Consider the following 57,671-nt stretch of genomic DNA (forward strand, 5'->3'; position numbering starts at 1 on the left):
CGCGCTCGGGTCACGGTGTGTCGAATCCCGCCGTCGCGAACACCGCTCGCGCTCGATCGGACCGGATGAAGTCGACGAACGCGCCCGCCGCCGTCGCGTTCGGCCCGTGCGCCAACGGGGCGACCGGATAGTCGTTGATCGCCTTGTCCGCCTCCGGAAAGTCGATGCCCTCGACCTGATCTCCACCCGCCGGTACGTCGGTCCGATAGACCAGTGCCGCGTCGACCTCGCCGAGCTTCACCTTCGTCAGGACCGCCTTCACGTCCGTCTCGCGGGTGTCGGGCCGAGGGGTGATGCCCGCCACTCGGAATACCGTCTCGGCTGCCGCGCCGCACGGCACCTGTTCGGCGCACAGCGCGATCCTCGGCTCGGTCCTGCCGAAATCAGCCAATCCGGTGATACCGCCGGGGTTGCCCTTGGGTACCGCGATCTCCAGCCGGTTACGCACGAACGTGGCCGGAGCGGCTGCGGTCGCGCCCATGTCGACGACCTGCTGCATGTTCTTCGGCGCGGCCGAGGCGAAGACGTCGGCGGGAGCGCCCTGGTTGATCTGCTCCGCCAGCGCGGAGCTGGCGCCGAAGCTGTACACCACTCGTACTCCGGGATGCGCGGCCTCGAACTGTGTGCCGAGCTCGGTGAATGTCTCGGTCAGCGAGGCCGCGGCGAAAACCGTGACCGTGCCGGCGATCGTGTTCGACCCGCTGGGCTCGGCGGGGTGGACCGGACCGCAGCCCGCCGAGCCGATCGCGGCGACCAGCATGCTGAGCGATCGAATTATCGTCGTCCTCATCAACTGTCCGGTATCTCGACAACGACATGCGTCGACTTGACCGAGGCCACCGCGACGCTGCCGACCTCGAGTCCCAGCTCGTCGGCCGATTCCCTGCTCAGCAGCGACACCAGCCGAAACGGTCCGGCCTGCATCTCGACCTGGGCCATCACGGTGTCCTTCAGCACCCGGGTGACGATGCCGCGCAGGCGATTGCGCGCCGACGCGGCGACGGTCACGCCAGGCTCAGGCGTCTCGGCCGTGGCACGGAGGAATTCGGCGAGCTCCCGGCCACGGACGCCCTTGCGTCCGCTGTCGAGCTGGATGGCGGTCAGCTTGCCCTGATCGATCCAGCGGCGCACGGTGTCGTCGCTGACTCCGAGCAACGCCGCCGCATCGCTGATCCGTAAATTCGACACGATGGGCAGCTTATTTCCGTTTTTGCGGAAATCAAGGGGAATCCGCCGACGAGCGAGCCGTGCTCACCTCACCTATCGGTTACTGATGCGGCGATGCCTACCGAGTGATACACGCTGGTTTTCCTCCCTGGTTTCCGACAACGGCCTCGGCAGGATCGACATCGACGTCGATCCAGAGGCGGGCGCTCGGTGACGGAGCGTGATTCGCAGACGACTCCGCCGGGCTGAGATCTACCAGTCGCTGCCGACATCCGCCGTCGGTCGAATGGGCTGAATCGACTATGGAGTGATTGTTTTGGTGTCGTTCGATTTCTTCGGATCGGGTTCGGCCAGCGCCGCGGTCAACATTCGCTCGATCCGTTGTGTCAATTCGGCCGGGTCCGCATCGACCAGTTCATCGACGCCGAGCACAGTTCGCATGAGGTATATCCCGGCAATCAGCGCGTGGGCGAGCATTGCTCGTTCGTCGGTCGCCGGGCCCTCGAGCAGGTCCGACAGCGCTCGTGCCGGGTGCCGCCTGATCCCGGCCGCTAGGATCTCCGCCGCTCGTGGATCGGTTGTCGAGCGCAGTACCAGCAAAAACGGGTCGAGTTCGGTGGCGCCGGGCGCGGTGCGTTCGACCAGTCCGGCCGCTATTCGTCGGGTCAGATGGTCCGGATGTTCGGGTATCACGGTGCGCGGTGTCATCGATACGTCCGCCGCTTCGGCGAAGAGTCGCTCCTTGGAGCCGAAGTATCGGTTCACCAGTTTCGCGGTCACGCCGGCGCCGTGGGCGATGTCGCGTACCCCGACGCCGTCGTATCCGTGGCGCGCGAATGCGGCGATAGCCGACTCCAGGACGAGGACTGGGTTCCCAATGACATCAACCGCTTCGGGCGGCCCGAGGAGGTCGCGGCGGCGGTCGCCTACCTGGCCGGCGATCAGGCCGGCTACATCTCCGGAGCGACGATTCGTGTCGACGGCGGACTCATCCGCAGCGCGTTCTGACGAACGCCCGTCGCGTGCGACAGGACGGATCCAGGGGTGCGCCGTCACCCCCCGGTGGGTCCTCGGTTCGCGAGCCGACCCACATCGCGGCAGTTCAGTGGGTATCCCGTCGGCGCCGACGGCGGGACGCTCGCAGTTCGGGATCCAGCCGTGTCTGGATGAAGGTGTCGGCTTCGGGCCCGGCCAGGAACGCGGAGTTCATCTCCGACAGCCGGCGGCCACTGTGGCGATCCACGAAGACCGGGTCGATCTCTCTTCCGGAATCCTGGTCGACGAGGGTGACTTGACTGTTGCGCACTGCCGTGTGTTTCGCGCCCCAGGTGTACAAGGCGACGATGACCGAGGCGAGGTCTCGACCGCTTGCGGTGGGCCGGTATTCGTAGCGGGGTGGACTCGCGCTGTATCGCGCGCGCTCGACCAGGCCGGCCTCGACCAAGGTGCGTAGTCGGCTGGTGAGCATGGTCGGAGCGATGCCGAGGTTGCGTTCCAGCTCGTCGAACCGGGTATAGCCGTCGAGCACGTCTCGCATGATCAGCAGCGTCCACCACTCGCCGACGTGCTCGAGGGCTCCCGCGATCGGGCAGCCCATTCCTTGAAAGCTCTTACGTCGCATCGGTATCCCTTCTCCGCCCGCCGTACGGGCCAGTAGCTTGCATCATAGTAGTCGCTCGGTTAGCGTCTGGTCGCGTTACCCCAGGAAGGACTTGCCATGACGTCATCGAACGATTCCCGACCGACCACCCTGGTCATCGGCGCGACCGGGCGGCACGGCCGCACCGGCGCCAAGGTCGTCGAGCAGCTCATCGCCCATGAGCACCAGGTCCGCGTACTGGCCCGCTCCACCGGCGAGCACACGGATCTACTGGTCCGGCAGGGAGCGCAGGTGCTGGTGGGCGATCTGCTGGATCGGCGGACGCTCGGCGACGTGGTCGACGGCATTGATGCCGTGTACTTCACCTACCCGATCGCCGCCGGCGCGCTGCCCGCGGCGGCGAACCTGGCCTCGGTGCTGCGCGCCGCGCAACTCGCGCCGCGCTTCGTCGTGATGTCGATGGGCCCGTCGATGGCGGACAGTCCGAGCGCGCTGGGCCGAGCGCAGTGGATGGCCGAGGAAGTGCTGTCCTGGGCCGGCTTGGTGCCGGTGGTGCTGCGGGTGGCGGCGCTGTTCTATGAGAACATCCAGCTACTTCACGGTTCGTCCATCCGCGCTACCGGCACGTTCGCCAACAATTTCGGTTCCGGTCGAGCACCGTGGATCAGCGGGCAGGACGCGGCCGACCTTGCGGTGGCGGCCCTGGTCGACCCGGACCGGTATCCGGCAGGCACGATCAGCTATCCAGGCGGCGTGGAACTCCGCTCGCACCAGGAGATCGCGGACATGATCGCGGCGGAGATCGGCAGTCCCGTTGCGTACACCTATATCTCACGGGCCGAATGGCAGGCCGAATTGGAAGCGAGGAGCGACACCAGCGTGATCAATCCCGCTATGGCCCAACATATCTCAGCTGTCGCCGAACGCTTCGCCGCCTCCGGGGAAGCAGCGCCCACGCGACAGCCGGACCCGCGAGCCGTGGCGGATGCCATCGGGCACGCGCCATTGTCGTTCGCCGAGTTCATTCGCGCGAACCGGAACGACTTCGCCCGGCGATGAGCATCGAGTAGTCCGCGCCGCCGTGGGTGTCGGGGCTCGCTGTCCGACCGGGGGCCGTCGGGCGAGGTCGCGGAGTGCCTTCCGGAACGCTTTCCTCCCGCGGTGCGGCGCTGATTCCGGATTTGTGTGTCCCGTCCCACAACATCTCCGGTTTGCTCTAGCGTGGGCACGGTTGGTGCCGAGAGGGGTCGTGGATGCGAAGCGGAATGCTGAGTATGGCGCAATTGCGGGACCGGGTCGACGAGCGGGAAATCGACACGGTCCTCGTCGCGATGACCGACATGCAGGGGCGATTGCAGGGGAAGCGCTGCTCGGCACGGTATTTTCTGGACGGGGTGATCGAGCACGCGACCGAGGCGTGCGGTTATCTGCTCGCGGTGGATGTGGACATGGCGACGGTCGACGGATACACGATGTCGTCGTGGGAAACCGGATACGGGGATTTCGTGCTGCGGCCCGATCTGCACACGCTGCGATCGGTGCCGTGGTGGCCGGGTACGGCGCTGGTGCTGTGTGACGTCGAGCAGGTGGTGCCGGAAGGGCGCCCGGTCGCCGTCTCGCCGCGGCAGGTGTTGCGCAGGCAACTGGATCTGCTGGCTGAACGAGGCCTGCGCGCGTTCGTCGCCACCGAGCTCGAATTCCTGGTCTTCGACGACAGCTACGAGGCGGCCGGGGACGCCGGATATCGCGGGCTGACCCCCGCCAACCAGTACAACGTCGACTATTCGCTGCTCGGGACCGCGCGGGTCGAGCCGCTGCTGCGGCGTATCCGTCAGGAGATGGACGGCGCCGGAATGTATGTCGAATCGGTCAAGGGTGAATGCGCTCCGGGCCAGCATGAGATCGCGTTCCGTTACGACGACGCGTTGGTGACCTGCGATAACCACAGTATCTACAAGTCCGGCGCGAAGGAGATCGCGGCGCAGGAGGGTCGCAGTCTCACGTTCATGGCGAAATATAATGAACGAGAAGGCAATTCGTGCCATATCCATCTGAGTCTGCGGGATGATTCGGATAAGTCGGTGTTCGCGGGCGACGGCGCCGACGGTTCGTCGGCGCTGATGCGGCACTTCGTCGCTGGCCAGCTGGACTGTCTGCGCGAATTCACCTACTTGTTCGCCCCGAATATCAACTCCTACAAACGATTCGTGCCGGGCAGTTTCGCGCCGACGGCTGTCTCGTGGGGACGGGACAATCGGACCTGCGCGATCCGGGTAGTCGGTGCGGATCAATCGTTGCGGATGGAGAACCGAGTGCCCGGCGGGGACGTGAACCCGTATCTGGCCGTCGCCGCGCTGATCGCGGCCGGATTGCACGGCATCGACCGCGGACTTCCGCTGGAACCGGAATTCCGCGGGAATGCCTACCGCTCGCAGCGGCCGCATGTGCCGCGTACCTTGCGCGAGGCCGCTCAACTGTTCGGGGACAGCACGGTGGCTCGTGCGGCGTTCGGTGATGATGTAGTGGAGCACTACCGCAATGCGGCTCGGGTGGAGTTGGACGCCTATGACGCCGCGATCACCGACTGGGAGCGTATCCGTGGTTTCGAAAGGCTCTGAGGTCGAACGTCCGGTAATCGGCCTGCCGACCTATGTGGAACAGACACGCTTCAATGCCTGGGATGTGCCCAGCGCGGTGTTGCCCCATGCCTACGTCGCCATGGTGACGGAGGCAGGCGGTATCCCGGTGTTGCTGCCGCCCGCCGGGGTGCCCACGCCAGAGCTGGTGCGGCTGCTCGACGGGTTGGTGCTGACCGGTGGCGCCGATATCGATCCGCTTCGCTACGGCGGGTCCGCCGTCGAATCGCCCGATACCAGATCGGATCGCGACGAATCGGAATTCGGTCTGTTCGAGCTGGGGCGCGCGGCAGGATTACCGATCCTCGCGGTGTGCCGCGGGCTCCAATTGGTGAACGTGGCCTTCGGCGGCACCTTGATCCCGCACCTGCCCGATGTCGTCGGCCACGAGGAGCATTCCGGCAGCGCCGGTGGGTTCTCCGCTACTCGGGTGCTGACGAGCGCGGGCAGCCGTGTCGCGGAACTGGCCGGTCCGGAGATAAAGGTCAGTTGCCACCACCACCAGGCGATCAATCGGCTCGCCGACGGTCTGCTCGTCACCGCGCGCGCCGCCGACGGGACGATCGAGGCGGTGGAGGCAAAGGACGGTTCGTTCCTGGTCGGCGTGCAATGGCATCCGGAGGTCGATAGCACCGACCGCCGATTGATCCGGGCCCTGGTCGAAGCAGCGGCGACGTATCGAAGGGAACGAAGCGCATGACGACTGCGCAGGTGATCAACCCGGCGACCGAGCAGGTCGTGACGTCCGTCGAGCTCGCCGACGAGGCGGACACCGGCGCCGCCATCGCCGTGGCCCAGGAAGCCTCGACCGCGTGGCGTGCGGTCGCGCCGGGTGATCGTGCCCGACTGCTGCGGCGGTTCGCCGAGGCGGTCGACGCGGATTCGGAACGGCTCGCGCAGCTCGAGGTCGCCAATGCCGGGCACACGATCGGCAACGCGCGCTGGGAGGCGGGCAATGTCCGAGACGTGTTGCACTTCGCGGCCGGTATGCCGGAACGGTTGCTGGGCCAGCAGATTCCGGTCGCGGGCGGCGTCGATATCACCTTTCACGAGCCGCTCGGCGTGGTCGGTGTGATCGTTCCGTGGAACTTCCCGATGCCGATAGCGGCCTGGGGGTTCGCACCCGCGCTCGCGGCGGGGAATACGGTGGTGCTCAAGCCCGCCGAACTCACGCCGCTGACCGCGATCCGGCTGGCGGAACTCGCGCTGGAAGCGGGGCTGCCCGAGGGCGTGTTCCAGGTGCTGCCCGGCAAGGGATCGGTGGTGGGCAACCGTTTCGTCACCCATCCCGCGGTCCGCAAGGTGGTGTTCACCGGCTCCACCGAGGTGGGTACGCAGATCATGGCGGGCTGTGCCAGGCAGGTGAAGCGGGTGACGCTCGAGCTCGGCGGCAAGAGCGCGAACATCGTGTTCGCCGATGCCGACTTGGCACGCGCGGCCGCCGCCGCGCCCTACGGCGTGTTCGACAACGCGGGGCAGGACTGCTGCGCGCGTTCCCGGATCCTCGTGCAGCGCAGTGTGTTCGACCGATTTCTCGAGCTGTTGGAGCCGGCGGTGCGGGGACTGCGAGTCGGCGATCCGGCCGACGAGTCCACCGAGATGGGACCGCTGATCTCGGCCGCGCACCGGGAACGCGTCGCCGGATTCGTGCAGTCGTCGACCACGGTGGCGTTCACCGGGAACACACCCGAGGGGCCTGGATTCTGGTATCCACCGACGGTGGTGCTGCCCGGCGCGTCCACCGAGCGGGTACTCACCGAGGAGGTGTTCGGCCCGGTCGTGGCGGTGCTGCCGTTCGACGACGAAGATGACGCGGTCCGGATCGCCAACGACACCGACTACGGCCTGTCCGGTTCGATCTGGACCGGTGATGTCGGCCGGGCGCTACGCGTCTCGCGCGGTGTCGAGGCGGGCAATCTCTCGGTGAATTCGCATTCGTCCGTGCGATATTGGACGCCGTTCGGCGGGTTCAAGCAGTCCGGCCTCGGCCGCGAGCTCGGGCCGGACGCCGCGCTGGCGTTCACCGAGACCAAGAACGTCTTTCTCGCCACCGAGTGACCCCACCGCATCCGACAGGAGATACGTTGCAGCGCTTACAGGATCGAGTCGCCGTCGTCACGGGCGGCGGGAGCGGTATCGGTCTGGCCACAGTCCGTCGTTTCGCCGCGGAGGGCGCGAAGGTCGTCGTCGCGGATATCGATGCCGCCGCGGGTTCGGCCGCCGCCGCCGAGGTCGGCGGGCGTTACGTCCAGGTAGACGTCACCGAAGAGGCGCAGGTCGAGGCGCTGTTCCAGACCGCGGTCGGCGCCTACGGCGGGCTGGATATCGCGTTCAACAACGCGGGCATCTCGCCGCCGGAGGATGATTCGATCCTGACCACCGATATCGACGCCTGGCGTCGCGTGCAGGAGGTCAACCTGACCTCGGTGTACCTGTGCAGCAAGTACGCCATCGCGCAGATGCTCGAGCGTGGCAAGGGCTCGGTGATCAATACGGCCTCGTTCGTCGCGGTCATGGGCGCGGCGACCTCGCAGATCTCCTACACCGCTTCGAAGGGTGGAGTGCTGGCGATGAGCCGGGAACTGGGTGTGCAGTTCGCCCGTGACGGAATTCGGGTCAATGCCCTGTGCCCGGGTCCGGTGAACACTCCGCTGTTGCGGGAGTTGTTCGCGAAGGACCCCGAGCGGGCGGCGCGCCGTTTGGTGCACGTGCCACTCGGGCGCTTCGCCGAACCGGAGGAGATCGCCGCCGCGGTCGCCTTTCTCGCCAGTGACGATTCCTCCTTCATCACCGCATCGCAGTTCCTGGTGGACGGTGGCATCGCGGGCGCGTACGTGACGCCGCTGTAGTGCCGAAAACCGCCGGTTCCCGCGCGGACCGGCGTTCTCGGCGCGGCCGGTAGGCGTGAATTCTCCCTTTGTCGGCGCCGGCTCGCCGGTGACTACCGGGTGTGAATCCTCCGGTTGGGTCGTGTTCGACAAGTTGCCCGCCGGGTTGCCTGCTGGAGGAATGGCGACCGGCGAACTGGTCGCCAGGAAACGCTGATGACGCGGCATGAATGGCCATGTCGACTCGGGGCTCGACGCTGTCGCCGGGGGTGCGTGGGCATAGACGCATTTAGATTTCGACATATGTGACTGGCATCACATTCGTGAAGTCGTCGCAGATCAGAGCATCTGCTTTCCGGCGTTTGGCGGTCTACGTTTGTTTGCCGGTGGCGAAACAGGGTATCGGTAGGTTTCGTGCCGAACCTTTTGGTTGTCAGGCGCCGGAGGTGGAACGAATCGAGGTCCGTGGACGGGCTGGAGAGGACGTACACGTGACCGACCGGACCAGTGCGCAAGACCAGGCCGGTGCGCAGACCGCGGAGGGTTTCGCGCTGCGGCGTTCCGTAGCGGCCTCCGCCATGGGTAACGCCACCGAATGGTTCGACTACGGCGTCTACGCCGCCACCGCGACGTACCTCACCGACGCCTTCTTCCCCGGCGAACTGGGCACGCTCGGCACCATGCTCGGCTTCGCGGTCTCGTTCGTGCTTCGTCCGCTCGGCGGCATGGTGTGGGGACCGCTGGGTGACCGGATCGGCCGAAAAGCCGTGTTGGCCACCACGATTCTGCTCATGGCCGCTGCCACCGGCGCCATCGGCGTGCTCCCGTCACACGCGACCATAGGTGTGTTCGCGCCGATTCTGCTCATTGCCTTGCGCGTGGTGCAAGGTTTCTCCACCGGTGGTGAATATGGCGGCGCCGCGACATATCTGGCCGAGTGCGCGTCCGATCGCAAGCGTGGCTTTCTCGGCAGTTTCCTGGAATTCGGCACGCTCGGCGGGTTCGTCGGCGGCTCCGCGACGGTGCTGGCCTGCCAGCTCGCGTTCGGCTCGGACGCCATGCACGACTGGGGCTGGCGCATCCCATTCCTGCTCGCCGTTCCGCTCGGCCTGATCGGCTGGTACCTGCGGACCAAACTCGATGAGAGCCCGGTGTTCAGCGAAGTCGCCGAGCACAAGCGTCCGCCCGGTGGTCTGCGCGAGGTGGTGACCACCTACCGGCGCGAGACGCTCACGCTGGGCGGGTTGGTCGTCGCACTCAACGTGGTGAACTACACGCTGCTCACCTACCAGCCCACCTACCTGCAGAACACGATCGGCATGGGCGAGTCGGCCACGACCGCGATGATGTTGGTCGGGCAGTTGGTGATGATGGTGGTACTGCCGTTCTTCGGGCGGCTGTCCGACAGCGTCGGGCGTCGTCCGATGTGGCTGTTCTCGCTGGTGGGTCTCGCCGTGCTCGCGCTGCCGATGTACTGGCTGATGGGTCAGGGGACCGGGTGGGCCATCGTCGGTTTCATCGTGCTCGGCCTGCTCTACGTGCCACAACTGTCGACGATCAGCTCCACGTTCCCCGCCATCTTCCCGACGCATGTTCGATACGCGGGCTTTGCCCTGGCCTACAACGTGTCCACCGCGGCGTTCGGCGGCACCGCCCCACTGATCAACGAGGCTGTGATCGAAACGACCGGCTGGTCGCTGTTCCCGGCTGCCTATATGGTCGGCGCCTCGCTGATCGGCCTGGTTGCCTGGTTCTTCCTGCGTGAGACCGCCGGAACGTCCTTGCGTGGCACCGAGGTTCCCGAGGCGGTCCAGCGCACGGCGGGTCTTCCGGCGCAGCTGACCGATTGATTCGGCGGCATGGGACGGGGTGTCGACCGGGATGGCGGAAGCATGCGGTCGGGCTTCGTCACACGGCCTCGGCGGACTCGTCGTCCTCCTCCGGCCAGTCGTCCTCGATGACCAAGTTGTCGTCCCGCAGTGCGGCCGCGTACTGCTCGGCGACCAGGTCGGTCGGGTACGTGGGCCAGAAGGAGACCGCGCCGGTGGGCTTGTCGATGACACAGACCGAACCGCCGACGACCACCATCGGGACGTTCGGGTCGGTGGATCGGGACCGAGGAAAGACCGCGACGACGACGAAGCAGGTGTCGAATTCGGTGATTCGGTGGGTGATTCCGCGCGCGGCGTCGTCGTCGTTCGAGAGGTAGCGGCGAGCGATTCGGTGCGCCTCGCTCTGGTCCACCGGCGTAGCCGCCTCGGTCGGGTAGGCGTGGATATCCATGTGTCGACGGCAGCCACGTCATGATGGCCGCCTGCTCCTTCCAAGTCCTCTACATAACACTGTGGCGGCCCGCCGTAGGCGGGTTTCCGGTCTAGTCGAACCGGATGGTGGACAGCATCCGGCGCGCAATGGCGTCCGGGTCGGGATCGGTGGCCAACGCGGAACTGTCCAGTGCCCCTTCGCGCCACAGCGAGGCGAAGCCGTGCACCAGCGACCAAGCGGCGAGTTGGGTCGCCTGCTGATGCTCTCCGGTCCGCCCCTGCTGCATCGCGGAGACTCCGGAGCGTAGCGCAGCTCCCGAACGTGCGCGTGCCGCTTGCAAATTCGGGTCGCCGGCGTGCAACAGGCTGTGTCGGTACATCACATCGAAATGCCCGGGGTGCTCGCGGGCGAATCGAAGGTAGGCGACCGCGACTTCCAGGAAGTCGCCGGCGGCCCGGTCGAGCTGTTCGGTCAGTAGGTCGAAGCCTTCGGTGGCCAGCGCGGTGAGCAGTCCCGCTCGGTCACCGAAGTGATGGGTGGGCGCCGCGTGCGAGACGCCCGCGTGTCGCGCCAGGTCGCGTAAGGAGACGGCGTCGACACCCTGGGTCGCGATCTGTTCGGCGGCCGTGGCCAGGATCGTTGCCCGCAGATCGCCGTGGTGGTAGCCGGTCTTTGCCATCAGTCGATAGTGGCGGATTATCTAGTCATTGACAAGTTCTCGGGAACGTCCCTAATTTTTCCACTGTCAAGATTTGAGTTGAACGCACAGGAGACCCGATGGCACCGCTGATTGTTCTCGCCGTCGTCACAGGATCGGCTCGGCTGATCGGGTGGCTCACCGATATCTGTTGGCTCGGTTCGTGGCCGCACGCGGTCGCACTGGGGCTGGCCGCGATGTTCGTGCTGACGGCGAGCGCGCACTTCGCGCGGCCACGCCGCGACGCACTGATCGCGATGGTGCCGCCGCGCCTGCCGAGCGCGCGTGCGCTGGTGACGCTGACCGGCGTGCTGGAACTGGCGGGCGGGGTCGGTCTGCTGATTCCGGCGACCGCCGACCTCGCCGCGCTCTGCCTGATCGCGCTGTTGATGGTGATGTTCCCCGCGAACATCCGCGCGGCACGGGCCGACCTGGGAATCAAGACCATGCCGCTGTCGCTGCGCACGCTCGTTCACATCGTCTTCCTGTCGGCTTGCGCGGTGGTCCTTGTCGGTTGAGCGCGCATGACCGTATCGCTACGGGATCGTCGAGTGGTCACGCCGGGCCGCCTCTACCGTGTGCCGTTGCGGATGGCGTCACCTGCTGACATTCGCGCCATCACGCCCCCCGATCGTCTCGTGTGGCGCGATTCTTACCGGCTCCCCGTGTGCCCGTCCTTACGGGCGAACGCGGCCGATCGTCTTACCCTTGACTCGCTCGGTCGGATCCAACGCCGCAAGCGCATCATCGAGGGTCGCGACGTTGCCGATGACCGTCCGCAGGCGTCCGTCCCGCGCCCGCTGGACCACCTCATTCAGTTGGGCGCGATCGGACACGACAACGAAGTCGATCGCCAGGCCGTCCGCGGGACGTCCCTCCGGCGGGCCGGCGATCGGACGCTCGGCCAGCGCCATCCCGGCCGTTCCCGCCGCCTGATCCGTCACCACAATCGCCCTTCATTCGGCACCTCCCGGTATCCGGACTTTGCCTGCGCTGCAACGGTCCAGCCACAACTAGATGGCCCGTCCCTAGTGGGGGTGAGTGCGCTCAGGTCCAGGATGTTCCGTGACCTGTCCGTGACATTAGGGTGGGCGGCCCGGCCGTAGGCGGGTAGCGTCCGGACTGCGACAGCCCGGGCGGCAAGGGCGCCGCCGGGCTGTTGTCCAGCTTGTCACACACCCGGGCCTGGCTCAGCCTGCGGCGGCCTCAGCGCACAGGTAGCTGTAGACGGTCTCGCGGCTGATACCGAACTGCTTGGCCAGCACCGACTTCCGCTCACCCGCCGCGGCGCGCTAGCGCGGCGGTGGCGTTGTGCACGTTGCCGTGGTTGTGTCCGTTCCGGACAAGGTCGCCCCGACCCCACGCTGGCACTCGCTGGTGGTGCGCTCGCCCTGGCAATCGGCTAGGCCGCCGCTACCGTTGTCCCTCCGATGGCTGTGAGGGTGCCGAGGACTCGCGCGTCATGCTCGGACGTGCGACTATCTGCTTGGAGAGTAGTGAGGTGAGCGCAGATGACCTCTCCTTTCGACGTCAGCAGAGTATTGACACGGGTCGCTGAACGGCTCGGTTCGACCGTGGTCAACGAGATTGCCCCACTGTTGGCGAAACAGATCGGCTATCGTCCGGCACGTGAACTTGCCGAGGCCGCCGAGGCGTATCGGCGTGTTGATTTCGCGGGGGCGGTGCCGATCGAACAGCCATTCCCCTTCCTTCGTGGTGTCAGTGGTGATTCGGAATTCACCGGAGTGGATCATAAGACGGGAAGATATACTCGATTTCGACTCGATGATGTTGTCAGCTGGCCATTGTTGGATCACTCCGGAAATGCGATCGGAGTTTCTTTTCAGGCTAGGCCGATCGATGTCATTCTGGCCAGGAAGGCTGCGGGTGCGACGATTCGGAAGCTCGATGAGACCGTCTACACGGTACTTCCCAAAGAGGGTGGCGCGTTCGCGCAACCGAAGAAATCACTATGGTCGGGGCGGGAAGCGAAGCCGATTCACATAGATTTGCACAGCGACAGAGGAAAAGCAGAGATACCTGTGGACTTTGGTTCCAGGGGGGAGCCGGATGTCCGGTTCATAGATGTCGACGACGGCGAAGAGTTCGGCCAAATCCTCGCGGGAACCCGTCATTTTTGGCGTGCGCTGGAGCACAATCCGAACGGTCCAATGGTGCTCTGGGGATGTGCTGCTGATCCTGTGGCGAGTGGACTCGCACGCTATTTTCATCATGAGGTCGGGCTGCTACGTGATGTCTATGCCGCGTCGCGGGAGGTCCATGTCGGTATCGTCGGCGACGAGGATCTCAACGCCGGTGATCCTGGTGTCGCCGGCAAGGAGCCGGTGTCGATGTTGGGTGTACGCCGAGCGGATCCAGGGGACGGCAGGCCCAACTGGCGGTCATATCTGGCTCCATTCAGCCCTTGGAGCACGTGAAGAGTGTTGGAACCGATACGCATGGAGCCGATCTCGGACGTGGTTCTTTATACGTGAGAATCCCGGCCGACCGGCGATGCCGTGAAGGATCGTGACTTTTCTCGCCGATGTTCCCGGACCCCCGATATCGGCCGGGGTGGGCGGGCAGAACCGGAACAACTCATCGCGCCTGATCCGGAAACTCCCGCAGCTGTGCGAGCGTGCCCGAGGGCACACGGTCCGCGCCACTCCGCAGCTGGCGAACCGCAGCGGACCGGGAATTTCGCGTTTCCCGGTCTCACGATTGCCTCCGGTAGCAGGGCGAGTGCCGTTGCTCGGGCGGCGGGCACGTTCCGGTTCAGGATCGAATCGCGCTGCACCGGTGACGAAGTCACCGGACCATCGGTTCGGAACGGGGGCGCGCGTACCCGAGGTGGGGACCTCGACATTCGTGTGGAAGGAGTACCTGCCTCCACGGGAGCTGGACAGCGGCGAAGTTCCGAACTGCCGGTCGCCGCGAGAGGTGTCGCGCAACGGTTCGGTATCGGTCGACGCGGACCGTGAACTAAACCGCCCTGCTCGCTCGAACCAGCGTACGACCCCGATGAACAGGAGAACGTGATGAACGACCTCCGGCCGTTCTATCGGCAGGTGCAGGCGCACTATGACGTTTCCGACGACTTTTACGCGCTGTTCCTCGATCCGTCGATGACCTACAGCTGTGCCTATTTCGAGCGCCCGAACATGACACTCGAACAGGCGCAGCGCGCCAAGATCGATCTGGCGCTCGGCAAACTCGACCTGCGGCCCGGCCTGACGTTGCTCGATATCGGATGCGGTTGGGGCGCAACGATGTTGCGTGCCGCCACGGAATACGGGGCGAAGGTGGTCGGGCTCACGCTCAGTCGAAACCAGTACGAATACGTGCAGGCCAGGATCGACCGGGAGCGCATCGCGGGCGCAGAGGTCCGTTTACAGGGCTGGGAGGAGTTCGACGACGCCGTCGACCGGATCGTCAGCATCGGCGCCTTCGAACACTTCCGACGTGAGCGCTACGAGGCGTTCTTCGAGCGATGTCACCGGATCCTGGCGCCGGATGACCGGATGCTCCTGCACACCATCGTCGGCCACACACTCAGCGACCTACGACGCATGAATATCCCCGTCACCCGGGACGACGCGCTGTTCCACATTTTCATCAAGCGCGAGATCTTTCCCGGCGGACAGCTGCCACAACCGGCGGAGGTGACTCGGCTCGCCGGACGCGCCGGGTTCGGCACGGAGAAGATCCAGGAGTTGCAACCGCACTACGCGCGCACGCTCGACCACTGGGCCGAGGCGCTGCGGGAGCATCGTGCCGAGGCGATCGCCATCACCTCCGAAGAGGTGTACGAGCGCTACATGAAGTACCTGACCGGCTGCGCGGCGCACTTCCGCAGCGGTCATATCGATGTCATGCAGTTCACGCTGGTGAAGTGAGTTCCCGCCCGACCCCGCGGCGTACATTCCGCGCCGATGACGGCAGTTGAGGCGGACTCCGGTGCCGACCGGGGTGCGTGGTCAGCTCATCCGCAGTATCGCCGCGTCGGGCAGGTAGGGCAGCACCAGATCGATCAGACGCCATGGCCATGCCGGCACGCAGGCGCGCCGCCGTTCCTTCTCGATGGCGGCGACCATCGCTGCGACTCCCTTGTCCAAGGACACGACCATTCGTGTGTCGCCTGCCCGCGCTGCCATGTCGGTGGCGATGAATCCAGGCAGCAGCGTGGTGACCGCGATCGGTGAACCGGCCAGTTCGGTGGCCAGCGCCTCGCCGAGCGCGGCAAGGCCGGCCTTGCTCGCCGAGTAGGCCGCTTTCTTGCCGGGCAGTCCGCGTACCGCGCTCATCGAGGAGATCAGGACCAGATGTCCGGAGTGTTGTGCGCGGAAGATCTCCAGCGCGGCTTCGGCCTGCGCCAGTGCGCTGACCAAGTTCGTCGTCATGGTGGCGAGGTTCGCCCCGGGCCTGCCGCCGCCGATCACCGCGCCCTTGCCGATTCCCGCGTTGACGATCACTCGGTCCAATCCGCCCAGTTCGTCGCGGAGTTCACCGAATGCGCGGGGTACCGCCGCGTGGTCGTCGACATCGAGTGCGCGAACTGCCACGACGATGCCGGGATGGGCGGCCATCAGTTCCGCGCGCAGCGCCGTGAGCGCGTCCAGCCGACGGGCGCACAACGCGAGGTGGCGGCCTTTGCGGGCGAAGTCGCGCGCCATGGCGGCACCGAGCCCGGCGCTGGCGCCGGTGATCAGAATCCTCGTCCTTGTCATGTCGCCGACCCTACTTCTGTTGAACGTGAGTCAACACTGGACCGGATCGGTCCAGCAACTCGACTCAGCCGCCGAACGACCCGGTACTAGGCGGCGGGGGAAGTAGCCGCCACGGACCGCAGTTCTCGGTCTTGAACGCGACATCGGTCGGTTTGATCTCCACCCGCACCGGGCCGAGCCGGGTGAAGTTGTTCGCGATGATGTTCCGCATATCGGTGTTGTCGCCCTCGACCTTCCACAATCTGCGCCAGTCGCAGCCGTAGGCCGGATCGGCAGTGCCAGGCGCCTCCCAGAGGCCGGCGACGATGTCGATCCCGACCAGGTAGAGGCCGTCACCCGGCATGGTTGTGGTGGGTTCGGCCGCGGCCGTCCAGTGTCCGAATACCGTCAGCGCGGAGGCGGTAGCCCCTACGACCAGGAGCTTGCTTGCCCGCATGGCGATGTCTCTCCTCGACTGTGTCAGGCCGCCACGTGGCGGAAGATCAGAAACCCGCGGATCCTCGCGGCCAGATCTACCAGAACCCCTCTGGTCGTTGTGTCCGAATCGAGATTTCGATGTGCACGTATAACTAAATAGCTAGGACTGTTGTCATCGGATCCATTCGGGGCGATACCCCTTGTATGAGAGATGCTCGGTCTGCCGTCGGCGTCGGGCAGGCGCGCTCGGTTCCGTGTGGCCTGCGTTGCGCTCGGTTGTGTACGGATGACGGCTTGGCGGCCGTGCTGACCACCGAGCGGGCGCTGTTGCACTGGCGGGCCCTGCGGTCCCTGGGGGACTCCGGGCTTGCCGAGCAGGCGGTGCAGGAAACCCTGCTGCGCGCGTGGCGCTCATGCGTGCAGTTCGACGAATCCAAGGGGGCGGTCCGGACCTGGCTGCTGGCGATTCAGCGCAACGTCGTCATCGACATGGCGCGGGCACGGGCCGCGCGGCCGGGGGATGCTGGCTGGGACGAATTCGGCGAGTTGGCTGATTCGCGGTATGCCCACCCCGACTTCACTGATGGCCTGGTAGACGGCCTGTTGGTGGCGCAGTTGCTCGACCGGCTGCCCGTCGCCCAGCGCGAGGCCGTGACCGAGGTGATCCTGCGGGACCGTGCCTACCAGGAGGTCGCCGCCGACTTCGGAGTGCCAGTGGGGACGGTGAAGACCCGGGTGCACTACGCCCTCCGGTCCCTTCGTCGCCTCCCGATCGGCGCCTGAACAATCTGAACGCCCCTCCCACGGCCGTTCCGGCCGCCCCTCCCCGTCGACTTGTCAACGTAGTCACATGGCGGCGACCCCAGCATCGCTCAACCACCATCTGACTACCGTCGACGACTGTCGACGGTTACGAACGGTATCTGCGGGGTCGGGAGGCGCAGTGGGTGGTGGGCGCTGAGGGGGCTTACTGGGTATCAGTTCGATAACGTGACTTGCTTGCTGGTGCAGACGTTGCCAGAGTAAACCACTGGGTTTGGTGTTACTAGTGGGAAGGGAGGGGCGCCCCGTCCCGGGGCGCCGACCGCACATGAAGCCAAGCATCATCAAGGCCGGTATCTGCACCGCCGTCACGGCCGCGGTAACAATGACGCTCTCCGGACTGCTCCCGAGTACCGCGGGTGCCGCGCCGACGTTGCCCGACTTCGCGGGCAGGCTCGTCGGCAAGACCGTGTTTCTCGATCCCGGTCACCAGGGGCCCAACCACTCGGAGGACCTGACCAGACAGGTCAGCGATGGTCGCGGTGGCACGAAGGAGTGCCAGACCACCGGTATGACCACGGTGAACGGCGTCCCCGAGCACACCATCAACTGGAATGTCGCGCAGTTGGTCAAGGTCTCGCTGGAGACGTTGGGCGCGAACGTGCTGCTCAGCCGCCAGGACGACACCGGCTGGGGTGGCTGCATCGATGAGCGGGCGCGCGCAGCGAATCAGTCCGGCGCCGCTATCGCTGTGAGCATTCACGCCGACAGCGCACCTGCCGCGTATCGCGGCTTCCACACGATCATCCCGGCGCTGCCGATCCCGGACGCGACCGTCCATCAAGTTCAGTCCGGACCAGGACTCGCCGTCACCAAGGCGGTGCGCGACGCCTATCTGCAGGCGGGCTTCCCCTCGGCGAACTATGCGGGCGTGGTGGACGGGCTACAGACCCGCGCCGACATCGCCGGGCCCGCCCTGACCGCTGTACCCCAGGTCTTCCTCGAGATGGGCAATGGCGCGAATCCCGAGGACGCGGCTCTGCTGGAGAGCGGCGAGGGGCAGCTGCGGCACGCCATCGCGATCACGACCGGCTTGGTCGGCTATTTGCTGGGTGTGCCGCATTTGGGTGCCCGATCGGATCAGCCGGCATTCGCCCCGAATTCTTTGCAGACCGGTGTGCCGCAGGCTCAGGTGGTGCCCGGTACTCCGCAGGGCACGGTGCCCGGGGTGCCGCAGGCTCAGGTGGTACCGGGTACTCCGCAGGGCACGGTGCCCGGGGTGCCGCAGGCTCGGGTAGCGCCGGGCACTCCGCAGGGCACGGCGCCGGGTACGCCGCAGGCGCAGACTGTGCCGGGCACTCCGCAGTCGCAGAGCACACCGGGTTCCACTCAGTCGCCGAGCACGCCCGGTGCGCAGTTGGTGCCGGGCGTTCCAGGAACCCAGCAGTCGCCCAGCGGGCAGGCGAGCGCCGGCGATTTCGTCGCGGCGATCATTCAGCAATTGGCGCCGCTTGCCAGGTCGCTGGGCATCGACGACTCCATTCTGACCTCGGAGCTGATCACTATGGCCAATGCCCTGGCGGGTGCGCTTCTCAGTGCTTTGAATTAGTTCGCGTACCGAACCCATCGGCCGCCATCCTCATCAGTGCGAGGGTGGCGGCCGGCTTTTCCTGCGACGGCGCGCAGTAGGGTCAGTGGAATGGCTGACCGGATTCCTGTTGTGCTCGTCGCGGGGTTTCTCGGTTCCGGGAAGACAACGGTGCTCAACCACTTGCTGCGGGACAACCGGGATACCCGGATCGGGGTGGTGGTCAACGACTTCGGGGCGATCAACATCGACTCGATGCTCGTCGCCGGACAGGTCGACGCGATGGTCTCGCTGGGTAATGGCTGCGTGTGCTGCGCGGTCGACGTCACCGAACTCGACGAACTGTTCACTCGGCTGGCGCAGCCACGCGCGAAGATCGACGTGATCGTGGTCGAGGCCAGCGGCCTGGCCGAGCCGCGCAATCTCATCCGGATGGTGGTCGGCAGCACCAACCCGCGCATCCGTTATGGCGGGTTGGTGGAAGTAGTGGACGCCGAACAGTTCCCGGACAGCAGCGTCCGCCATTCCGAGCTGATCACGCATCTGCGACTGGCCGATCTGGTCGTGGTGAACAAGGCCGACCGGGTGTCCGCCGAACAACTGGCCGGACTGCGCGAGGGAATCGCGGCACTCGTCGGCCTGGCCCCGGTATATGCGACCACACACGGCCGCATCGATCCCGGACTGCTGTTCGACGAACCGCTGCGCGAGAAACCGCGCGTCGCGGAGCAATTGAGCTTCGACGAACTGCTCGCCGACCATGACCATGCCGTCGACCGCGACCACGCCGAGCACCGCCATCTACACGACGACTACAGCAGCGTCTCGTTCCGCACCGAACGAGACCTGGACCCGCGCAAGCTGATCGGTTTCCTGGAAGACCCACCGCCGGGACTGTTCCGGGCCAAGGGATTCGCCGCATTCGGCGTCGCGGACGAGCGACGGAAATTCGGCTTGCACCTGGTCGGCCGCCATATCGTCTTCGAACCGGGAAACTGGGCGCGCGGTGGATCCCGCGGCACCCAGCTGGTGTTGATCGGGGCGGGACTGCATACCGATACCGTCCTCGAGCGTCTGCACGACACCGTGCACATCGCCCCCGATCCGCTCGATCCGCGGACCATGCTCGGCGTCTGGCGCTACACGCCGCACTGAGCGCGCCAGGTTTGGCGCGTTTGGTCGTGAACTGGCGCGTTCGGTGCTGGCGGCGCGGCGGAGGGCTCACGAGACTGTTGTCGTATGCGCCGTGTCGGCCGGTGTCGCAGGGGCTGTCGCGCGCGGCGCCACTGCGCAGCCGATGACCGACCGCATCGTCCTGCGAACTGAGGGGAGTTTCCGTGCCGGACACCTGGGAGATGGCCACCGCGTACGTGATCGAGATGCTGGAGGCCAAGGGCACCGCAACACGCGATGACTTCGACGTTCCCGCTATCGTCGCCGAATCGCATGCCGTCGCCAACGGTTGGAACTTCCGTGCGATCGAGGGTGGCACGTTCTGGAAGATCGCCGCGCGCTTCCTCGAGCAGTGACCGCTAGTCGAACCGATCGCTGCGAAGGGCGTGCGTTGCCACCGACCACCGGCGCGCTGCCCGCCGCATCGAGGCGACGTCCGCGTAGCCGAGAATTTCGGCCTGGCGTGCCCGGCTGAGCGGCCCGGCGGCGGACGCCGCGGTCAGACGCACGCCGCGTGCGCGCTCCAGTTCCCTGCGCCAGGTCGTTCCGGCCTCCATCAGGCGGCGCTGCAATGTGCGCGGGCTGGTGGCCAGTCTGCGCGCGACCCGGTCGAGCGAGGCGTTGCCTTCCGCCAGGGCCGCGGCCAGCGCCGCCGCGACGCGTTCCGGCCACGCGGTGACCAGTGGCGGCGGTGGCGGAAGGGCGTCGGCCAGCGGCTGCAAGATCCCGGCGAGCACCGGGTCGCTGGTGGTCAGCGGCAGATCCATATCCGAGGCACGGAACGTCATGGCGTCGACCGGTGCGTCGAACGCGAGTGCGGTGGTACCGAATACCGTGCGGAAGGTGTCGGTTCTGGCGGGCGCCGGCTGGCGTAGCGCGACGCGCAGCGGATGTAGTGGTGCGCGCAGTACGCGGCGCGCTCTGCTGAGCACGGCGCACAGACCCCACAGCTGGGTGAGGTCGCGACCGCGGCCCTCGCCATCGATCATCTCGAGCGAGAGCGTGACTTCCTCGTCGTTGTCCACCACCAGATCGAACCGGTGGTTGGTGGTGACCGCCGTGACGTAGGGGCCGCAGGTCGCCAAACCGGCGCCCAGCGTCGGCGCGGTGGAGAACAGGTAGTCGTAGAGGCCGAGGCTGGGCAATTCGTAACGACTCGCTACGTACAGCGCGATGTCTGGGTCGCCGAGTTCGTACTCGCCGACCTCCCACAGCCGGGAGAAAGTATGACTCGGCAGGTGCACGTCGTGGCCCGCCATGGTCCATTCGGGCAGCCTGGTCTCCCGGATCAAGCGGTCGCGATCGAGACCGGCTGCGGTCAATTGCGAGATGACGAATCGGTGCAGCCGAACTTGATCGGTTCCCATCGCGTCCTCCTGCCGCACGTGCGACGAACCCTGCGCAGACACGCTATACAAGCCGTGGTGATTCGTCGTGCGGTCTGGGGACGAAAATGTCACCCGCAGGCGTTCACCCATTTCGACAAGCCGTCGGCGAGCAATTGGCGCTTCCAGATCGGCACCTCGTGTTTGATCCGATCCACCAATTCCCCGCACACAGTGAATGCCTCGGCACGGTGGGCGGCCGCGACCGCGACGACAATCGCGAGGTCGCCGATGGTCAGGGCGCCGACGCGGTGCACCGCGGCTACGGGCAGGCCGTGGGTGGTGGCCAGTTCCGCGCACACCGTGTGTAAGAACCGCTCCGCCTGCGGGTGCGCGGAGTATTCCAGGGCCGAAACCGCCTGCCCGCCATCGTGGTCGCGGACTTTACCGGTGAATACCACGACCGCGCCGTAGTGCGGTCCGGTCACTGCCGCCTCGACTTCGGCGGGGTCGAGTGCCTGGTCGCTGATCCGTGTGAGTCGGACGGTCGCCTCAGGTGTTGTCATGATTGCCGCGTCCGGCTACTTGCGCGAGAAGATGATCCAACAGCGGTTCCAGCACCGTGATGCCGTCCTTCACCCCACCGGGCGATCCAGGAAGGTTCACGATCACCGAGCGGCCGACCAGCCCGGCCACGCCACGGCTCAGCGCGGCCAGCGGAAACTTAGCGGTGCCGCGTTGCCGGATCGCCTCGGCCACGCCCGGCAATTCGCGGTCGAGCACCGCGAGGGTGGCCTCCGGGGTGGCGTCGGTGGGGGAGGGTCCGGTCCCGCCGGTGGTGATCATCAGCGCGGGCGCGAAGCGAAGCGCGTCGGACAGGCCGACGTCGATATCGGCGTCCGCGTAGACCAGCGGGCCGCGCACCGAAAAGCCCAGCCCGGTGAGCCATTCCACCAGAATTGGGCCGGTGATGTCGACCCGGGTGCCCGCCGCGGCGCCGGTGGACGCGACCAAGATCGCGGCGGTGCGGACGTCCTCGTCGCGTCCGCGGCCAGCGCGTCCGATGGCTTCAGGCGGGGTATCCGTGACGAAGTGCGCTGCGGCGGAGGGCTTTTCGTCCTCGAGCCGCCCAGATGCGATCGCGTCGCCTTCTTCCGCGACGGGGCGTTCCCAACGCCCGTGCTTGCCACCCTCCTTGGTGAGCAGCCGTACCGCGGTGACGGTCGCCGCCGGGTCGACCGCTTTGACCATGTCGTGCAGGGTGAGCCCGGCGACCGCGACCGCGGTCAGCGCTTCCATCTCGACGCCGGTGGGACCCTTGGTCTTCGCGGTCGCCTCGATCGTGATCGCGGTCTCGGTGAAACCGAACTCGACCTCGACCGACGAGAGCGCCAATTGATGGCACAGCGGAATCAGTTCCGAGGTCTTCTTCGCGCCCGCGATGCCCGCGATGCGCGCCGTGGACAGCACGTCCGCCTTCGGCAGATCGTCGGCCCGAACCAGCGCGACCACCTCGGCAGTGGTCCGCAACTCACCCGCCGCGACGGCGATCCGGGTGGTCTCGGCCTTCGCGCTGACGTCGACCATGCGGGCGCGACCTTCCCGGTCGACGTGGGACAGCTCACTCATAGCGACCAGACTCGCACAATGGCTCCCGCGGGTAGCGCGGAGACCTCGGCCGGTACATCGACCAGCGCGTCGGCCCATGCCATGCTCGCCACCAGATGCGAGCCGGGCCCGGACACCAACTCGACCGCCGTGGGATGACGAGTCGACGCGGTCGGTTCGCCGGATTGCGCGCGGATCAACTTGCCCCGCAGGAACTGCCGCTTGCCCGCGGGCGAGCGTGGCACGGCGGTGCGCAGCGGAAGCTCATAGCTGTCGACCTCGGGCAGGCCGACGAGGCGGCGCAGGATGGGGCGCGCGAGCACCTCGAACGACACCATCGTGCTCACCGGGTTGCCCGGGAAGCTGAGCACCGGAACGCCGTCGACCACGGTCGACCCCTGTGGTCCGCCCGGCTGCATCGCGACCGAGCCGAACTCGCCGCCGAGCGGCTCGAGGACCTCCTTGACCACCTCGAAGTCTCCTTTGGACACGCCGCCGGAGGTGAACACGACATCGGCGGCGCTGGTCGCGGCGGACAGCAGCGTGCGAAACCGGGCCGGATCGTCGGTGCTGTGCGCCACCGAGACGACGGTGACGCCGTTCGCGGCGAGCGCCGCGGCCAGCGCGATGCCGTTGGAGTTGTAGATCTGCCCGCGGCGAAGGGCGCTGCCCGCGGCGACCAGTTCATCACCGGTGGTGATGACCGCGGCGCGCACCGCGGCGAACACCGGCACCCTCGCCAGGCCGACCGCAGCGAGCGCCGCGATGTGTCGGGGTGCCAGCGTGGTACATGCGGCGACGAGCAACTCACCGCGCCGCACGTCGGTGCCGGGTTCCCGCACGAACTCGCCCGCATGGCGGCCGCGTCCGATAGTGACCTTGTCGCCATGGGCGTCCGCGTCCTCCACCGGAATCACACAATCCGCGCCGGGTGGGAGCGGTGCGCCGGTCATCACCTTCACCGCTGCGCCGCGCGGCAGCGGCGTCCGGCCTGGAGCGCCTGCCGCGACCACGCCTGTCAGCGGCAGCGTCACCGGCGCGACCACAACCGACTCCGCGCGCACGGCGTAGCCGTCCATCGCCGAGTTGCGGAACACCGGAAGGTCGATCGGCGACCGAGTGTCCTCGGCCAGTTGCCGGCCCGACGCCTCTGGCACTGCGACGTACTCGACCACGCGCGCGGCCAACGGCCGCAACAGCTGTTCGATGCTGTCGCGGTAGTCGTCGACAGACCGGGCCGAGACGCTGGCAGGCCGAGGGGGCATACGAATCAGCCTATCGCCGATGTCAGCCGCTTTCCGCCCCCGCTGGCCGGTGCGGACCCGCGGGCTCGGTATGTCGCGCGCTGCTGGCGTGCTCACGCTCACTCCGTCACTCGGGTGGGCGTTTCGGTCCTCGGCACGCGGCCGATTTGCGGAAGGCGGTCATAATGGACGTGTGACTCTGGTCGAGATCGGGATTCCCGCCGTGCGCTCGAGGCGTCCCTCGCTCGACGGCCGTCCCGATACCCCCTACTTGCTGGATCGTTTCGGGCGCGTCGCCCGAGATTTGCGCGTCTCCATCACGGAGAAGTGCTCGCTGCGCTGTACCTACTGCATGCCCGAGGAAGGGCTGCCGGAGATTCCCCGCGACGAGCTGCTCACCTCGGACGAGATCGTGCGACTGGTCGCCCTCGCGGTGCGCGAACTCGGGGTGCGCGAGGTCCGCTTCACCGGGGGTGAACCGCTGATGCGCCGTGATCTGGAGCAGATCATCGCGGGCTGTCATGAACGAGTGCCCGAGATCCCCCTGGCCATGACGACGAACGGGGTCGGGCTGGAGCACCGCGCTCACGCACTCGCCGCCGCCGGGCTGCACCGGGTGAATGTGTCGCTGGACACCGTCGACCGGGCCGGGTTCGCGAAGCTGACCAGACGGGACCGGCTCGATTCCACCTTGGCGGGCATCCGCGCTGCACGCGCCGCCGGCCTTGCCCCGATCAAGGTGAACGCGGTGTTGATGCGCGAAACCCTCTCCGGTGCACCGGATCTGCTGCGATGGTGCCTGGACGAGGAGTGCGAACTCCGTTTCATCGAGGAAATGCCGCTCGACGCCGACCACGAGTGGGCCCGCACCAACATGGTCACCGCCGCCGAGTTGCTCGACGTGCTCGGCGCTCACTTCGACCTCGCCGCGGCCGGTCGCGGCGACCCGTCGGCCCCGGCAGAGAAGTGGTTGGTCGACGGCGGCCCCGCGGCGGTCGGCATCATCGCGACGGTCACCCGCAAGTTCTGCGACACCTGCGACCGCACGCGCCTCACCGCGGACGGGATGCTGCGCTCCTGCCTATTCAGCGACGAGGAGTTCGACCTGCGCCAGGCACTGCGGTCCGGCGCCGACGACGACGACCTAGCGACCATCTGGCGTGGCGCGATGTGGAACAAATGGGCGGGCCACGGTATCGACGCCGAGGACTTCGTTCCACCGGAGCGAACGATGGGAGCCATCGGTGGTTGAGATCCGCTACTTCGCCGCGATCGCCGACGCCGTGGGCAAGGACCGCGAGAACCTCGCGTTCCCGACGGGCGCCACGGTGGCCGACCTCCGCGCCGCGCTGTCCGCCACTTATGGACCCGACCTGGACAAGATGCTGTCGGTCTGTGCCTACCTGATCGGCGATGAACTCACCCGCGACCCGGGTGTCGCGCTGAGCGCCCAGGTCGACGTGCTTCCGCCTTTCGCCGGCGGATAGCCCGCGCGGATCCGGGCGACGAGGTCGCGGCCGTCGCCGTGATCAGGATCGCCACCAACTGTCCAGCGGCGTGACCGGGACGGTGCGCTTGTGCCGGGTATTCCGGAAGATGGATTCGAGCTTGGCGGCCAACTCCGGAGTGACGTCCTCGCCCTCGAGGTAATCGTCGATCTCGCTGTAGCGCAGTCCGAGCGCCTCTTCGTCGGGCAGTGCGGGACGGTCGTCCTCGAGATCGGCGGTGGGAACCTTGGACCAGATGCTGGCGGGTGCGCCGAGTTCCTGCAGGAGCGCCGCGCCTTGGCGCTTGGTGAGGCCGGTGAGCGGGGTCAGGTCGACACCACCGTCGCCGAACTTGGTGAAGAACCCGGTGACCGCCTCCGCCGCGTGGTCGGTGCCGACGACGAGCAGGTTCTCCTGGCCCGCGAGCGCGTATTGGATCACCATGCGCTCGCGGGCTTTGATGTTCCCGCGTACGAAGTCGCGCAGTTTGTCCACCTGCAGCGACGACGCCGCCTCGGCGGCCAGCGCGTCCGCTCCGGGGCGGACGTTCACCGCGACCGACCGATCCGGCTGGATGAACTCCAGCGCGATCCGAGCGTCGGCCTCGTCTGCCTGCACACCGTAGGGCAGGCGGACGGCGAGGAAGATCGCATCCGTGCCGTCGGCGCGCAGTTCCTCGACCGCGAGTTGGCAGAGTCGTCCGGTGAGCGCGCTGTCCTGCCCGCCGCTGATACCGAGGACGAAGCCGTGCGCGGGAGTGGCGTCCAGGTAATCCTTGAGGAAATCGATCCGCCGCCGTACCTCGGCCTTCGGTTCGATGCTCGGCTGGACGCCCAATTCGGTGATGATCTGTTCGCGCAGGTTCCGCATGGCGCTCGAGTCTACTGACGGTTCATCGGGTGACGACGCGCCGGACGATGGCCTCCCAGTTGTCGCCGATCTGCTCGCGGGTGTAGCCCTGGACCTGCATCTGGTGCATGACGAGCGCCGCGCTGAGCATCGCCAGCAGCGAGTCGGTGACCAGCGCGATCTCGCCTGGTGCGGCGGCCTGGCGCAGCAGCATGGCGACATGGGCGCGCAGCAGTCCGTAGGGCGCGCCGGAGTAGCGGTCCCTGGCCCCGCCGATCTCGGCCGCGCGGTGCAACTCGCCTTCCACCTCGATGTCGAGCAGCCGTACCCGTCCGAACGCGACCAGCCGTTCCACCGGCGGTGCGCCGGGACCCAGTGGTGGTTGCCCGAACATGAACGCTTCCTGGTACTTCCGCTCGGAATGGTCCAGCAGCGCGAGCATCAGGCCCGCTCGGCTGCCGAACCGGCGGAACACCGTTCCCTTGCCGACCCCGGCCCGTTTGGCGAGCGCGTCCATCGTGAGGCAGTCGACGCCCTGCTCGCGTACCAATTGCTGCGCCGCGTCCAGGAGAAGTCGCCGGTTACGGGCGGCGTCGGCGCGCTCGGTGGGTTCCGGCGCTCCGGGAAGGGGCGGGCCGATGTCGAGCAGTCGGCGGTCGCCCGGCACAGGCGCGTCGGGTGTGGGATAGCTCACAGCGCTCACGCAGACTCCGCGGGAAGTATTCGGACCACGGTCCGGTTGATGTGTGGTGGAAATAGGACACCACATTCAGTACACCAGGAGAAGTCATGAGTCAGACCCGCATCCTCGCACTTGTCGGCAGCCTCCGTGCGGCCTCGATCAACCGGCAACTCGCCGAGGCTGCGGTGCACACCGCTCCGGAGGGTGTGGAAATCGTCATCTACGAGGGTCTTGGCGACATTCCGTTCTACAACGAAGACATCGATGTCACCGGCTCGGTTCCGGCCGCGGCTCAGGCGCTGCGTGATGCCGTCGTCGCCGCCGACGGCCTGCTCGTGCTGACCCCCGAATACAACGGCACACTGTCCGCTGTGCTGAAGAACGCGATCGATTGGACCTCTCGCCCGTACGGCGCCAGCGCCCTCGCGAAGACGCCCGTCGCCGTGATCAGTGCGTCGATCAGCCCGAATGCCGCGCAGTGGGCACACGGTGACGCGGTAAAGGCGCTGGGCGTGGCGGGTGCGAAAGTGGTCGAGTCCGCGCACCTGCACTTCGGTGTGATCGGCGAGCGTTTCGCCTCGGCGCATCCCCGCGAGGACGTCGAGGCGCTGACCGAGCTGGCTGGGGCGCTGCACGAACTGGTCGAGGCGGCGCGCGGCGAACTCGCGTCCGTGTAAGCTCCACGTCCGGTCTCGAAGAGGGCCACCACTGCCGCGGCGGAGGTGGCCCTCTTCGTTGCCTGAAAGTTTGCTACACGTCAGATGCTGGTCAAATTGTGATCTGTGACACTGTCGTGTCGGGTTGTGAATCGAGCGTCCTGGTACTTCTCTCGGTGGAATTCCATTCGTGTTACTCGCTACATGTCGTGTTGGATGAATCTGTCGGCCACTAGGTGTAGTGTCTTCCTCACTGGAAGACGGCAAGAGACCTCACTCGATACGAGTCGGCCACACGTGGCTGATCAGGGGATTCGAGACCAGATCCAGGAGTTTGCGCAGCATACGTCGGATCGTGCATCGCCAGCGACTGCTTGCGGGTCGCTCGCAACGATCGGCATACGGATCACAAGCTGTGGATCAGGCACAAGGAGAGAGGGACATCAATGACCGTCACCGTGTACACCAAGCCCGCTTGCGTCCAGTGCAACGCCACCTACAAGGCTCTCGACAAGGCCGGGGTGGACTACGAGGTCATCGACATCTCCGAGAACGACGACGCGCGTGACTACGTCATGGCTCTCGGATACCTGCAGGCGCCGGTCGTGGTGGTCGGTGAGGAGCACTGGTCCGGCTTCCGGCCCGACCGCATCAAGTCGCTCGCCACCGTGGCTGCCTGACCCGCTTCACCGCCTCTGGGTTCGTCCGATCGGCGAGTATCGGATCCAGTGGCCACGGCGCTCCGGAGAGGAGGACGTCGACCATGTCCGAACGGGCAGCGCTGGTCTACTTCTCCAGCGCGTCGAATAATACGCATCGTTTCGTCGAGAAGCTGGGGCTCCCGGCGACTCGCATACCACTGCACACCGCCGACTCACTGCGCGTAGACGAACCGTATGTGCTGGTCGTCCCCACGTACGGGGGCGGTCGGCACGTACTGGGGGGCAACCGTTCCGACAAGGAATTCGTGCCGCGGCAGGTCGCCAAGTTTCTCAACGATCCGCACAACCGCGCGCTGCTGCGCGGGGTCATCGCGGCGGGCAACACGAACTTCGGCGATACCTATTGCTATGCGGGCGAGGTGATCTCGCGCAAGTGCGGGGTGCCGTACCTGTATCGCTTCGAACTCATGGGAACCGCTGAGGACGTCGAGCGCGTCCGCGAGGGATTGGGATTGTTTTGGCAACAGCAACAACAGCACCGGCCGGAAAAACAGCTCGCTTAGAGCAGTCCCCGGTTCGCGGCGTCGAAGCGGGCGAGGTATTGGACTATCACGCCCTCAACGCGATGCTGAACCTGTACGGCCCGGACGGCACGATCCAGTTCGACAAGGACCGTGAGGCCGCCCACCAGTACTTTTTGCAGCACGTCAACCAGAACACCGTCTTCTTCCACAATCTGGACGAGAAGTTGGACTACCTGATCGACGAGAACTACTACGAGGCGGAAGTTCTCGAGCAATACAGCCGCGGGTTCATCAAGAAGCTGTTCAAGCAGGTCTACGGCAAAAAGTTCCGGTTCCCGACCTTTCTCGGCGCATTCAAGTACTACACCTCGTACACGTTGAAGACCTTCGACGGCAAGCGCTACCTGGAGCGCTTCGAGGACCGGGTGTGCATGGTCGCGCTCACCCTCGCCGCGGGCGACGAGGTGCTGGCGAGCAAGTTGGTCGACGAAATCATCGACGGCCGCTTCCAGCCCGCCACCCCCACTTTCCTCAACTCGGGGAAGAAGCAGCGCGGTGAGCCAGTGTCCTGCTTCCTCCTTCGCATCGAGGACAATATGGAGTCCATCGGGCGCTCGATCAACTCCGCACTTCAGCTGTCCAAGCGCGGCGGTGGCGTCGCGTTGCTGCTGAGCAACATTCGTGAGCACGGCGCGCCGATCAAGAAGATCGAGAACCAGAGTTCGGGCGTCATCCCGATCATGAAGCTGCTGGAGGACTCGTTCTCCTACGCCAACCAGCTCGGCGCACGTCAGGGCGCGGGCGCGGTGTACCTGCACGCGCACCACCCGGACATCTACCGGTTCCTGGACACCAAGCGGGAGAACGCGGACGAGAAGATCCGGATCAAGACCCTCTCCCTCGGTGTGGTGATTCCGGATATCACCTTCGAACTGGCGAAGAAGAACGAGGACATGTACTTGTTCTCGCCGTATGACGTGGAGCGCATCTACGGCAAGCCCTTCGCCGACATCGACGTCACCGAGAAGTACTACGAGATGGTCGACGACAAGCGCATCCGCAAGTCGAAGATCAAGGCGCGCGAGTTCTTCCAGACCATCGCCGAGTTGCAGTTCGAATCCGGCTACCCGTACATCATGTTCGAGGACACGGTGAACCGGGCCAACCCGATCGCGGGCAAGATCACCCATTCGAATCTGTGCTCGGAAATCTTGCAGGTGTCCACACCCTCGGAGTTCAACGCCGACCTGTCCTACGCCACGGTGGGCAAGGACATCTCCTGCAACCTCGGTTCGCTGAACATCGCCAAGACGATGGACTCACCGGACTTCGCGCAGACCATCGAGGTGGCCATCCGCGCGCTGACCGCGGTGTCGGACCAGACCCACATCTACTCGGTGCCGTCGATCGAGCAGGGCAACAACTCCTCACACGCCATTGGGCTCGGCCAGATGAACCTGCACGGCTACCTGGCGCGCGAGCGGGTGCGCTACGGGTCCGACGAGGGCGTCGACTTCACCAACATCTACTTCTACGCCGTTGTCTACCACGCGATCCGGGCTTCGAACCTGATCGCGAAGGAGCGCGGCGTCTCCTTCGGTGGGTTTCCCGAATCGAAGTACGCCACCGGTGAGTACTTCGACAAGTACACCGAGCAGGTGTGGGAGCCGAAGACCGAGCGGGTTCGTCAGCTCTTCGCCGACGCGGGCGTGCGTATCCCGACTCAGGACGACTGGCGCGAGTTGAAGGCGTCGGTCATCGAGCACGGGATCTACAACCAGAACCTACAGGCGGTGCCGCCGACCGGCTCGATCTCCTACATCAACCATTCCACCAGTTCCATCCACCCGGTGGCGTCGAAGATCGAGATTCGCAAGGAAGGCAAGATCGGCCGCGTCTACTATCCGGCGCCCTACATGGACAACGACAACCTCGAGTACTACGAGGACGCCTACGAGATCGGCTACGAGAAGATCATCGACACCTACGCCGCGGCGACCCAGCATGTGGACCAGGGTTTGTCGCTGACGCTGTTCTTCAAGGACACCGCCACCACCCGCGACCTCAACCGCGCCCAGATCTACGCCTGGCGCAAGGGCATCAAGACCCTCTACTACATCCGCCTGCGCCAAATGGCTTTGGAGGGGACCGAGGTCGAGGGCTGCGTGTCCTGCATGTTGTAGTCCCGCGTCGAGTGGGTCGATGTCGAGCGAGGCGCTGACACGGGCCGGTCCCCGATTGTCGTCATCGGCGATGCGGCAATGGATTTCGTGTCGGCTCAGCGGTGGCAGCTTGCCGATGCCTAGGTATCCGGCTGCCACCCTGTCGCCGACATGCAAGCACTGTCCAACTCTTTCCTGTCGCGCCATCGTCGTCCCATGTTTGGGAAGGCTTAAAATCAGAGCACGCTGCCAGTGATGATGGAGCTCGGTCATGGATTTCGTGGATGCCGTTCTGACTGTCGGGCTACCCACGGTAGGGGCGTTCGTGATACCCGGACCGGTCGGCGGACTTGTCGGTGGCGCGATCGGTGGCGCGATCGGTGGCGTCCTCGACGCGAAATGGCATCACGGAACTTCCACGGAGGTGGTAGCGAGTGCGCTCCTCGGTGGCGTGTTGGGCGGGTTCGGCGGGCGATTCGGCGGAAAACTAGGGGCGAAGCTGCTGGACAAGGTGAACATGGGGAAATCGGCAGGCTGGCTTCCCGCCAACACCTTCACCTCGGTCTGGAACTCCGTGTCACCGCGGCTCCCGCAGACGGTGCTGGCCGGAGCCGGCGGCTGGCTCACGGGATCCGTCGTGCCGCGGATGGCGGAACCCACCGCCGCGGGCCTGCCGAGCGTGCGCAAGCCTGGTGGACTGGCTCCCGAGGTGGACCATATGTACGACCAACTGCCGGCATTCTTCGGCCGGACCTCGTCCGTCCTTGTGGGTACCGGCACCGGCCAGGCCGCGAACTCGGCTGTGCTATCGGCGCTTCCGGCGTCATCGCTGCAAGCGCCGAACGGGCGCAGCGGGATACCGAACTACGACGCGAAACGATCGTCGCTCAACGACGACGGAGCTGCGGCGGCGGCGAAGGACCAGCAGGTCGCCACACTCATCAACGCGACCGCCGCGAACTCCGCCACTGGTCATAACGCGTTGGTCGCGACGATCAACAACCTGAACCGCCAATCCTCCCTGCCACCTAAAGGAATGGACGCCAACAGGTACTACCTCGGCGCGATCGACACTGCCGTCCACGACACCCAACAGATCCTGAACGCTACCCAGGCCGCCAACATTCGTAACGCGAACAGTATCCCCGCGTAGCCCGCAGCCGAGCGACCACAACGACAAGTCGCGGATCGGGCATTCACCGAAGCGGAGCTAGCGCAGAGCCGGTATCACTTTGCGTTCGAACAGTTCGATGCCGGAGGTGTCGTAGGCCGCTTCGGGGAAGTTGAGGATGGCGTAGCCGAGGCCGAGGTCGCGAACCTTGGTGAGGTTTTCGATTATCTGCTCAGGAGTGCCGACGGCAGCGGCGCCGCGGTACAGATCCTCGACATAGGTCGTGGCTCGATCGGCGCCGAGGTGCGGCGTCAGGCGCTCGGTCATTGTCGCGAGCCGCTGTGCGACTTCGGCTTCGGTCGAGCCGATCGCGACGGTGAAGTTCGCGCTACGCACGATCGCATCGAAGTTGGTGCCTACCTCGGCGCAGTGCGCGCGGAGCACCTCGGACTTGCGCGTGAAATCCTCGGGGTCACCACTGAAGTTGGTGTACTGCGCGTATTTCGCCGCGATGCGCAGGGTCTTCTGCTCGCCGCCGCCGGCGATCCAGAGCGGAATCCCGCCCTCCTGCACCGGAAGCGGACGCACGATGGCGCCGTCGACCTGGTAGTGCTTGCCGTCGAGCGTGGCCGCGCCGGTAGTCCACGCCTGCCGGAAGATCTGTACGCCCTCGTCGAGGCGGCCCAGTCGTTCGCCCGGCGGGGGGAAGCCGTAGCCGTAGGCGCGCCATTCTTGCTCGTACCAACCACCGCCGATGCCCATCTCGACCCGACCGCCCGAGATCAGGTCAACCGTGGCCGCGACCTTCGCCAGATAGGCGGGGTTGCGATAGCTGACCGCGGTACACATCTGTCCTAACCGGATCCGCGAGGTGGATGCGGCAAACGCCGACATCAGCGTCCACGCCTCGTGCGTCGCCTCCTCGGTCGGGATGGGGACGGTGTGAAAATGGTCGTACACCCACAGGGACTCCCACGTTTTGTCTGCATCGGCGCGTTGGGCCAGCTCACGCATCACGTGCCACTGTGCAAGGGGGTCGATGCCGACCAGATCCAGCCGCCAACCCTGCGGAATGAAGATGCCGAATCGCACAGATGTCTCCTTGGTGTGTCCCTAACCAGCTACAACAAACCTACTGGTCTTCTGGTGGGTGGGCGCATGTGGTAGCGGTGTGCGGCGCGTGGGCAGGGATGTGGGGGTCTCGGGTTCGGTTCGGGACGCCCAAGAGGCTCCAGCACGACAGGACTTTCGGCGATTGCCACCGGGACCCTACTTCGGCGCAGTGGACGTGGTCGGCGTGGCGACGCTCGAGGTGCCAGGGCCGACAGCCGCGTTGATAGTGATTTCCGGTTCCGGCGCACCAGGCGCCGGCGGAGTCTGGATCCTGTCCATCACCGATGCCAGCGTGTCGTAGACGGCGCGCGCCAGCGGCTCATCTCGAGCGGTGCTGCCGCCGTGCGCGTTGTAGTCCAGTATCTGGAGGTAGTCGACTATCTGCGGGCCGGTCAGTTCGATGGTCACCATCTCGTTCGGGTCCTCGGTGACGGTCTTCGGCTTCTCGACCTTTCGACCTTCGGCCGCGGTGCTGCGATCGCTGTTGGTCCGCGTCCACAGATCCTTGGTCATGTGGAGCTTGAACGTCGTGACGCTGGCCGCTTTGCGTTCCCGGTCGGCTTGTTCCTCCGGCGAATTCGTACCGCACGCGACGGTCGATGCCAGAGCTGCGGCCATGACCGCGATGGCGACCAGTCGGCCGACATGTGCACTACGACCGATCATGCCCGAAACCCCTTTGCTCGCGCAGCTTTACGCAATTCGATCAAGGGTACTGACCCACCTGCGCGGGCACCACGGTGTCCAACCCGTCGGCTGAGCCGGTCGGCCGCATCGTCAGCCGAGGGCGGTGGTGATCTTTCGGGCCATCGCGGCCACGACGGGGTTGGGCTGCCCCTTGCCGGGTTGGGTGGCGGCGTCGACGGCGACGGCGATGGTGCTGCGGAAGTTGTCGGCTTCGGCCGGGTCCTGCTGTTCGAGCAGGCGCACCGCGGCGGTCAGGGCGGGCAGTACCTGGTCGGCGAGTGCGGCGACGGTCTTGCCCGGCAACTCGATGTCCCTGGACTTCGCCGCGAGAACGTGTCCGACCAGGCCGGTGGCCGAGGTCAGGGCGATGGAGCCGTGGGTGATGCCTTTGTGCGGTGCGCCGGCAGCGGCCAGCAGCGCGACGGTTCCGTAGGCGGCGGTGCGCAGGGTGGTCTTCTCCTGGTCGGTGCTGGCGATGGTGTTGGACATGATGGTGTGCTCCTTCGAATTCGTGGTGTCTTGCTCGGCGTGCGCTGTGCTCGCCGAGCGGAACCTGATCACGGAAGAAACAATCGCCTGCCGTCCTGACACCGGACCGTCATCGTCCTGACATGGCCCCTGACACGGCGTTGCCGCGAGTAAAACGGCAGTTCACGGGCACTGACCTTGATCCGGAGCCTGGCTTGTGCCGCCTCGGGCGAGAGCTTCGTCGTCGCCCCGATGTCGAGCTGCTTTCGTCCGGACAGAAGCCACCGATCGCCTACACGGGGTTGTCGGTTCACAACGGGACGAGAGAGGCGGAACGCAGTCCTTCCCTTTTCAACTTATAGCGCACCCCGGGGCTTGCGGCAAGACCCGGGTGATGCCGCAGAATTGCCCGCCGAAGCCAGTACCGATGGAAATGGGGGTAACGAATTGCGTGTGTTGTGTGTCGAGTCATTGATTGCCTGGGGAGGTCGACCTGGTGGTGTGTGGCCGCCGTGTCCGCACCGATGTGGTGGCCCCGCCAAACGAACCTCACCGTGGAGCTGACACCTTGAACTTCCTGTCTACCAGCATGTTCGACCTTCCCGATCATCTCTCCCGCAAGGCCGCCCCGGCGCTCATCGCTGCTGACGAACAGCACTTCGCGGCTATCGCGCAAAGCGTCGAGCAGTCCATCGCAGACCTGAACAAACGCCTCGACGCCACCCGCAAGGCACCCGGACGCCTAGGCCAAGAGGCCCTGGAACGCGACTTCGAGGTTCATCGGCTGACCGCACGCCTACGCTCACTGCGCCGCTTCGGTGTGGACCTGTGTCTCGGACACATCGTCAGCGCCGACGATCCAGAGCCGGTGTATATCGGACGACTCGGCCTCCTGGACAGCGCGGGACGTCAGCTGCTGATCGACTGGCGCTCTCCCGCGGCGGAACCGTTCTTCGGAGCGACCCACGCCGACCCGATGGGTCTGGCACGCCGCCGCAGGTATCGCTGGAATCGTGGCCGGGTCGGTGATTACTGGGACGACGTGTTCACCCCGGAAGGGTTCGAAGGCAACGCCGCACTCGACGACCAGTCCGCCTTCATCGCCAGCCTGGGTAGCAACCGTTCGGCCCGGATGCGAGATGTGCTCGGCACCATCCAGGCCGACCAGGACGCCATCGTCCGTGCGGGGTCGCGCGGTGCCCTCGTAGTCGACGGCGGACCGGGTACGGGCAAGACCGTCGTCGCGCTGCATCGCAGCGCGTATCTGCTCTACTCCGAGCCCGCACTCCGCCACAGCGTGCTGTTTGTCGGTCCGCATGAGCCCTACCTGGCCTATGTCGCCGACGTCTTGCCCAGCCTCGGCGAAGAGAGCGTGCAACTGTGCACCCTGCGTGACCTCGTCGCAGAAGGGGCGCGGGCACCACTCGAGGCCGACCCGGAGGTGGCTCGTCTGAAGTCGTCCGCGGAAATGGTGCGGGCGATCGAAACGGCCGTCAGGTTCTACGAGCAGCCGCCCAGCAAGGGAGTGACGGTCACGACTGAATCGTCGGACCTCTGGTTGAGCGCCGACGACTGGGCCGAGGCGTTCGACGCGCCGGAACCCGGTACGCCACACAACGAAGCACGCGAGCAGATCTGGGAGTTGCTGTTGACGATCCTGGGGGACAAGTACGACGGTGATATTCCGGCCGCCCAGTTCCGGAAGTCGCTGCTGCAGAATGACGAATTGCGCACGACCCTGGACAACGCGTGGACGTTGATCGAAGCGGCAGACCTCGTCGGGGACCTGTGGTCGGTGCCCGCGTACTTACGGAAGTGCGCTCCCTGGCTCAGCCCCGAGGAGGTCCGGAAGCTGCAACGCACGGACGCACACCAGTGGACCGTGTCCGACCTACCGCTCCTGGACGCCGCGCGCCAGCGGCTCGGAGACCCGGAAGCGGCACGACGCGCACGTCGGTACAACGCCGCTGTGAACGCCGAACGCGAGCGTATGTCCAGCGTCATCGACGAGTTGATCGCTTCCGACGACTACGGTGACGGCGAGGGCTTGATGACGCAACTGCGGCAGCAGGACCTACAAGAGATGCTGGTCGACGAGGCTGCACTGGCAAAACCCGACCCGGACCGGCTGGCCGGCCCCTTCGCGCACATCGTCGTGGACGAAGCGCAGGAACTAACGGACGCGGAGTGGCAGATGTTGCTGCTGCGCTGTCCCTCCCGCAGCTTCACCATCGTCGGGGACCGTGCCCAGGCCCGGCACGGGTTCACCGAGTCATGGCAGCAACGACTCGAGCGGATCGGGCTCAATCGGAGCGAACTGGCCTCCCTGAGCATCAACTACCGGACACCGGAAGAGGTCATGGTCGAAGCCGAGCCGGTCATCCGAGCTGTGCTTCCGGACGCCAACGTGCCGACCTCCATCCGCAGCAGTGGCGTCCCCGTCGTGCACGGATCTGCGTCGGATCTGGGCTCGATCGTCGACACCTGGCTCGCCGAGCATGCCGAAGGGATCGCCTGCGTAATCGGTGTTCCGACGTTCCGCCCGACTCCCCGCGTCCGGTCGATGACCCCTGAGCTGGCGAAGGGGCTCGAGTTCGACATGGTCGTGGTCAACTCGGACGCGTTCGGCGAGGGCATCCAAGGATCGGTCGACCGCTATGTCGCCATGACTCGAGCGACCCAGCGACTCGTCGTCCTCACGCGCTCCTGACGTCGGTCGCGCCGCGCGACGGTCTACGGCTACCTGCTGATCGTCGCACTCCGACCTGGCCCGGAACTCCACAATTGTCCCCAACCGTCTGCCGGATCGGTGTGCCCCGCGCAGTCGACTGGACAGAGTGTCCGCGCAATCGGCGTGGCGTCGCCTGCCCAGTCGATTGATCTCACTACATGGGCATGTTCGGGAACATCATGTTCCACATGTTTCGCGCCATGTCCACAAGTTCCATCAACATTGGTGACATCATCACTTTCACCACCTCCTAACCCATTACTGGGCACTCTCTGTCTACCCCAGGACCCGAGGAACATGCGGTTCGATACGGCGGCGCTCATGGCCACAGGTGGAGGTCGGCATCAGGGCTACCCAGCGTGGCGTACGGAGGCCTCGCCGCGGGGTCAGTGCGGACTCTTCGATGAATCGATCTGAGCACCCCCACTGCGCCGGGAACTTGGCGGAAGGAGGCGGCCGGCAACCACGCGGCCGGGGTGCGGCGACACCTGCGGTCAGATCATTCTGCGACTACCGTCCGCTCCGGCCGACCCGCCTGAATCACTTGGCTGTCGGAAGCCCCAGCGCGTGCGCGATCGCGGTGAGCGCCGGCAGCGGGTCGGCGATGGCGGGGAGCGGGAACACGGGAACGTGGTCGGCGCCGTCGGCCAGGCTCGCGCGCACCCGCTCGGCGATCCGCGCCGCGCTACCCAGGGCGGCGAGCACGTCGAGCAGCGCGTCGTCGGGCTCGTCGCCGGTCTTCAGGTCCGGGAAACCCGTTTCGCGCAGGTTGGCGACATAGTTTCCCAGATTTAGATATGTGCGCGACCACTCACGCGCCGTCGCCCGGGCGGCGTCGAGGTCCTCGTCGAGGACCACGCTGGCAACCACAGCGAGTAGTCGGTCGGCGCCGAGCGTCTCCCGGGCATAGGCAGTGTGTTGGGGCGTGGTGAAGTATGGCAGCGCGCCCGCCGCGCGGTCGTGCGAAAGCCGCAGCATCCGTTTGCGTAGCGCCGCGAGCATCAGCCGATCCTGCGGCACGCCCAGCTCCAGCAGCCGCTCGACGTAGGACGCGAGCGCGTCATAGGGCTTGGCGTACTCCGTGGTCGCCTCCGGGTGTCCGACCCCGACCCCGAGAACGAATCGCCCGGGGTGGCGCTTCTCGATTCGGTGGTAGGAGGCGGCGACTTCGTCCACCGGGGCGGACCAGACGTTCACGATGGCTGTGCCGACCGCGACCGACTCGGTGACGTCGAGCGCGGTCTCCACATCCGTCAGGTCGGCGGGCGGGCTTCCCGCCAGCCAGAGCGTGCCGTACCCGAGCCGTTCCAGCTCGGCGGCACGAGCGCCGGGAAAGTGCCGCCCGAAGGCCTGGGCGACCAGGTATGCGCCGACAGTTCCGAGGTCGGGAGTAGCCATAGTAGGGGCAACACACGCGGTTACCCGGGTAATCCCGCACGCGGACTTGTCCGGGTAACGGGACGACAGCCACGCGGCTGGCCGCCACCCGGACCGGTGGAACAGTTCGCGCTGGAGATCGACAGCATGGAACCGACGTCATAGACATCACACTCGACAGCATTTCGAGGCGTCGTGGTCAGGAACCGAAGTGTGGGGTCGATGCGGTGGCAGGCCGGTACGGGCATGATGTTCACGGGGCAGCGTGCTGAAGCAGAGCAGTTGTGGGCAGAACCCGCTATGGCTCAGCGGATTTCGGGTCTACCAGTCGCGGATGGTCCGAATCGATCGGGGCGAAGGCCAGGCCCGCGCATGATCGCGATGATCGAGCCCGCTAAGCCTGCGTAAGAACCCATCGCCATGGTGAGCGGCGTCGCCGAAGCCGTGTATCCTTCATGGGGGCGATGTCTCGTCCTTATGATGTTTTCTTGAATGGCGCGGTGGTCCACATTCGCGGCAGCGACGAGGAGGAGGTGGGGTTGCTATGCGCAGCGAACCTCCTAGTCGAAGGCCGCGCGGTGCCGCTCCTTCGCATTCCTAGATAGGTCGCGACAGCAGGGTCGGCGCCCGCGGTGTGAATTCGTGTTCTCCATTCACTCACGCCTGTGCTGAGGAACTCCCATGTCGCAGTCCGACATCATCGAAGTACGTCCGACGCTGTCCGAGTCCGTGCAGGACGTCGTCGAAAGCCGCCGTGTCGCCGTGGCGCTCGACTGGCTCGACAACCATCCGCCACACGCCATCGCCGACCAGCTCGCCCGCATGGACGCCGTGCAGGCCGGGGTGGCCTTCCGGCTGCTGGACAAGGATCTGGCGCTGGCCGTCTTCGAGGAACTCGACCCCGTTGCCCAACAACAGATCCTGCAGGGTCTGCGCGATCAGAGTTTCCGCGACCTGGTCGAGGGCATGGCGCCCGACGATCGGGCGCGCATGCTGCGCGAAGCGCCCGCGAAGGTCGCCAAGAAGGCGTTGGCCGGACTGAGTCCGCGGGAGCGGCGGATCACGGCGAGCCTGCTCGGCTACCCGGAGGGCTCGGCGGGGCAGTACATGACGCCCGAGGTGGTGGCGCTGCCGCGCAACCTGACTGTCGGTGCGGCACTGAGCATGGTGCGGGCCGAAGGCGGTAGCGCCGAGACGGTGTACACGCTGCCCGTCGTCGACTCGGGCCGGCGGCTGATCGGCATCGTCGAACTGCGCGAACTAGTGCTGAGCAAGCCGGACACGATGGTGTCCGAACTGGTTGTCACCGAGCCGGCGTTCGCACGCGCCACCGACTCCGCGGAGACGGCCGCCCGATTGATGCGTGAGACCAACGACATCAATCTGCCGGTGGTGGACAGCGAGGACCGGCTGGTCGGGCTGCTCACCATCGACGACGCGGTCGAGGTGATCGAGGCTGCCGACAGCGAGGACGTTGCCCGCCAGGCCGGCTCCGCGCCGTGGGAGGGCCACTACATGGCCGCCGGCGTGTTTCAGCTGGCCCGCTATCGCGCACTGTGGTTGCTGCTGTTGTTGTTCGCGGCGACGCTCACGGTGAGCGTCACCGACTTCTTCGAGGGCACCCTGCGGCAGGCCGCGCATCTCGCGCTGTTCATCCCGCTGCTGATCGGGGCGGGCGGCAATGCCGGCGCGCAGGCCGCCACCGCGTGCGTGCGCGCGCTGGCGGTCGGCGAGGTTCGGGTGTCGGATCTGTTCAAGGTGATCTGGCGGGAATGCCGGGTCGGGCTGGTGCTCGGATCGTTGCTCGCCGCAGCGGGTCTGGTGATCGGCGCCCTGTTCGTCGGCCCGCGCATCGCCCTGGTCGTCGGCATCACGCTGGTCCTGATCTGCGGCTGGGCCGCGACCATCGGCGGTACGATGCCGCTGCTCGCGAAGAAGCTCCGGATCGATCCCGCGGTCGTCTCCGCGCCGATGGTCACCACCCTGGTCGACGCCACCGGTTTGATCATCTACTTCACCACGGCTCAACTGGTGCTCGGGATCTGACGACGCGCGCTGCGGCGTGTTCGCGGCGTCTGATCCACCGAGTGCCGGAACAGTGCGACGGAACCGTCCCCGACGACCGAACGGCACCGCCGTCCTCGGGGCGTCGGTTGCCGAAGCCTACGGAAACAGCGACAACGCTTGGCGCATCACCTCTTCGAGTGCCGTGTCATTCGTGCCGGTGAGGGAGATGGTTGGCAGGCGCGGTCCGGGGAAGTCGCTGTTCGGCGGTCCGATCGGCGGTCCGATCGGCGGTCCGATCGGCGGTCCGATCGGCGGTCCGATCGCGGCATTGTAGAACCGGAGTTCTTCAGCCGCATCTCGGTAGACAGGACGGTCGCCGACACTGAACGCCACACCGCCCGCGGTGACAAGGTACTCGTGGGTGTAGTCGTAGGTCAGTCGGATCTCGTCGCCATGATGGGTGAACACGCAGCTGGCGATCTGCTGTTCAGTGGGTTTCGCGGTGATCCCGAGGCGCGGTAAGACCGCGCACGGGTCGGCGTCGGTCAGCGCCGTGGAAACCGTGTCGTTCGAATCACCCTGGCGTGGTTGCCGTTTCCATTCGGTCAGTGCCGTGGTGAGGAGCGACTTCGCCAAGGGGCACGGTTCCACGCCCAACGGGGTTCGCACCGAAAGACTGATCGCTGCCGTCGCGGGCATTCGTGCCACGGCCGAGCAGGATCGTTCGACGAGCGTTGCGGCCAGCTCCTGGCGCATGGTGTCCGTGTCGCTGAGCAAGGAGATTGCCACATCGCCGAGGTATTCGATCGACCCTCGTTCGTTCCGCAGCTCCGCTACCGGTCCGATCAGTGCCCAGCGGATGGCTTTTCCCCGGTGTGGTTCGGAACTGTCGAGTTCTGCTGCGCACGAGTTCAGCCGGTCGGTGCCCACCGTGATCACCGTTCCGATCTCGGCAAGCTCCGAACGTGGGAGCAGCGCGCAGGTGTCGACGGCGCGGACGCGTCGGAGTACCTCCATGCGCTGTTCGTCGGTCTGCGGCACGGTCGACCAGAATTCGCCGCCGCCCGGCGGTGGGACTGCCGAATTGTCGTTCTGACACGCCAGAGCGGTCATCAGGACCGTCGCGATCAGCGCTAGTCGTCGGTACATCGAGACATCCCCCTCGGTGGTGAGGCTCTCTTTATACCCGGTCGGTGTTTGCTGCGAGACCGATTGGCGGACAGGTGATTACCGCGTCTTCACGGCGGGCGGACCTAGCGGGTTCACCTGTAGTTCTGCCTCGTCGTGGCAAGCGTTGCGCGAGGGTACTACGGTTCGCGCAATGCAAAACGGCGGCGGATAAGTCCGCCGCCGCCGCGTAGTTCGGTGTTAACTCAGAATTCCCAGTCCTCGTCTTCGGTGTTGACGGCCTTGCCGATCACATAGCTGGAGCCGGAGCCGGAGAAGAAGTCGTGGTTCTCGTCGGCGTTGGGGGACAGCGCCGAGAGGATGGCTGGGTTCACCTCGGTCTCGTCTTTCGGGAACAGGCCCTCGTAGCCCAGATTCATCAGCGCCTTGTTGGCGTTGTAGCGCAGGAACTTCTTGACGTCTTCGGTGAGGCCCACCTCGTCGTAGAGATCCTGGGTGTAGTCGACTTCATTGTCGTAGAGCTCGAACAGCAGCTCGAAGGTGTAGTTCTTCAGTTCGTCGCGCTCGGCCTGGCTGACCAACTCCAGGCCTTTCTGGTACTTGTAGCCGATGTAGTAGCCGTGCACGGCCTCGTCGCGGATGATGAGCCGAATCATGTCGGCGGTGTTGGTGAGTTTGGCTCGCGATGACCAGTGCATCGGCAGGTAGAAGCCGGAGTAGAACAGGAAACTCTCCAGCAGCGTCGAAGCGACCTTGCGCTTGAGCGGATCGTCGCCGTTGTAATATCCGAGCACGATCTCGGCTTTGCGCTGCAGGTTGCGATTCTCCTCCGACCAGCGAAACGCCTCATCGATCTCGCGGGTGGAGCACAGTGTCGAGAAGATCGAACTGTAGCTCTTGGCGTGCACCGACTCCATGAACGCGATGTTCGTGAGCACCGCTTCCTCGTGCGGGGTCAGCGCGTCCGGGATCAGGCTCACCGCGCCGACGGTGCCCTGGATGGTGTCCAGCAGGGTGAGGCCGGTGAAGACCCGCATCGTCAGCTGCTTCTCATCGGCGGTCAGGGTGTTCCACGAGGGAATGTCGTTGGAAACCGGAACCTTTTCCGGCAGCCAGAAGTTGCCGGTCAGCCGGTCCCAGACCTCGGCATCCTTTTCGTCGGGCACCCGATTCCAGTTGATTGCCGACACCCGATCGATCAGTTTCATCCTGCTTCCACGCCCTTCCCGAGCACACTCCGTCACGGATTCCTCCCCTTGGAACACTACTCCTTGGGGGTGACAAGTCGATGTAGCACAACACCTTGTGTCGCTGCAGCATCTGTCCGCCAGGCGAAGGTCGCCAGGGCGCGCCGCTCGCGGACCCCTATTGTGCGGCACGCAGCCGGGGTCGACCACATCGGTCCCGAGTGTTCACAATGGTCGCCGATGAGTTGCTGAATCTCCGGTGTTAACGATCGGCGACACCCTGACCCGCAGCGTGAGGTGGTAACGGTCCCGGCTGCGGCAGCGGCGGAGCCGTTGCCAGCGGTGCGGATTCGTCGACATGCCGCCACGCGGGGGAGCCGGCAGTGCTGGAAGTCACGCCGCTGTGATCGCTGGTCCGGCGGCGGTGTCACCGCGGGGCGCGTCGTCGGTGATCACATTGATGGTCGTTGGTGTGGCGCGTGTCCGTATCGTCTGTCGGCGCCATCCCGAAGGCCGATGACATGACCGCCGGCCCATGCCACGTCGGAAGGTGGCGGGTTCTTCGGGCATGCTGCGCATCCGCTGGAAACGCTTCGGTGCGGTGGGGTCCGATCCCCGCACTGGTTGGTTGTTCTGCGTCGGCATCCGGGCCGCCCGCGCCGACTGCGTCGCGCGTCAGCCGTCGCTGTGTCGCATCGACAATGCGCCGAGGGGCACTTCGGTGACCAGGCGGGGCTGCCTGCATCGATTCGGCTCGGTGAACGGCTACCTTGGGCCGACAGGTATACCACGCGTTTCGGAAGGAGTGTGTGCAATGACCAGTCACGGCCCGATCGGCACCCGTCCGCTGCTCAGCGACATGACGATCTTCGCGGGCGTGCTGATCCTCGTCGCCGGTGTCCTGCACGTGTTGACGGCCATCGCGGCGATCGCGGGGCGCGACATCTTCGTGGTGACCGAGGATCAGGTTTTCCTGGTCGACGTCACCGCCTGGGGATGGATCCATCTGGTACTCGCCGTGCTCATGGTGAGCGCCGGTGTCGGCATCGTCACCGGCAAGACGTGGGGCTACCTCGCGGGCATCGTGCTGGCAGCGCTCAGCATCGTGGACAATTTCCTCTTCGCGTCGATCTACCCGTTCTGGGCGCTGGTGCTGATCGCCGTGGACGTGCTGGTGATCTGGGCGCTGGCCAGGCAGCTCGCGGCCGAGTAGCCCGCGACCGGCCAACTTCGGCCGCGGCCTGTCGAATCCAGCCGTGGCGTCCGCTTCAAACGGTCGCTGGTCAACTTCGGCTGGCTCGGCGATACCCGATAGTCGCCGGAATGGCGAAGAGGATGACCGCGCCGACGGACCAGGCGACGGTGAGACCCAGAAGATGAGCCACGGGGCCGCCCTGGGCCAGCGCACGCATGGCATCGACGGCGACCGACATCGGTTGATTGCGCACCACCGGTTGGATCCAAGTCGGGTAAGCGGCCAGGGGAACGAAACCGGTGCTGAAGAACATCATCAGGGAAGTGAGAATCGTGATTCCCTCCACCAGCGTCGCTTTGGCGGTGAACACGGCGACCGCGGTGACGATGGTGGCGAAGGCCAAACCGAAACCGATCGGGACCAGCAGGAAGGCAATGGTCGCCGCCACGCCCTGATGGAAGCGGAACCCGAGCAGGTAGCCGACCAGCACGACGGCGATGGTGCCCACGAAGATCCGGCAGCCCTCGGCGATGATCCGGGAGGCCAGGCCGGAGGCGCGGTGTACCGGCAGGACCCAGAAGCGGGCGAGTAGACCGGTGTCGCGCTCCCGGCCGAGCAAGACGCCACCGACGACCGCGCCGGACAGTGCGCCGATCAGCGCGACCATCGGCGCCGAGCCGTAGAGCGCGCTCTCACCGGTGAACTTCTGGATCTGGTTACCGACCACGGTGTCCAGCATGATCAGCAGCAGACAGGGAATGATCAGGGTCTCCAGCAAGGTGATCGGGCTACGGACCCAGCGCAGCAGCAGACGCTGCGTCTGGATCAGCGTGTGCAGTGCCAGTGCCGAGACCGACACCTCCGAGCTGGTGTGGGTTTCGTTCGTGCGATCGGCGAGTAGTGCCATCACGCCCTCCTCGCGCTCAAACGGATAACAAAGGGAATGCACAGCAGCAGGGTGCCGATCACCCAGGCCACCGGTGGTCCCATCAGCGACCAGGTCACCTGTCCCGCGTTCGGCCCGCTGTCACCGGCGAGCGCCCGCAACGCGATGGCGTACTGCGAGATCGGCTGATTGCGGACGAACGGTTGCACCCACGTCGGAAACTGGTTCGCGGGCGCCAGTCCGGTCGACAGCATGCCGAAGATCAAAGGCGGCAACACCAGCGCCTGGGTGGTCGACTCCGGGCTGCGCGACACCGTCCCGATAACGTCCGCACCCAACGTCAGCGTGATCCCGATGAGCAGGGACAACAGCAGGAAACCGAGGGTGTGCGCGGTGTCCAGATAAAAACGGAATCCGATGACGTGCCCGCAGATCAACGCCGTGATCAACGCGATGACCAGACGGAAGACGTTGCTGGACATCCGCGCCGCGACCGGGACCAGCGGGCCGACCGGCATGGAGCCGAACCGCCGGTTGAGCCCGGCGACCGAATCGGTGGCGGCGCGGAAGGCCGAGGAGACGGCGGTGAACGCGGCAGCCTGCAAGATCACGATCGGCATCATGAACTGCGCGTAACTGCTGAACCCCGTACCCGCGAACGTCATCACGATCCGCAGCGGAATGTAGAAACTCGCGGTGAACGTCGCGGGCGCCAGTACCGAGGCGAGCACCTCGCCGGTGCGCACCGAGGGAGCGATCAGCCGCGTGCTGAGCACCCACCACTGCTGCGTGCGCATCGGCGCGGCCCGGATCTGGGTGAGCCAGGTCGCGGTCGTCACGAGACAACCTCCGGCTCCGCGATGTCCTCCACTGTCGCCAGATGCCCGGTCAGCTCGAGGAATACGTCGTCGAGCGACGGCCTGCGCAGCGCGATGTCGACCAGTTCGACCCCGGCGCCGTCGAGCCTGCGCAGCGCTTCGGCGAGTGTCTTGGCGCCGTCCGGTGCCGGAATGGCGATCCGATCGGATTCGGCGGTCACCGCCGTCCGGCTGTCCTGCGGCAGCAACGAACCCAGTGCCGCGGCGACGGCTGGCAGGTCCTTCAGATCCAGCGGCACCACCTCGCAGTAGCTGCCTCCGGTCCGCGACTTCAGTTCGTCAGCCGTGCCCTGGGCGATCACCACGCCGTGGTCGATGACGATGATCCGATCGCTGAGCGCGTCGGCCTCCTCCAGATACTGGGTGGTGAGCAGGGTGGTGATGCCTTCCTTCTTGAAGCCGGACACCAGGTCCCAGACGCCCTGTCTGCTGCGTGGATCGAGACCGGTGGTGGGTTCGTCCAGGAACACGACGTCGGGCCGCACAACGAGACCGCACGCGATGTCGATACGTCTGCGCATACCGCCGGAATAGGTGCCGACCCGACGCCCCGCAGCGCGTTCGAGATCGAACTCGGCGAGCAACTCGTCGGCGCGACTGCGGGCATCGCGTTTGCGCAGGCCCATCAGCCTGCCGAACAGCACGAGGTTCTCGTAGCCACTGAGCATGTCATCCAACGCGGCATACTGTCCGGTCAGCATGATGCCGCGGCGCACCGCTGCCGGGTCGGCGACCACGTCGTGCCCGGCGACCAGCGCGCGACCGCGATCCGGCGCGATCAGCGTGGACAGTATGTTCACCATGGTGGTCTTGCCCGCGCCGTTCGGTCCGAGGATGCCGAGCACCTCGCCCGGTTCGGCCGCGAAATCGACGCCACGCAATGCCCGGACCGCGCCGAAGGATTTCTCGATTCCCTCGACGACGACTCCTTGCTCGGAACTCATCCTCTTCCTCCCAGATGTTCGTCGAGCACGCGCGCGATGATCGGCAGCGCCTGCGGTGCGGTCAGCTCGTAGTGGGTGACATCGATGTCGTGGTTGGTGATCTCGCCGGTCACATACGGTCGCCAGCCGTCCGGACCGAAGATGTCGGAGGTATCGACGGTCGCGCTGAAATACACGATGTCGCCATCGAATATCGGGCGTCGATAGCCGGTTCTGGTCCGCGCCGACGCGTTGTATGACGCGGCCATCCGTTCGAGCATGTCCGCATCGACGAGCGACACGCCGCCGAGCCGTTCGCGGATCAGGTCGGCCGCCTCCTGTGCGGTCGCCTCGGCGGGCACCTCGTGGATGCCGAGGACCGAGCCGAACGCGTTGACGAACCCGCCCGCGGTGAGCCGCTCGATGCTGTCGCCGTCGATGTCGGCGGTATCGGCGTCCAGCAGCGCGACCACGCCTACCTGCGCGCCCTGCGCCTTCAGTTTCGTCGCGATGGCGTGCGCGATCAGCCCGCCGAACGACCAGCCGAGCAGGTGGTAGGGCCCTTCGGGTTGCAGGGCGCGGATCTCGCGCAGGTAGCGGTCGGCGAACTCCTCGATCGAGCGCGCCGAGGGCTCGTGGCCGCCCAGGTCGGGCGCCTGTAAACCATAGATCGGTCGACCGGGCGCGAGGGCGTCGGCCAAACCCGTGTAGGTCCACGACATTCCGGACGAGGGGTGCAGGCAGAACAGCGCGGGCTCGTCACCGCCGAGCCGGATCGGCAGCACCACGTCCAGACTGAGCCCACCTGGCGCGGGCGCTGCGGGAGCTGTCGCGGCCGCTTCCTCGGCGGCGGCCTCCTGCGCGGCCGGCGACTGGGCGAAATGAGCCGCGGCGTGCAGTGTCTCGATCCACAGGTCGGCCAGTTCGGCTACCTGCTCCTGCGTGAGCAGGGTCGACGGGAACCCGAAGCTTGCCTGTAGTCGGTCGCCGATCACCACGGCGTTCACATCGATCGCCGACTGCAAGGGCACCTCGGAATGCTCGGCGGCATGCAGCTCGCCGAGTTCGTCGGTCGGCAGCCAGCCGAGACCTTCCAGCCCGGCCGGGATGTCGCCGGTCGAGTACCTGCCGAGGTAGTTGAAACTGATCCGGCCCGGCAGGCGTTCGGGAAGCTGTTGCGCGGTGACAGGATTCAGATAGCGCAGAAGGCCGAACCCGATGCCCTTGTCCGGGACCGCGAGCAGCTGGTGTTTGACCGCGCGGATCGCCGCGCCCATTCCGGGGCCGCCGGCGAGCGCATCGTCGACATCGATGCCCGTCAGAGTCAACCGCACCGGGTAGATGCTGGTGAACCAACCGATCGTTCGAGACAGATCGGCGCCGGGAACCACTTCCTCCTGCCTGCCGTGGCCTTCCAGCCGCAGCAGCGCGGTCGATTCGGCGCTGTCGCGCCAGCGCACCAGCGCGAGCGCCAAGGTGGCCAGCAACGCGTCGTTGACGCCGCCATGGAACAGGCCGGGCAGGGTCGTGAGCAACGCGGCGGTGACCTCCGCGGAGACCTCTCGCTCGATCATGCGCAACACGCCGGTCCGGTCGATCGCGGAATCCAGCTCGCGCGGGCCGATCAGCGGATCGGGTCCAGCCAGGACGTCGCGCCAGTACGCCAGTTCGGCGATCCTGCCCTCGGAGCGCGCTTCCTCGGCCAGGGCGTGCGACCAGCGGCGCATCGACGTTCCGGTCTCCGCGAGCACCGGGTCGTTGCCGGCCGACACCTGTGCCCAGGCCGCGACCAGATCCGGCACCAGGATGCGCCACGACACGCCGTCGATCACCAGATGGTGCGCCACCACGATCATCCGGCCCGGGTTGGTCCGGACGCCCGCGTCGCCCACCGGATCGAGCCAGATGAATTGCAGCACTGTGCCGTTCGCTGGATCGAGCCGGTTCGCCGCGGCATCCAGTTCGGTCGCCACGAATTCACGCGTGTCGATCCGGTCGGTGGCATCGAACTCGACGCGGTGTACCAGCGTGTCCACGTCGACCGAGCCGGGCGGGCCGACCAGCAGGCGCGGCTCGCTGTCCCCGTCGGTGACCAGCCGGGCGCGCAACATGTCATGCCGATCCACCGCGGCGGTGAGGACCGATACGATCTGCGACCTTTCGATCCCGACCGGCAGTTCCAGCACCGCGGTTTGGACGAAGCGGTCATAGTTTCCGCCACGCTCCAGCATGTAGTGCGCGATCGGCGGCAACGGCAGTTCGCCGACGCCGCCGCCGGGCAGTTCGTCGAGCGTCACCGCGGTGCCGGCGGCGTCGACGGCCGCCGCGATGGCCGCCACCGTGCGGTGCTCGAACACCTGCAACGGCGTGCAGGTGATGTCGTGCTGCTTGGCCCGGGACACCAGCTGAATCGCCAGGATGCTGTCGCCGCCGAGCGCGAAGAACGAATCGTCGGCGCCGACCGTCTGCACCCCGAGCAGCTCCCCGAATATCGCGGCGAGCACTTGCTCGGTCGGTGTGGTCGGGGCACGGTATTCGGTGCGGTCCGCGGTGAACTCCGGTGCGGGCAGCGCGTTGCGATCGAGCTTGCCGACCGCGTTGAGCGGGATCTCCGCCAGCACGACGAATGCCGACGGCACCATGTAACCGGGCAGGGTGTCCGCGGCGAAGGCGCGCACCTGCGCCACGTCCAGTTCGACTCCGGGCGTGCGGACGAGATAGGCGGCCAGCGCGGTCGCCCCGGTGGGGCCGGGCACACCGAGCGTCACCGCGAAGTCCACACCCTCGGCGCGGCCGAGTACCGCGTCGATTTCGCCGAGCTCGATGCGCTGACCGCGCACCTTGACCTGGAAGTCGGTGCGGCCGAGGTACTCCAACTCGAGTCCGGTGTCGGTGCGGATCCACCGCACCAGATCACCGGTGCGGTAGATCCGTTCGCCCGCCGCGCCGTAGGGGTTGGCGTGGAAGCGAGCGGCGGTGAGACTCGGCCGTGCTCGGTACCCGCGGGCCAGTGCGGGTCCGGCTAGATACAGTTCGCCTGCCACGCCCACCGGGACCGGGCGTAGTCGGTCGTCGAGTACCAGTACGGCCGCGCCATCGATCGGCGTGCCGATGGTGACCGTCTCGCCAACCGTCAGCGGCGCGGAACCTGTTGCCCAGATCGTGAATTCGGTGGGTCCGTACAGGTTGACCATGCTGCGGTCCGCGGCCCAGCGTTCGATCAGTTCGGCGCCGACTGCCTCACCGGCCACCGCCAGCACCCGCACGCTGGTCACCGCGGCGGGGTCGAGGGTAGCCAGTGCCGAGGGAGTGATCACCATATGCGTGACCTGTTCGGAGTCGATCAGTTCGGCGAGCGTGTCGCCGCCGAACACCTCGGGCGGCGCGACGACCGACGTGCCGCCGGAGCCGAACGCCATGATCGCTTCGAATACCGACGCGTCGAAACTCGGCGAGGCCACCTGCAGCACTCGGGACGATTCGTCCACGCCGAGTGCGGCGCGCTGCGCAGCGACAAGGTCGGCGACGCCGCGGTGGGACACCGAGACTCCCTTCGGTGTCCCGGTCGAACCCGAGGTGTAGATCATCCACGCCGCATGGTCTGGCCGGATGGGGCGGGGCAGTTCGCTCGCTGATAGCGGGTGGCTGCTCGCGGCGCCCCAGCGTTCGACAACGGTGAGTTCGTCGAGCACCAGCCAGTCCGTGCTGTCGGGCAACATGGGACGGAACGCGGCGAGGGTGAGGCCGACTGCGGCACCGGAATCGGTGAGCATGTGGTCGATGCGGTCCACCGGGTGCTTCGGGTCGACCGTGAGGAAGGCCGCGCCTGTCTTCGCGACCGCCCAGATGCCGGTGAGCAGCTCGTCTGATCGTGGAAGACCAAGCGCCACAACAGTTTCTGGGCATACGCCCGCCGCGAGCAACATTCGCGCCAGGCGGTTGGAATGTGCATCGATCTCCCGGTAACTGCTGGTGTGGCCGCCGATCACCAGTGCCGGGTGATCCGGCCACCGCTGGGCCGTCTCGGCGAGCAGTGCCGGAAGCGTCGTCGTTCCGGTCGTTTCGGGACCGCGCACCGGTACCAGCGTCGCGCGTTCGGCCTCGTCCAAGAGGTCGATGTCGGCGATGCGCATCTCGGGGCGGGCTATGACAGCGGCGAGGATGCGCCGCCACCGGTCGGCGAACGCGACCATCGTCGCCTCGTCGAACAGGTCGGTCGCGTACGTCAGCACGGCGTCGATCCCGGACGGCGCGCTCCCGGCGAAGTGCTCCCGAAGGTCGAGAGTGAGGTCGAACTGCGAGGCGTTCCGGTCGAAATCCTCCACCTCGAACCGCAATCCGGGCAGCTCCAACACCGGCTCGACGAAGTTCTGCAACGACAGCGACACCTGGAACAGCGGGTGGTGCGCGGTCGAGCGGGTCGGATCGAGCACCTGGACCAGCCGCTCGAACGGAACGTCCGCGTTGGCGAAGGCATCCAGATCCGTGGACCGAACCGTGTCCAGGAACGCCGCGAAGCCCACACCGGTGTCGACCTGGGTGCGCAGCGCCATGGTGTTGACGAACATGCCGACGAGTTGGTCGAGCGCCTCCTCGCCGCGCCCCGCGACCGGCGTGCCGATTACCACGTCGTCGGTCCCGCCCAGCCGGGCCAGCAGCACCGCGAGTGCGGCATGCACGACCATGAATGGGCTGACGTGCTGACCGGTCGCGAATTCGACCAGCGCGCTGTGCAATTCGACGTCGATGGTGAAATCGAACTCCGCGCTGTGCATGGATTGCACTGCGGGGCGAGGACGATCGGCGGGGAGCTCGAGCACATCGGGCGCGCCGGTCAGGGTGTCGCGCCAGAATCGAATCTGGTTCGCCGCGGTAGATTCGGGGTCCGCCTCGTCGCCGAGCACCTCTCGGTGCCAGAGCGCGAAGTCGGCATACTGCACCGGGAGGGGGACGCGGGCGGCGTGCGTACCGGTCGTGCGCTCCGAATACGCGGCAACCAAGTCGGCGGCCAGCGGTGCCATCGATGCGCCGTCCGCGCTGATGTGATGGACCACCAGCACGACGACATGCGTCGACACGGAGTCTGTGCCGCTCGGCTCGGGACTCACTGAGTAGCCGGAGGAGACCGGCGTCAGGCCGGTATCGGGGCCGGACGAGACGGGAGCGGCGCCGGTGAAGAGGCTCGAGGTCACCGGCCCGGCGCCGGAGGGTGCCAGGGCCGTGTCGTGGATCCGGAACAGGCCGACCCGCAGCGGCGGCTGGGTGGTGAGGTCGAATCCCGCACTCGCCAGCGCGGTGATTCGCGCGCGCAAGGCGGCACCACCCTCGGTCTCCAGCACAGGCATGGCCGGCGCGGCCACCTCGGTGCCGACCACCACCTGGCGCGGGCCGTCCGCGTCGGCGGGATAGAGCGTGCGCAGGCTCTCGTGTCGCTCCACCACGTCGGCGAGGGCCGCCCGCATCGCCTCGACGTCCAGCTCTCCGGTCAGCCGAAGCGCCACCGCGATGTTGTAGGCGGGCGAGGCCGGGTCCATCCGATTGAGCACCCACATCCGCTGCTGTGCCGGGGACAGCGGAACGCGATCCGGCCGGATCCGCGGCGCCAGCGTGAACCGGCCGGGTGCGTCACCGGTGGCGGGAACCACCCGGGCGGACAGTTGGGCGACGGTCGGCGCGTCGAACAGGTCGCGCAGCGCGATCCGGGATCCGAGCGCGGCGTTCACCCGCGCGACCGCCTTGGTCGCACTCAGCGAGTTGCCGCCGAGCTCGAAAAACGATTCGTCGACGCTGACCCGCTCGCTGCTGAGCACCTCACCGAACACCGCGGCAACCGCTTCCTCGACCGGCGTGCGCGGCGCGAGATAGGGTCGGCGGGTGTCCGAGAAGTCGGGCACCGGAAGGGCTTTGCGGTCCAGTTTGCCGACCGGAGTCAGCGGAATCGAGTCCAGCACGACCAGGTAGCCGGGCACCATATAGCCGGGCAGTTCGGCGGCAACCTGTCCGCGCAGCCGCTCGACATCCAGTCGCACGCCCTCGGTGGGCAGCACGTAGGACACCAACACGGTGGTTCCAGCCGGGCCGGTGCGGCCGATGGTCACCGCGTACTCCACTTCGTCGTCGCGCGACAACACCGCGTCGATCTCGCCGAGTTCGATGCGCAGCCCGCGAATCTTGACCTGGAAGTCGCTGCGGCCCAGATATTCCAACTCGTAGTCGCCGTCGTGCCCGTGTACCCAGCGCACCATGTCGCCGGTGCGGTACATGCGCCCACCGGGCTCGCCGAACGGGTCGGCGACGAAGCGGCCGGCCGTCATCTCGAACCGGTTGAAGTAGCCGCGCGCGAGCGCGGGACCCGCCAGGTACAGTTCACCGGCCACGCCCACCGGCACTGGGCGCAGCCAGGTGTCGAGCACCACGGTGGCCGCGCCGCGGACCGGGCCGCCGATCGTGATCGGCTCGCCCGCCTCGAGTTCGCCGGGACCGGTCGCCCAGATGCTGAACTCGGTGGGGCCGTACAGGTTCACCATTCGCCTGCCGGGCACCCACCGCTCGATCAGCTCCGGCGTCGCGGCTTCACCCGCGACCGCCAGCACCCGCAAATGGTCGAGCCCGGTGGGTTCCATGGTGGTCAGCGCCGACGGCGTGATCACCGCGTGCGTGATCCGCTCGGTGCGCAGCAGGCGCTCGAGCTCGGCACCGCCGTAGACATCCGGCGGCGAGACCACCAGTCTGCCGCCTGCGCCGTGCGCGGTCAGCAACTCGAAGACCGACGCGTCGAAGCTGGGCGAGGCCACTTGCAGTGCACTGGCGGTGTGGTCGAGCCCGAGCGTCTCACGTTGCGCTGACACGAGATTCGCGATGCCGCGGTGACTGAGCAGCACGGCCTTGGGCTTGCCGGTCGAGCCGGAGGTGTAGATCAGGTAGGCGGTCTGGTCGACAAGGATGGGCCCGCCGCGCTCGACGTCGGTGATCGGCGCATCGGAAACGGTCATCACCCGGCGAATGGTGTTGAGGTCGTCCAGCAGCAGCCAGTCGATGGTGCCCGGCAGCGTCTCGCCGGTCGCGGTCACCGTCACGCCGATCGGCGCCTTCGAGTCGGTGAGCATGTGCTCGATCCGTTCCACCGGATAGTTCGGGTCCAGCGGAGCGAACGCGGCGCCGGTCTTGGCCAACGCCCACACCGCCACCACCGATTCCAGTGACCGGGTGAGTGCGAGCACGACGAACACCTCGCGACCGACACCGCGACGCAACAGCACGCGCGCGAAACGGTTGGACCACGCGTCGAGTTCGCCGTAAGACATCGTGAGTTCGCCCGCGGTGACGGCGATCGCGTCGGGGTCGATGCGCGCGCCCTCGGTGAGCAACTCGGGCAGTGTGCGCGGCGGCACCGGCTCCGCCCCGCGGACCGGAAGCAGCGCGCCGCGTTCGGCGTCGTCGCAGTACTGTAGCTCGGAGACCAGCGCGCGGGGATTCGCGGCGAGCTGGGTGAGCAGCCGGACGAAGCGATCCAACAGCGGCTGCGCCTGCTCGGGGGTGAGCTGGTCGGCCATGTACTTCACCGTGATCCGCAGCGTGTCCTGGCCCTCGGCGCCACGCAGCGGAATCACCATGAGGTTCAGCGGGTAGGGTGCCGCGTCGGTGGTGTCGACATCGAGCACCCGCATGCCCGCGATGTCCAGTGCCTGCGACAGCGCCTCGCGATCGATCGGGTACGACTCGAAAACGGTGAGGGTGTCGAACAGTTCGGCGAGGCCGACCGCCTGATGAATGGCGGCGAGGCCGACGTGCTGATGGTCCATCAGCCGCGCCTGCTCAGCCTGTAGCCGCGCGAGCAGGTCGACCACCTGCTCCGCCGGGTCGAACCGAACCCGCACCGGCAGCGTGTTGATGAACAGGCCGACCATCTCCTCGACCCCGGCCAACTCCGGTGGCCGGCCGGAAACCGTACCGCCGAACACCACGTCGGTACGGCCGGTGAGCATCGCCAGCAGCATCGCCCACGCGGCCTGCACCAGCGTGTTCACCGTGGCTCCGGCGTCGCGGGCTGCGCCTTCCAGCTGCGCCACCGTCGCGTGGGACAGATCGCTGGACACCATGCCGTTTTCGGTCGATTCGATACCGGCGAGAGTGGGCACGGCCCGTGTGGGTGTGTCCACGCCGGCCAGCGAGTTCGTCCAGGCGACCAGCGATTCCGCGTCGTCCATGGACTTCAGCCAGGTCAGGAACTCGCGGTAGGAGTGCGCGGGCGGCAGGGCGGAGGCGTCGCCCCGGGTGACATACAGGCCAAGTAACTCACGCACGAGCAGCGGTGCCGACCACCCGTCCAACACCAGGTGGTGGTTGGTCAGCAGGAACCGATATGTGTCCGGTGCGGTCCGGATGAGTGTGCAGCGCAACAGCGGGGGCCGATCGAGTACGAACCGCGTGCGTGCGTCGACGGCGATCACCCGCTGGAGTTCTCGCTCGCGTTCGTCGTCGTCGGCGATTCCGGTGAGATCCACATCCTGCCAGTGGATCTCGGCGTCGGCGAGGACGAGCTGACGCGGGCCGTCCGCCGTCTCCACGAAGGCGACGCGCAGGTTCTCGTGCCGTGCCACCAGAGCCTGCGCGGCGCGGCGCAGTCGGGCCGGCTCGACGGTACCCCCCAAGGTGAGCAGCGATTGAACCGTGTAACGGTCGGCGGTGTCGGAGTCGTAGAGCGCGTGGAACAGCAGGCCGTACTGCAGCGGCGAGAGCGGCCAGACGTCGACGAGAGTCGGGAACTCGTGCGCCCAGGTGTCGATCTGGTCTTGAGCGAGGGTGACCAGATCGAAGTCCGAGGGCGAATGTCCGCCCGCGCCCGCCTGCTGTGCGTGCTCGGCGAACCCGCCGAGCGCCTGTGCCCACAGCGCGGCGAGTTCGGCGACGTCCGCCTCGTCGAGCAGCCGGGAAGCGTAGGACCAGGTCACTTCGAGGCCGGCATCGGTGAGGACGGCGTTGATGTCCACCACGGCAGCGACCGGTGCACGGTCGTCCTGGGTCGCCGCGAAGCGCTGCGGCAGCCACGGGCCGGTGTCGCCGCCGGTGGTCGCGCGGCTGAGATAGTTGAAGCTGATCTGCGGGGTGGGCGAGTCTGCCAGCACCGCGCCCGCGTCCGGGTCGAGGTAACGCAGCATGCCGAATCCGATGCCTTTGTCCGGCAGTGCACGCAGCTGTTCTTTGGTGGTCTTGATCGCGGCGCCCGCCGCCGCACCGCCACCGAACGCGTCGGCCAGATCGATGTCGGCCAGGTCGACGGCGACCGGGTAGGCGCTGGTGAACCAGCCGACGGTGCGCGTGACGTCAGCGCCGGGCAGGATGGCCTCGGTGCGGCCGTGGCCTTCGAGGGTGAACAGCGCCGAGGTCCGATCGCGCCACCGGGACACCGCCATCGCGAGCCCGGCGAGCAATACGTCGTCGGCGCCGCAGTGGAAACGGTCCGGCACGGTGGTCAGCACGGCGTGCGCGATCTCCGGCGCGACGACGGTCGTCAGATCCGCCATGGTGGACACCACGTCGACCGCGGGGTCTATCGGCGCCGCACTGACGGCGGGATCGGGCGTGGCCAGGATGCGCTGCCAGAGCGGCAGTTCGGCGGCGCGGCCGGCCGCGTGCTCGCGCTGGCCGTGTGCCCAGCGTCGGAATGACGTGCCGACCGGTGCGAGTGTGCCGCCCAGCGTCGCGGTGGCGAGATCCGGCAGCAAAATGCGCCAGGAGACGCCGTCGGTCACCAGATGGTGCAGTACCAGCCACAGCAGCGGTTCGGCGTCGGTCCGCTCGATCGCCACGAACCGAGCGACCACCCCGGATTCAGGGTCGAGCAGGTCGGCGGCACGATGCAAGGCACGCTCGCAGGCCTGTTCGGCGTCGATGTCGGCGGTCACGACCTCGAGCAGGCGGTCGGCGTCCACCTCGCCGGGTTCGGCGACCATCCAGGTCCAGCCGGAGCCGGTGCGCCGCAGCGTCGAGCGCAGCAGGTCATGGTGGTCGAGCAGTACCTGAATCGCCGTGACGAGCTCGGCGCGCTCGGTTCCCGCGGGCAGCCCGATCAGCACGGCCTGGGCATACCGGCGCCAGGAGTCGCCTTGTTCCAGCATGGCGTGCACGATCGGCGTGAGTTCCACCTCGCCCACTCCGCCGCCGGGCAGCTCGTGCACCACCGTGGACGGCACCGCGGTGGCGACCGCGGCCAGCGCGGCGACGGTCTTGCGTTCGAACACGTCCCGCGCGCTGAACCCGATCCCCGCGGCCTTCGCACGCGACACCAGGTGAATGGAGACGATGCTGTCACCGCCGAGCGCGAAGAAACTTTCGTCGACGCCGACCGATTCCAGCCCGAGCACCTCCGCGAACAGTGTGGCCAGCACCTCCTCGCGCGGGGTGGACGGTGGCCTGCTCACGATCGTGCGCGCGCCGAAATCCGGCGCGGGCAACGCCTTGCGGTCCACCTTGCCCAGTGGCGTCAGCGGGACAGCGTCGAGGACCATGACCACCGACGGCACCATGTAGGCCGGAAGCGACCCTCCAGCAGCCGCTTTCAATGCTTCGGGATCGACCTCTGCACCGTTCTCGGGCAGCACATAGGACACCAGTGCGGTAGCGCCTGATCCGGTTTCGACACCGAGCGTGAGCGCGAAGTCGACGTCCGGATGCCGCTGCAAGGCAGCGTCGATCTCGCCGAGCTCGATGCGGAAACCGCGCACCTTCACCTGGAAGTCGCTGCGGCCCTGGTACTCCAGTTCCAGCCGACCGTCGCGCTCGATCCAGCGTGCCAGGTCGCCGGTGCGGTACATGCGCTCGCCCGTCGCGTACGGGTTGGCGACGAACCGATCGGCGGTCAGCCCGGTCCGTCGATGGTAGCCGCGTGCCACCCCGGAACCCGCGAGGTAGAGCTCGCCGG

Annotated in this window: 49 protein-coding genes and 3 pseudogenes (2 of these 52 only partly in view); 24 read left to right on the forward strand and 28 right to left on the reverse strand. The window is 66.7% G+C overall.

Annotated elements, in window-relative coordinates:
* The 5 genes and pseudogenes from modB to AB0C34_RS02180 all read right to left on the reverse strand — a co-directional run.
* Positions 1 to 14, reverse strand: partial view of a molybdate ABC transporter permease subunit gene (gene modB, locus AB0C34_RS02160; RefSeq protein ID WP_357066580.1) — the 5' end (the start) only. 796 nt of this gene lie to the left of the window's left edge; the window shows 14 of its 810 coding nt (coding positions 1–14); its start codon is at positions 12 to 14; its stop codon lies off the left edge, out of view.
* Complete coding sequence (gene modA / locus AB0C34_RS02165) at positions 11 to 790, reverse strand: molybdate ABC transporter substrate-binding protein (protein WP_357066582.1); 780 nt, start codon at positions 788 to 790, stop codon at positions 11 to 13. Before modA ends, modB begins: the two co-directional genes overlap by 4 nt.
* Positions 790 to 1,188, reverse strand: a complete 399-nt coding sequence (locus AB0C34_RS02170) for a helix-turn-helix transcriptional regulator (RefSeq protein ID WP_357066584.1) — start codon at positions 1,186 to 1,188, stop codon at positions 790 to 792. The genes modA and AB0C34_RS02170 overlap by 1 nt, the downstream gene beginning before the upstream one ends.
* 279 nt (positions 1,189 to 1,467) lie before the next feature.
* Positions 1,468 to 1,947, reverse strand: coding sequence for a TetR/AcrR family transcriptional regulator (locus tag AB0C34_RS02175; protein WP_357068397.1), 480 nt, complete (start codon positions 1,945 to 1,947; stop codon positions 1,468 to 1,470).
* Positions 1,948 to 2,046: pseudogene (locus AB0C34_RS02180) on the reverse strand (TetR family transcriptional regulator); the annotation flags it as partial.
* Here AB0C34_RS02180 and AB0C34_RS02185 point away from each other — a divergent pair.
* A pseudogene (locus tag AB0C34_RS02185) lies at positions 2,038 to 2,175 on the forward strand (SDR family oxidoreductase); the annotation flags it as partial. The pseudogenes AB0C34_RS02180 and AB0C34_RS02185 overlap by 9 nt on opposite strands.
* A 94-nt stretch (positions 2,176 to 2,269) precedes the next feature.
* On the opposite strand, the gene AB0C34_RS02190 reads toward AB0C34_RS02185, so the two are convergent.
* Entirely contained in the window at positions 2,270 to 2,788 is a 519-nt protein-coding gene (locus AB0C34_RS02190) for a helix-turn-helix domain-containing protein (RefSeq protein ID WP_357066586.1), read from the reverse strand.
* A gap of 96 nt (positions 2,789 to 2,884) precedes the next feature.
* On the opposite strand from AB0C34_RS02190, the gene AB0C34_RS02195 reads away from it, so the two are divergent.
* From AB0C34_RS02195 to AB0C34_RS02220, 6 genes are all read left to right on the forward strand, one after another.
* The gene (locus AB0C34_RS02195; RefSeq protein WP_357066588.1) at positions 2,885 to 3,826 is read left to right on the forward strand and encodes an NAD(P)H-binding protein; all 942 of its coding nucleotides are present in this window, start codon (positions 2,885 to 2,887) and stop codon (positions 3,824 to 3,826) included.
* Positions 3,827 to 4,020: 194 nt separating this feature from the next.
* The gene (locus tag AB0C34_RS02200; protein WP_357066590.1) at positions 4,021 to 5,385 is read left to right on the forward strand and encodes a glutamine synthetase family protein; all 1,365 of its coding nucleotides are present in this window, start codon (positions 4,021 to 4,023) and stop codon (positions 5,383 to 5,385) included.
* On the forward strand, positions 5,366 to 6,103 hold the full coding sequence (locus AB0C34_RS02205; RefSeq protein ID WP_357066592.1) for a gamma-glutamyl-gamma-aminobutyrate hydrolase family protein: 738 nt from the start codon (positions 5,366 to 5,368) through the stop codon (positions 6,101 to 6,103). Before AB0C34_RS02200 ends, AB0C34_RS02205 begins: the two co-directional genes overlap by 20 nt.
* Positions 6,100 to 7,461, forward strand: a complete 1,362-nt coding sequence (locus AB0C34_RS02210; RefSeq protein WP_357066594.1) for an aldehyde dehydrogenase family protein — start codon at positions 6,100 to 6,102, stop codon at positions 7,459 to 7,461. The genes AB0C34_RS02205 and AB0C34_RS02210 overlap by 4 nt, the downstream gene beginning before the upstream one ends.
* 26 nt (positions 7,462 to 7,487) lie before the next feature.
* A complete protein-coding gene (locus tag AB0C34_RS02215) occupies positions 7,488 to 8,252 on the forward strand; it encodes a 3-oxoacyl-ACP reductase (protein ID WP_357066596.1) in 765 nt (254 codons plus the stop codon).
* Between the two features lie 557 nt (positions 8,253 to 8,809).
* Positions 8,810 to 10,081 (forward strand): MFS transporter, encoded by a 1,272-nt coding sequence (locus AB0C34_RS02220; protein WP_357068398.1) that lies wholly within the window; start codon positions 8,810 to 8,812, stop codon positions 10,079 to 10,081.
* 58 nt (positions 10,082 to 10,139) lie between these two features.
* Here the strand turns inward: AB0C34_RS02220 and AB0C34_RS02225 are convergent, their stop codons facing one another.
* Positions 10,140 to 10,514, reverse strand: coding sequence for a hypothetical protein (locus tag AB0C34_RS02225; protein ID WP_357066598.1), 375 nt, complete (start codon positions 10,512 to 10,514; stop codon positions 10,140 to 10,142).
* Between the two features lie 91 nt (positions 10,515 to 10,605).
* Entirely contained in the window at positions 10,606 to 11,175 is a 570-nt protein-coding gene (locus AB0C34_RS02230) for a TetR/AcrR family transcriptional regulator (protein ID WP_357066600.1), read from the reverse strand.
* 98 nt (positions 11,176 to 11,273) lie between these two features.
* On the opposite strand from AB0C34_RS02230, the gene AB0C34_RS02235 reads away from it, so the two are divergent.
* Positions 11,274 to 11,711 (forward strand): hypothetical protein, encoded by a 438-nt coding sequence (locus tag AB0C34_RS02235; RefSeq protein ID WP_357066602.1) that lies wholly within the window; start codon positions 11,274 to 11,276, stop codon positions 11,709 to 11,711.
* Between the two features lie 159 nt (positions 11,712 to 11,870).
* Here the strand turns inward: AB0C34_RS02235 and AB0C34_RS02240 are convergent, their stop codons facing one another.
* A complete protein-coding gene (locus AB0C34_RS02240; protein WP_357066604.1) occupies positions 11,871 to 12,137 on the reverse strand; it encodes a hypothetical protein in 267 nt (88 codons plus the stop codon).
* A 246-nt stretch (positions 12,138 to 12,383) separates the two neighbouring features.
* Positions 12,384 to 12,470 (reverse strand): annotated as a pseudogene (locus AB0C34_RS02245) (hypothetical protein); the annotation flags it as partial.
* Between the two features lie 234 nt (positions 12,471 to 12,704).
* Here AB0C34_RS02245 and AB0C34_RS02250 point away from each other — a divergent pair.
* Entirely contained in the window at positions 12,705 to 13,631 is a 927-nt protein-coding gene (locus tag AB0C34_RS02250; RefSeq protein WP_357066606.1) for a hypothetical protein, read from the forward strand.
* Positions 13,632 to 14,231: 600 nt separating this feature from the next.
* Positions 14,232 to 15,089, forward strand: a complete 858-nt coding sequence (locus AB0C34_RS02255; RefSeq protein ID WP_357066608.1) for a cyclopropane mycolic acid synthase family methyltransferase — start codon at positions 14,232 to 14,234, stop codon at positions 15,087 to 15,089.
* An 81-nt stretch (positions 15,090 to 15,170) separates the two neighbouring features.
* Here the strand turns inward: AB0C34_RS02255 and AB0C34_RS02260 are convergent, their stop codons facing one another.
* A complete protein-coding gene (locus AB0C34_RS02260; RefSeq protein ID WP_357066610.1) occupies positions 15,171 to 15,920 on the reverse strand; it encodes an SDR family oxidoreductase in 750 nt (249 codons plus the stop codon).
* 64 nt (positions 15,921 to 15,984) lie between these two features.
* Positions 15,985 to 16,356: a hypothetical protein gene (locus AB0C34_RS02265; RefSeq protein ID WP_357066612.1), complete on the reverse strand. Its 372-nt coding sequence runs from the start codon at positions 16,354 to 16,356 to the stop codon at positions 15,985 to 15,987.
* A gap of 284 nt (positions 16,357 to 16,640) precedes the next feature.
* On the opposite strand from AB0C34_RS02265, the gene AB0C34_RS02270 reads away from it, so the two are divergent.
* The 4 genes from AB0C34_RS02270 to AB0C34_RS02285 all read left to right on the forward strand — a co-directional run bounded on the left by AB0C34_RS02270 (position 16,641) and on the right by AB0C34_RS02285 (position 20,216).
* Positions 16,641 to 17,120 carry a sigma-70 family RNA polymerase sigma factor gene (locus AB0C34_RS02270; protein ID WP_357068400.1) on the forward strand — a complete coding sequence of 160 codons (480 nt, stop codon included), beginning with the start codon at positions 16,641 to 16,643 and terminating at the stop codon, positions 17,118 to 17,120.
* Positions 17,121 to 17,427: 307 nt separating this feature from the next.
* Complete coding sequence (locus AB0C34_RS02275) at positions 17,428 to 18,708, forward strand: N-acetylmuramoyl-L-alanine amidase (protein WP_357066614.1); 1,281 nt, start codon at positions 17,428 to 17,430, stop codon at positions 18,706 to 18,708.
* 90 nt (positions 18,709 to 18,798) lie between these two features.
* Positions 18,799 to 19,842, forward strand: a complete 1,044-nt coding sequence (locus AB0C34_RS02280) for a CobW family GTP-binding protein (RefSeq protein WP_357066615.1) — start codon at positions 18,799 to 18,801, stop codon at positions 19,840 to 19,842.
* Positions 19,843 to 20,024: 182 nt separating this feature from the next.
* Positions 20,025 to 20,216 (forward strand): hypothetical protein, encoded by a 192-nt coding sequence (locus AB0C34_RS02285; protein WP_357066617.1) that lies wholly within the window; start codon positions 20,025 to 20,027, stop codon positions 20,214 to 20,216.
* A gap of 3 nt (positions 20,217 to 20,219) precedes the next feature.
* Here AB0C34_RS02285 and AB0C34_RS02290 read toward each other — a convergent pair whose 3' ends face one another.
* The 4 genes from AB0C34_RS02290 to glp all read right to left on the reverse strand — a co-directional run bounded on the left by AB0C34_RS02290 (position 20,220) and on the right by glp (position 24,058).
* Positions 20,220 to 21,227, reverse strand: a complete 1,008-nt coding sequence (locus AB0C34_RS02290; protein WP_357066619.1) for an AraC family transcriptional regulator ligand-binding domain-containing protein — start codon at positions 21,225 to 21,227, stop codon at positions 20,220 to 20,222.
* 89 nt (positions 21,228 to 21,316) lie between these two features.
* Positions 21,317 to 21,751 carry a molybdenum cofactor biosynthesis protein MoaE gene (locus tag AB0C34_RS02295; RefSeq protein ID WP_357066621.1) on the reverse strand — a complete coding sequence of 145 codons (435 nt, stop codon included), beginning with the start codon at positions 21,749 to 21,751 and terminating at the stop codon, positions 21,317 to 21,319.
* The gene (gene moaCB, locus AB0C34_RS02300) at positions 21,738 to 22,814 is read right to left on the reverse strand and encodes a bifunctional molybdenum cofactor biosynthesis protein MoaC/MoaB (protein ID WP_357066622.1); all 1,077 of its coding nucleotides are present in this window, start codon (positions 22,812 to 22,814) and stop codon (positions 21,738 to 21,740) included. The genes AB0C34_RS02295 and moaCB overlap by 14 nt, the downstream gene beginning before the upstream one ends.
* Positions 22,811 to 24,058: a gephyrin-like molybdotransferase Glp gene (glp, locus tag AB0C34_RS02305; protein ID WP_357066624.1), complete on the reverse strand. Its 1,248-nt coding sequence runs from the start codon at positions 24,056 to 24,058 to the stop codon at positions 22,811 to 22,813. Before glp ends, moaCB begins: the two co-directional genes overlap by 4 nt.
* A 172-nt stretch (positions 24,059 to 24,230) precedes the next feature.
* Between glp and moaA the strand changes: the two genes are divergently transcribed.
* Positions 24,231 to 25,289: a GTP 3',8-cyclase MoaA gene (gene moaA, locus AB0C34_RS02310; protein WP_357066626.1), complete on the forward strand. Its 1,059-nt coding sequence runs from the start codon at positions 24,231 to 24,233 to the stop codon at positions 25,287 to 25,289.
* Complete coding sequence (locus tag AB0C34_RS02315; RefSeq protein WP_357066628.1) at positions 25,282 to 25,524, forward strand: MoaD/ThiS family protein; 243 nt, start codon at positions 25,282 to 25,284, stop codon at positions 25,522 to 25,524. Before moaA ends, AB0C34_RS02315 begins: the two co-directional genes overlap by 8 nt.
* A gap of 42 nt (positions 25,525 to 25,566) precedes the next feature.
* Here the strand turns inward: AB0C34_RS02315 and nadE are convergent, their stop codons facing one another.
* On the reverse strand, positions 25,567 to 26,394 hold the full coding sequence (nadE, locus tag AB0C34_RS02320; protein ID WP_357066630.1) for an ammonia-dependent NAD(+) synthetase: 828 nt from the start codon (positions 26,392 to 26,394) through the stop codon (positions 25,567 to 25,569).
* A 22-nt stretch (positions 26,395 to 26,416) separates the two neighbouring features.
* Complete coding sequence (locus tag AB0C34_RS02325; protein ID WP_357068402.1) at positions 26,417 to 27,040, reverse strand: TetR/AcrR family transcriptional regulator; 624 nt, start codon at positions 27,038 to 27,040, stop codon at positions 26,417 to 26,419.
* Positions 27,041 to 27,162: 122 nt separating this feature from the next.
* On the opposite strand from AB0C34_RS02325, the gene AB0C34_RS02330 reads away from it, so the two are divergent.
* From AB0C34_RS02330 to AB0C34_RS02350, 5 genes are all read left to right on the forward strand, one after another.
* A complete protein-coding gene (locus AB0C34_RS02330; protein WP_357066632.1) occupies positions 27,163 to 27,732 on the forward strand; it encodes an NAD(P)H-dependent oxidoreductase in 570 nt (189 codons plus the stop codon).
* A 425-nt stretch (positions 27,733 to 28,157) separates the two neighbouring features.
* Positions 28,158 to 28,391 (forward strand): glutaredoxin-like protein NrdH, encoded by a 234-nt coding sequence (nrdH, locus tag AB0C34_RS02335; RefSeq protein WP_357066634.1) that lies wholly within the window; start codon positions 28,158 to 28,160, stop codon positions 28,389 to 28,391.
* Between the two features lie 83 nt (positions 28,392 to 28,474).
* Entirely contained in the window at positions 28,475 to 28,936 is a 462-nt protein-coding gene (nrdI, locus tag AB0C34_RS02340) for a class Ib ribonucleoside-diphosphate reductase assembly flavoprotein NrdI (protein WP_357066636.1), read from the forward strand.
* Positions 28,937 to 28,998: 62 nt separating this feature from the next.
* Entirely contained in the window at positions 28,999 to 31,080 is a 2,082-nt protein-coding gene (nrdE, locus tag AB0C34_RS02345) for a class 1b ribonucleoside-diphosphate reductase subunit alpha (protein ID WP_357068404.1), read from the forward strand.
* 250 nt (positions 31,081 to 31,330) lie between these two features.
* Positions 31,331 to 32,212, forward strand: coding sequence for a hypothetical protein (locus AB0C34_RS02350; protein ID WP_357066637.1), 882 nt, complete (start codon positions 31,331 to 31,333; stop codon positions 32,210 to 32,212).
* Positions 32,213 to 32,269: 57 nt separating this feature from the next.
* Here the strand turns inward: AB0C34_RS02350 and AB0C34_RS02355 are convergent, their stop codons facing one another.
* The 3 genes from AB0C34_RS02355 to AB0C34_RS02365 form a co-directional block, all read right to left on the reverse strand.
* Positions 32,270 to 33,262 carry an LLM class F420-dependent oxidoreductase gene (locus AB0C34_RS02355; RefSeq protein ID WP_357066639.1) on the reverse strand — a complete coding sequence of 331 codons (993 nt, stop codon included), beginning with the start codon at positions 33,260 to 33,262 and terminating at the stop codon, positions 32,270 to 32,272.
* A 177-nt stretch (positions 33,263 to 33,439) separates the two neighbouring features.
* Positions 33,440 to 33,949: a hypothetical protein gene (locus AB0C34_RS02360; protein WP_357066641.1), complete on the reverse strand. Its 510-nt coding sequence runs from the start codon at positions 33,947 to 33,949 to the stop codon at positions 33,440 to 33,442.
* A gap of 111 nt (positions 33,950 to 34,060) precedes the next feature.
* On the reverse strand, positions 34,061 to 34,459 hold the full coding sequence (locus tag AB0C34_RS02365) for a hypothetical protein (protein ID WP_357066643.1): 399 nt from the start codon (positions 34,457 to 34,459) through the stop codon (positions 34,061 to 34,063).
* Between the two features lie 547 nt (positions 34,460 to 35,006).
* Here AB0C34_RS02365 and helR point away from each other — a divergent pair.
* The gene (gene helR, locus AB0C34_RS02370; protein ID WP_357066645.1) at positions 35,007 to 37,148 is read left to right on the forward strand and encodes an RNA polymerase recycling motor ATPase HelR; all 2,142 of its coding nucleotides are present in this window, start codon (positions 35,007 to 35,009) and stop codon (positions 37,146 to 37,148) included.
* A gap of 561 nt (positions 37,149 to 37,709) precedes the next feature.
* On the opposite strand, the gene AB0C34_RS02375 is transcribed toward helR, so the two are convergent.
* Positions 37,710 to 38,567, reverse strand: a complete 858-nt coding sequence (locus AB0C34_RS02375; RefSeq protein WP_357066647.1) for a TIGR03620 family F420-dependent LLM class oxidoreductase — start codon at positions 38,565 to 38,567, stop codon at positions 37,710 to 37,712.
* Positions 38,568 to 39,227: 660 nt separating this feature from the next.
* Between AB0C34_RS02375 and mgtE the strand changes: the two genes are divergently transcribed.
* Positions 39,228 to 40,592 (forward strand): magnesium transporter, encoded by a 1,365-nt coding sequence (mgtE, locus tag AB0C34_RS02380; protein ID WP_357066649.1) that lies wholly within the window; start codon positions 39,228 to 39,230, stop codon positions 40,590 to 40,592.
* A 117-nt stretch (positions 40,593 to 40,709) separates the two neighbouring features.
* Here mgtE and AB0C34_RS02385 read toward each other — a convergent pair whose 3' ends face one another.
* Together AB0C34_RS02385 and nrdF are read right to left on the reverse strand one after the other, a co-directional pair.
* The gene (locus AB0C34_RS02385) at positions 40,710 to 41,702 is read right to left on the reverse strand and encodes a hypothetical protein (protein ID WP_357066651.1); all 993 of its coding nucleotides are present in this window, start codon (positions 41,700 to 41,702) and stop codon (positions 40,710 to 40,712) included.
* A 224-nt stretch (positions 41,703 to 41,926) separates the two neighbouring features.
* Positions 41,927 to 42,889: a class 1b ribonucleoside-diphosphate reductase subunit beta gene (nrdF, locus tag AB0C34_RS02390; RefSeq protein ID WP_357066653.1), complete on the reverse strand. Its 963-nt coding sequence runs from the start codon at positions 42,887 to 42,889 to the stop codon at positions 41,927 to 41,929.
* Positions 42,890 to 43,682: 793 nt separating this feature from the next.
* Here nrdF and AB0C34_RS02395 point away from each other — a divergent pair.
* Positions 43,683 to 44,081, forward strand: a complete 399-nt coding sequence (locus AB0C34_RS02395; RefSeq protein ID WP_357066655.1) for a hypothetical protein — start codon at positions 43,683 to 43,685, stop codon at positions 44,079 to 44,081.
* A 70-nt stretch (positions 44,082 to 44,151) separates the two neighbouring features.
* On the opposite strand, the gene AB0C34_RS02400 is transcribed toward AB0C34_RS02395, so the two are convergent.
* The 4 genes in view from AB0C34_RS02400 to AB0C34_RS02415 are tightly spaced (each overlapping or abutting the next) and all read right to left on the reverse strand, a layout consistent with a single transcriptional unit that may run on beyond the window.
* Entirely contained in the window at positions 44,152 to 44,970 is an 819-nt protein-coding gene (locus AB0C34_RS02400) for an ABC transporter permease (RefSeq protein ID WP_357066657.1), read from the reverse strand.
* The gene (locus AB0C34_RS02405; protein ID WP_357066659.1) at positions 44,970 to 45,788 is read right to left on the reverse strand and encodes an antibiotic transporter; all 819 of its coding nucleotides are present in this window, start codon (positions 45,786 to 45,788) and stop codon (positions 44,970 to 44,972) included. The genes AB0C34_RS02400 and AB0C34_RS02405 overlap by 1 nt, the downstream gene beginning before the upstream one ends.
* Entirely contained in the window at positions 45,785 to 46,771 is a 987-nt protein-coding gene (locus AB0C34_RS02410; protein ID WP_357066661.1) for an ATP-binding cassette domain-containing protein, read from the reverse strand. The genes AB0C34_RS02405 and AB0C34_RS02410 overlap by 4 nt, the downstream gene beginning before the upstream one ends.
* Positions 46,768 to 57,671 carry the 3' portion of an amino acid adenylation domain-containing protein gene (locus AB0C34_RS02415; RefSeq protein WP_357066662.1) on the reverse strand. Its footprint extends 2,398 nt past the window's final position, so the window shows 10,904 of its 13,302 coding nt (coding positions 2,399–13,302); its start codon lies beyond the right edge, outside the window — the gene reads right to left on this strand; it ends in the stop codon at positions 46,768 to 46,770. Before AB0C34_RS02415 ends, AB0C34_RS02410 begins: the two co-directional genes overlap by 4 nt.

Origin of the sequence: Nocardia sp. NPDC049220 (assembly GCF_040647855.1) — a bacterium.
In the GTDB taxonomy this organism is placed as follows: domain Bacteria; phylum Actinomycetota; class Actinomycetes; order Mycobacteriales; family Mycobacteriaceae; genus Nocardia.

Bases quoted from the DNA above. Each gene is read 5' to 3' on its own strand.
- AB0C34_RS02360 (WP_357066641.1), bottom strand. From the start codon at position 33,949: ATGATCGGTCGTAGTGCACATGTCGGCCGACTGGTCGCCATCGCGGTC.
- AB0C34_RS02220 (WP_357068398.1), top strand. From the start codon at position 8,810: ATGGGTAACGCCACCGAATGGTTCGACTACGGCGTCTACGCCGCCACC.
- mgtE (WP_357066649.1), top strand. From the start codon at position 39,228: ATGTCGCAGTCCGACATCATCGAAGTACGTCCGACGCTGTCCGAGTCC.
- glp (WP_357066624.1), bottom strand. From the start codon at position 24,058: ATGCCCCCTCGGCCTGCCAGCGTCTCGGCCCGGTCTGTCGACGACTAC.
- AB0C34_RS02365 (WP_357066643.1), bottom strand. From the start codon at position 34,459: ATGTCCAACACCATCGCCAGCACCGACCAGGAGAAGACCACCCTGCGC.
- AB0C34_RS02400 (WP_357066657.1), bottom strand. From the start codon at position 44,970: ATGGCACTACTCGCCGATCGCACGAACGAAACCCACACCAGCTCGGAG.
- AB0C34_RS02195 (WP_357066588.1), top strand. From the start codon at position 2,885: ATGACGTCATCGAACGATTCCCGACCGACCACCCTGGTCATCGGCGCG.
- AB0C34_RS02260 (WP_357066610.1), bottom strand. From the start codon at position 15,920: ATGACAAGGACGAGGATTCTGATCACCGGCGCCAGCGCCGGGCTCGGT.
- AB0C34_RS02280 (WP_357066615.1), top strand. From the start codon at position 18,799: ATGGCTGACCGGATTCCTGTTGTGCTCGTCGCGGGGTTTCTCGGTTCC.
- AB0C34_RS02330 (WP_357066632.1), top strand. From the start codon at position 27,163: ATGAGTCAGACCCGCATCCTCGCACTTGTCGGCAGCCTCCGTGCGGCC.
- AB0C34_RS02225 (WP_357066598.1), bottom strand. From the start codon at position 10,514: ATGGATATCCACGCCTACCCGACCGAGGCGGCTACGCCGGTGGACCAG.
- nrdF (WP_357066653.1), bottom strand. From the start codon at position 42,889: ATGAAACTGATCGATCGGGTGTCGGCAATCAACTGGAATCGGGTGCCC.
- AB0C34_RS02190 (WP_357066586.1), bottom strand. From the start codon at position 2,788: ATGCGACGTAAGAGCTTTCAAGGAATGGGCTGCCCGATCGCGGGAGCC.
- nrdI (WP_357066636.1), top strand. From the start codon at position 28,475: ATGTCCGAACGGGCAGCGCTGGTCTACTTCTCCAGCGCGTCGAATAAT.
- AB0C34_RS02395 (WP_357066655.1), top strand. From the start codon at position 43,683: ATGACCAGTCACGGCCCGATCGGCACCCGTCCGCTGCTCAGCGACATG.
- AB0C34_RS02275 (WP_357066614.1), top strand. From the start codon at position 17,428: ATGAAGCCAAGCATCATCAAGGCCGGTATCTGCACCGCCGTCACGGCC.
- modA (WP_357066582.1), bottom strand. From the start codon at position 790: ATGAGGACGACGATAATTCGATCGCTCAGCATGCTGGTCGCCGCGATC.
- AB0C34_RS02265 (WP_357066612.1), bottom strand. From the start codon at position 16,356: ATGCGGGCAAGCAAGCTCCTGGTCGTAGGGGCTACCGCCTCCGCGCTG.
- AB0C34_RS02250 (WP_357066606.1), top strand. From the start codon at position 12,705: ATGACCTCTCCTTTCGACGTCAGCAGAGTATTGACACGGGTCGCTGAA.
- moaCB (WP_357066622.1), bottom strand. From the start codon at position 22,814: ATGAGTGAGCTGTCCCACGTCGACCGGGAAGGTCGCGCCCGCATGGTC.
- AB0C34_RS02350 (WP_357066637.1), top strand. From the start codon at position 31,331: ATGGATTTCGTGGATGCCGTTCTGACTGTCGGGCTACCCACGGTAGGG.
- AB0C34_RS02200 (WP_357066590.1), top strand. From the start codon at position 4,021: ATGCGAAGCGGAATGCTGAGTATGGCGCAATTGCGGGACCGGGTCGAC.
- AB0C34_RS02375 (WP_357066647.1), bottom strand. From the start codon at position 38,567: ATGGCTACTCCCGACCTCGGAACTGTCGGCGCATACCTGGTCGCCCAG.
- AB0C34_RS02235 (WP_357066602.1), top strand. From the start codon at position 11,274: ATGGCACCGCTGATTGTTCTCGCCGTCGTCACAGGATCGGCTCGGCTG.
- AB0C34_RS02385 (WP_357066651.1), bottom strand. From the start codon at position 41,702: ATGTACCGACGACTAGCGCTGATCGCGACGGTCCTGATGACCGCTCTG.
- nadE (WP_357066630.1), bottom strand. From the start codon at position 26,394: ATGCGGAACCTGCGCGAACAGATCATCACCGAATTGGGCGTCCAGCCG.
- AB0C34_RS02410 (WP_357066661.1), bottom strand. From the start codon at position 46,771: ATGAGTTCCGAGCAAGGAGTCGTCGTCGAGGGAATCGAGAAATCCTTC.
- AB0C34_RS02295 (WP_357066621.1), bottom strand. From the start codon at position 21,751: ATGACAACACCTGAGGCGACCGTCCGACTCACACGGATCAGCGACCAG.
- AB0C34_RS02210 (WP_357066594.1), top strand. From the start codon at position 6,100: ATGACGACTGCGCAGGTGATCAACCCGGCGACCGAGCAGGTCGTGACG.
- AB0C34_RS02290 (WP_357066619.1), bottom strand. From the start codon at position 21,227: ATGGGAACCGATCAAGTTCGGCTGCACCGATTCGTCATCTCGCAATTG.
- nrdE (WP_357068404.1), top strand. From the start codon at position 28,999: ATGCTGAACCTGTACGGCCCGGACGGCACGATCCAGTTCGACAAGGAC.
- AB0C34_RS02230 (WP_357066600.1), bottom strand. From the start codon at position 11,175: ATGGCAAAGACCGGCTACCACCACGGCGATCTGCGGGCAACGATCCTG.
- AB0C34_RS02255 (WP_357066608.1), top strand. From the start codon at position 14,232: ATGAACGACCTCCGGCCGTTCTATCGGCAGGTGCAGGCGCACTATGAC.
- nrdH (WP_357066634.1), top strand. From the start codon at position 28,158: ATGACCGTCACCGTGTACACCAAGCCCGCTTGCGTCCAGTGCAACGCC.